Consider the following 56995-nt stretch of genomic DNA (forward strand, 5'->3'; position numbering starts at 1 on the left):
ACGCCGCTCCTACGGGGGGGGTGTGGGGTGTGAAATAGTGCGAAAAAAATGCGGGTTTACCGACGTTTGTAGGCCAAAGCCAGCAAGGCATGGGGCATAATGCGAACGTTTCATCCGTAGTGGGGGCCTCCATCTTTTCATATGGCCCTCGTATTTCGTCACCCCTCGCCTGCAGGGTTCTTGCGCACATGATCAAATCTCTACGTCCGTTGTTGCTCGCTGGCCTGATGCTCCCTCTGGCCCTCCCCCTCGCTGCCGCCCCCCTCAACACCACGTTGCCGCCCAAGGTCCAGCAGGCCATCAAGGCCAGCAAGCTGCAGAACGATGCGCTGTCGCTGGTGATGCTGCCACTCAATGGTCCCGGCAGCCCGACCGTGTTCAATGCCGATGTGTCGGTGAATCCGGCGTCCACCATGAAACTGATCACCACCTACGCCGCCCTGGAAATGCTCGGGCCGACCTACCAGTGGAAAACCGAATTCTTCACAGACGGCACGCTGAGCAATGGCGTGCTCAACGGCAACCTGTATCTCAAGGGTGGCGGTGACCCGAAGCTGAACATGGAGAAGCTCTGGCTGCTGATGCGTGACCTGCGCGCCAACGGCGTTCGCCAGGTCACCGGCGATCTGATCCTGGATCGCAGCCATTTTGTGCAGCCACAGTTGCCGGCGTTCAACGATGACGGCGGTGATGAAAACGCGCCTTTCCTGGTTCGTCCGGACTCGTTGCTGGTCAACCTCAAGGCGCTGCGCTTCGTGACCCGCAACGACTCGGGCAAGGTGCTGGTATCGGTCGAGCCGCCGATTGCCACCATCCGCATCGACAACCAGGTCAAGGCGCTGCCCGGCAGCAAGTGCAGCGGCGACGTGCGCTATAACCCGGTGACCCAGGCCGATGGCATCACCGTGGTGGTCAGCGGCCAACTGGCCGAGGGTTGCAGCTCGCAGACCTACCTGTCGCTGCTCGACCACGCCACCTACGCCGCCGGTGCGGTGCGGGCGATCTGGTCCGAGCTGGGCGGCAGCATCCAGGGCGCCGATCGTGTAGGCGTGGTGCCCAAGCAGGCACGGGTGCTGGCCCGGGCCTTCTCGCCCGATCTGGTCGAGATCATTCGCGACATCAACAAGTACAGCAACAACACCATGGCCCAGCAGTTGTTCCTGAGCCTGGGCGAGCGCTACCGCACCGACGCCGATGGCGATGACGCCAAGGCCGCGCAGCGCGTGATTCGTCAATGGCTGGCGAAGAAAGGCATCACCGCTTCGCACCTGGTGATGGAAAACGGCTCGGGCCTGTCCCGTGACGAACGGGTCAGCGCGCGGGAGATGGCTACGCTGTTGCAGGCGGCGTGGAAGAGCCCTTATGCCGCCGAGTTCATGAGCTCGATGCCGATCGTGGGCATGGACGGCACCATGCGCAAGCGCCTCAAGCGTACGGCGATGTCGGGAGAGGGGCATATCAAGACGGGGACGTTGAACACCGTGCGCGCGATCGCCGGGTTCAGTCGCGACAGCAATGGCAATACCTGGGCGGTGGTAGCGATCCTCAACGATCCGCGGCCATGGGGCGCCTCTTCTGTGCTGGATCAGGTGTTGCTGGATCTGTACTCACAGCCGAAGTCGGCGGCGGCTACGGTGAGCATTCAGTAGCTGAGTGATTGTGCAGGCAGGACTGGCCTCATCGCGGGCAGAGCCCGCTCCCACAGGGGTTCGTCGTTGCGCATTCTCTGTGGGGCTGGCCTCATTGCGGGCAGAGCCCGCTCCCACAGGGGTTCGTCGTTGCGCATTCTCTGTAGGAGCGGCCTCATCGCGGGCAGAGCCCGCTCCCGCAGGGGTTTGTCGTAGGCATTCTCTGTGGGGCTGGCCTCATCGCGGGCAGAGCCTGTTCCCTCAGGGGTTTGTAGGTCTGGAAGCGTTGCGCGACCTCTGTGGGAGCGGGTTCTACCCGCGATGGCGTTGGGCCTGCCTGCTCAGTACTCAAGACAACCTCTCGACTCGATCGCGCCCGCCCTGCTTGGCTGCGTAGACGCCTGAGTCCGCCCGCAGCAGCAAGGTGTCGGCGCCCTCCCCCTGGCGCCAGGCCGCTACGCCAAAACTGGCCGTCACCACGCCGATGCCCTCCATGGGCGCACTGCGCAGTCCGCGCCAGAGCTCCAGGGCAAAATCATGGGCCCGGTCACCATCGCTACCGGGGCACAGCAGAATGAATTCCTCCCCGCCCAGGCGACACAACACATCGGATTCGCCCAAACGCCCGGTAATGTTGTCGCACACCCCTTGCAGCACTCGATCCCCTACCGCGTGGCCATGCTGGTCGTTGATCCGCTTGAAATGGTCGATGTCCAGCATGATCACCGCAAACTCCAGGCGCTCGGATTGGGCGCGTTCCAGCTCCACTTCCAGCCGCTCCTGAAAATAACGCCGATTGGGAATCCCCGTCAGCGCGTCGGTAATGGCAATGGTGCGCAGCTCATGCGTACGCTGCTCGACCAGCGCCAATGCCCGCTTGCGCTGACCCGAAAGGCTGTACAGCAAGGCGCTCACCAAGAGGCTCAGCAAACCGCCGAATACCGCCACCAACAGCGGTGTCCAGGAATGATTGGTGGTCATGAACAACGGGCTGGGGCGGATATCCAGACGATAGCCCCGGTCCGCCAACTGCAGCATTTCACTGGCCAGCAAGGCTGACGAGGCGGGTTGCTCGCTGGACTGGAACAACACCTCATGCGTGCCAGCCGTGGAAAGGTCGAGGATCTGCACACTGAGATTGTCCTCTTCGCTGCTCGGCAGGCCCTCGGCCATCAGCCGCCGCAAGCTGATGATGGCCACAACGAATCCTGTCACCGGGCTCCCTGCCGACGGCGCCGCCACTGGCGCCACCATCAGCAACCCACGGGCATAACCCGGCTCTATCCCCACTAGGGTCACCGGCGGAGAAACCGTGAGTCGGCGCTGTTCGCGGGAGCGCTCCAAGGTTTCCCGGCGCAGCGGCTCGGTGGCCATGTCAAATCCCAACGGCACCGGCAACGGACTTTGCGACTGGGTATAGAACACTGGGAAGTACTCATCCCGTTCTGGCGCAGGTGTCAGCTGCCCGCGCTCGCCCAGGTCACGAATACGGAAATCGGTGATGCCGTCGGCGTAGGCTTGCGCCTCGAACAGCGGCCGCTGCTCCCGTCGGATCACCGGCGCCCATGAATAAGCCTGGCTGCGGGTCAGAAGAGGTCTGGCATAGCCATCGAATTCTCGACGACTGACCTTCTCCGAATAGACGAAGAAACGCCGCAGGCTGTCCAGACGTTGATCCTGGTCCTGGAAGCGCTCGGCGATTCGGCTGGCGCGCTCGCTGGCCAACAGCTCGAAGCGTTGCGAAAGTTGCTGCTCATAGAGTGCCGAAGTCGCGAACGCCAGCAACGCCGTGACGCCGAACCCCGCCAGCAGAGCCGTGCCCGCCACCCAGTTTGTGGAGGCATCTTCGCGAATCAGACCGAGGATTTTCGGCGGGCTAGCTGAGACTGCCATAGCGATGACCCACATTGCCACGGTGCCAATTCCACGTGGACTCGCGATCACTTATAGCTATTTGCCAGCTACTTGCCTAGCCCTCTTCTCGTATCATTTCTGAAATGTCCGGCCCACAAAAAAGGGCCCTCCCGGACCCTGATTTGTCAGCTGTCAAACGCTAATCGCCAATTGGCTGGACCAACGTCCGCCTTATCGCGTCTGGATCTTCCACGCCCGATGAATCTTGGTGTTGCGGGCGAAATCCTGGTCGATGGTCTGCGCACTGATCTCTTCTACCGCATAGCGGTCGGCCAGATGTTCATCGAGCTGGAACTTGCGGAAGTTGTTGGAGAAATACACCACACCACCAGGCGCCAAGCGTGCCACCGCCAGGTCGAGCAGTTCGACGTGGTCGCGCTGGACGTCGAACACGCCTTCCATGCGCTTGGAATTGGAGAAGGTCGGCGGGTCGATGAATATCATGTCGAACTCATCGCGGCTGGCTTGCAGCCATGCCATCACATCACCCTGCTCCAGGCGATTCTTGTCCGAAAAGCCATTGAGCGACAGGTTGCGCCGCGCCCAATCCAGATAGGTTTTGGACAGGTCAACGCTGGTGGTGCTGCGGGCACCGCCCTTGGCCGCGTGCACGCTGGCGGTCGCGGTGTAGCAGAACAGGTTGAGGAAGCGCTTGCCGGCCGCTTCTTTCTGAATCCGCAGGCGCATGGGCCGATGATCCAGAAACAGCCCGGTGTCCAGGTAATCGGTCAGGTTGACCAGCAGCTTGATGCCCCCCTCCTGCACCTCGGTGAACTGGCCCTGAGCACTCTGACGCTCGTATTGACGCGTGCCGCTCTGGCGTTCGCGGCGCTTGATCACCACCCGGCTCTTGTCGATGCCCAATGCCTGGGGAATGGCCGCCAGAGCATCGAACAGACGCGCCGAGGCTTTTTCCGGATCGATGGACTTGGGCGCGGCATACTCCTGAACGTGTACCCAATCGTGGTACAGATCGATGGCCATGGCGTATTCAGGCATGTCGGCATCATAGACCCGGTAGCAGTCGATCCCTTCGCGCTTGGCCCATTTGCCCAAGGTCTTGAGGTTCTTCTGCAGCCGGTTGGCGAACATCTGCCCACCTTCGCTCAAACGTGCCTGCTCGACCACGGGCGCCGGGGCCGGCTTGATCGGATTGCCATTCTTGTTGACCCGCGCATACGGGTCGGCAGCCACCGGCGGCGCCGCTTCGAGCTGTTCGCGCTCGGCCTGGCGCTGCTCCGGTGTGCGTCGTTCGCCGGTGACGAACTGATCGGGCAGCACCTTGATCAGCAGCAGCTTGCAGGGCAAGGCACCGTTCCAGAACGAATACTGCTTGTGACTGCGGATGCCCATGCGCTTGCCCAGATCCGGGGCACCGGTGAACACGGCGGCCTCCCAGTTCAGGCAGGCCTGGCGCAGACGCTCGCCCAGGTTCTGGTAGAGATAGAGCAGGCTGGCTTCATCACCCAGACGCTCGCCGTAGGGTGGGTTGCAGATGACCAGGCCTTTCTGGTTCTGGTCTGGACGGGGTTCGAAGGTGGCCACTTCGCCCTGGTAGATCTTGATCCACTCGCTCAGGCCTGCCCGCTCGACGTTGTTACGACCGGGTTGAATCAGCCGAGGGTCGGCTTCGTAGCCGCGAATCCACAGCGGTGGCTTGGCCAGGCCGGCTTCGGCGCGGGCCAGTGCCTCGTCGTGAAGCTTGCGCCACAAGGCCGGTACGTGCCCCAGCCAGGCGCTGAAGCCCCAGCGCTCGCGCTTCAGGTTAGGCGCGATGTCCGCTGCAATCATGGCCGCCTCGACCAGGAAGGTGCCGACGCCACACATCGGGTCGGCCAGGGCGCCACCCTGCGCAGCGATGCGCGGCCAGCCGGAGCGGATCAAAATCGCCGCAGCCAGGTTTTCCTTGAGCGGAGCCGCGCCTTGCTGAAGGCGATAGCCACGCTGGTGCAGGCTGTGGCCGGAGAGGTCCAGGGACAGGATCGCTTCACCGCGATCCAGGCGCAGATGAACGCGCAGGTCGGGATTGAGCTTGTCGACGCTGGGGCGCTCCCCCGTCGGCGTGCGCAGTTTGTCGACGATGGCGTCCTTGACTTTCAGCGCACCGAAATGGGTGTTGTCGATACCGGAGCCGTGCCCGCTGAATTCCACCGCCAGGGTGCCATCCGGGAGCAGGTGATCTTGCCACTCGACGTCGTTGACACCGTGATAGAGATCCTCGGCGTCCTTCATGGGGAAACGCTTGAGCACCAGCAGTACCCGGTTGCCCAGACGCGACCACAGGCACAGCCGGTAGGCAGTCTCCATGTCGGCCATGCCCCGCACCGCAGAGGTGTGCTCGCGGGTTTCTTCAAGGCCCAGGGCGGTGGCCTCCTCGGCCAGCAATCCTTCAAGCCCTTTGGGGCAGGTTAAAAACAGTTCGAAACGGTCCGACATGGTACTTCCCAGCCTTTGCAGGCGTAGATGGTGCGGCAAGCGCATTGCCGCACCGAGGTTAAACCAGGCGCTTTACCGACGGGAGCGCCCGAGTGACACCAACATGGTGTCGGTCCGCCCCAGCTGACTACTTTCCAGTAGCGCTGGCTGTGGGCAGAACATGATTCTGCTGAAAAACCGTTTGCAAATGCGACCCTTCGTCGATTTTTTGATCAACAAAAGCGCGGCTCATTCGCAATGGCGAAATGGCGTCACCGCAGTGCCAAACTCCGCTCATACAGGGGTTGACGGCATTTTTCGGCGCGACACGCTTTTTTACTTATGGCCCATACCGCTGAATCGTTACGTCCTTATGACAAAACGATCATTCACATGGCTTGGCCCACCGTTTAGAAATCACCACAGGTTGTCGCCGCAATGGCGCCAACATCACTGCTCGCGACGCCGGCAGCGAGCGAAGCAAACCGGCAGAACGAATCTGCCCGGCCTCACACGAGGCCGACGGGACATAACAGTCAACAGACAGAGGGCAACACCCTATGAGAAGACTTAAGCGTGATCCGTTGGAACGAGCTTTTTTACGCGGATACCAATACGGTATCCATGGCAAATCCCGCGAGCTTTGCCCTTTTACTCTACCGTCGGTGCGCCAGGCCTGGATCAATGGCTGGCGAGAAGGACGCGGCGACAACTGGGACGGTATGACCGGCACTGCGGGGATACACAGGCTCAACGAGCTTCACGCCGTCGGCTGAACAACACCCTTTCGTTTAACCATGCACGCCCAACCAGGGCGGCGGGCTAGCGCCCAGGGGCCTCCACCGGAGGCCCTCTTTGCATCCAGGCCCGAGGCCTTTAGCGCATCGCGGCGATGGCGTCCACCGACTCGCGGATCAGCGCCGGGCCTTTGTAGATGAACCCCGAATAGATCTGCACCAGGCTGGCACCCGCCGCCATTTTCTCGGCCGCGTGACGGCCCTCGGTGATGCCCCCGGCAGCGATGATCGGCAACTTCCCGCCCAACTCCGACGCCAGCACCCGGACAATGTGAGTGCTTTGTTCGCGCACAGGCGTGCCGGACAGACCGCCGGCCTCGTCGCCGTGGACCAGGCCTTCGACGCCTACCCGGCTGAGGGTGGTGTTGGTGGCGATCACACCGTCCATACCCGTCTGCAGCAAGGTTTGCGCAACCAGTACGGTTTCGTCGTCGCTCATGTCGGGGGCAATCTTGATCGCCAGCGGGACCTGACGACCAGTCTCACGCGCCAGCACCACACGGCGCTCGGCCAGGGTCTCGAGCAATTGCTTGAGCGAATCACCGAATTGCAGACTGCGCAGCCCGGCCGTATTGGGTGAGCTTATGTTGACGGTGATGTAGCTGGCGTGGGCATAGACCTTGTTCAGGCAGATCAGGTAGTCATCGACTGCCTGCTCCACCGGGGTGGTCAGGTTCTTGCCGATGTTGATGCCCAGCACGCCTCGATACTTGGCGGCCTTGACCCGAGATACCAGGTTATCCACGCCCAGGTTGTTGAAGCCCATGCGATTGATGATGGCTTCGGCCTCGGGCAGACGGAAGATCCGCGGCTTGGGGTTGCCCGGCTGTGCGCGAGGCGTCACGGTGCCGATTTCAACGAAGCCAAAGCCCAGTTGCGACAAGCCGTCGATGGCGCCGCCATTCTTGTCCAGGCCGGCTGCCAACCCCACCGGGTTGTCGAACTGCAAACCCATGACGGTCACTGGCAAGCGCGCAGGGGCTTTGCTCAACAAGCCGTTCAGGCCCAGGCGGCCGCCTGCGCCGATCAGGTCCAGGGACAGATCGTGGGAGGTTTCGGGAGAAAGCTTGAACAGCAGCTGGCGGGCCAGATTGTACATAAGCGGGCTTGGCTCGGAGGAAACGGATAGGGGCGCAATTGTGCCAGAATTACGCAGTGTGCTGTTAGCTCCCTCTCCCCCAGGATCGCCGTATCACCCTGACGAAGCCATACGCGGTGTGCTTCTAGCCCCCTCTCCCTAAGGGCGATACGGCGATCCGGGAGGGCTGGGGTGAGGGGACCATCCCCCGCAAGTCCCAAAACCGAGCACACCACCCGAAATACCCACCCAAACCGCACCAAAACGACGCCCGCCATTGCATCCAACAACGCCCCACCCCCCTGAATCCCTACCCTCCCCCACCTGGCCTGAGACTTGCACCAGCATCATCACCAGGACTGCCAACCACACGGCACCCTAGCCACATACGACAAAGACGTCGCTCACCCCCTCGCCAACGCGAGCCGGGTGGCGACGTCTTTTGCGTTTCCGATCCCTGCCATTGCATTGCGCTGACGAGGTCTTCGATGAGTACGAGTTTCTGGAAATCCGGCCATGTGCCCACCCTGTTCGCCGCCTTTCTGTATTTCGACCTGAGCTTCATGGTCTGGTATCTGCTCGGTCCCCTGGCCGTACAGATTGCAGCCGATCTGCAATTGACCACCCAGCAGCGCGGGCTGATCGTTGCCACGCCGATTCTGGCAGGCGCCATACTGCGGTTCGTGATGGGTATCCTCGCCGATCGCCTGTCGCCCAAGACTGCAGGCCTGATCGGCCAGGTCATCGTTATCGTCAGCCTGTTCTGCGCCTGGAAGCTGGGCATCCACAGTTACGAGCAGGCGCTGCTGCTGGGCGTAGCGTTGGGCGTGGCCGGCGCCTCGTTTGCCGTTTCGTTGCCCCTGGCTTCGCAATGGTACCCCCCACAACATCAGGGCAAAGCCATGGGCATTGCTGGCGCGGGCAACTCGGGCACGGTGTTCGCCGCCTTGTTCGCCCCGCTGCTGGCCGCCGCCTTTGGCTGGAACAATGTCTTCGGTTTTGCGCTGATTCCGCTGATCCTGACCCTGGTGCTCTTCGCCCTGATGGCTCGCAACGCACCGCAGCGCCCCAAGGCCAAGTCGATGAACGACTACTTCAAGGCCCTCGGCGATCGTGACAGCTGGTGGTTCATGTTCTTCTACGCCATCACCTTCGGCGGCTTCGTCGGCCTGGCCAGCGCCCTGCCTGGCTACTTCAATGACCAGTACGGCTTGAGCCCGGTCACCGCCGGCTACTACACCGCTGCCTGCGTCTTTGGCGGCAGCCTGATGCGGCCCATAGGTGGCGCATTGGCCGACCGCTTCGGCGGGATTCGCACATTGCTGGGCATGTACACCGTGGCGGCAATCTGCATCGCTGCGGTCGGCTTCAATCTGTCCAGTTCCATTGCTGCCCTGGCGCTGTTCGTCAGCGCCATGCTGGGGCTCGGCGCGGGTAACGGCGCGGTGTTCCAGTTGGTGCCGCAGCGCTTTCGCGAAGAAATCGGCGTGATGACCGGGCTGATCGGCATGGCCGGTGGTATCGGCGGGTTTTTCCTGGCCGCAGGCCTGGGTGCGATCAAGCAACACAGTGGCGACTATCAGTTGGGATTGTGGCTGTTCGCAGCCATGGCGGTGGTGGCGTGGTTCGGCCTGCACAGCGTCAAACGGCGGTGGCGCACCACCTGGGGCTCGGCAGCGGTGACCGCGGCCCGAGTCTGAAGCCTTCATGGAGCTGCGACTGAATGTCGGCCAGTACAGCGAGCAGGGACCGCGCAGCGAGAACCAGGACGCCATGCGCCTGGTTACGCCTGGGCCCGCACTGGCGCTGTGCAAAGGGCATTTGATAGGGCTGGCCGACGGCGTCAGCCAGTGTGCCGATGGCGGCTTGGCGGCGCGCTCGACGCTGCAGGCCTTGGCCATGGATTATTACGCCACGCCGCAAACCTGGCCGGTAGCCCAGGCCCTGGATCGACTGTTGATCGCGCAGAATCATTGGCTGCGCGCCAATGGCGGCGGCCAACCGCTACTGACTACGCTTAGCGCTTTGGTGTTGCGTGGCCGGCGCTTTACCCTTGCCCACGTCGGCGATTGCCGGGTCTACCGCTACAGCGGCGGCGCACTCGCGCGCCTGAGTATCGACCACACCTGGGAGCAACCCGGCATGCAGCACGTGCTCAAGCGCGCGTTGGGGCTGGATCAGCATCTGATGGTGGACTACCAGGAAGGCGATCTGCAGGAAGGTGAGGTGTTTGTGCTGCTCAGTGATGGTGTGTGGTCGGTGCTCGAAGACGCCGCCATCCGCGCCACGCTGGGTGAGCAAAGCGATCCCCAGGCTGCGGCGACAACCCTGGTGCGCGCTGCACTGCTGGCAGGCGGGCAAGACAACGCAACTGCCGTGGTGGTGCGGATCGAAACATTGGGCCAGATCAGCCTTGGCGACAGTTTGCTGCAATTGGGCGACCGCCCATTGCCCCCGCCGCTCAAGCCTGGGCAATGCTTTGAAGGCTGGCGTGTCCAAAGCATGCTGGCGCAATCCCAGGCTTCTGTGCTGTATCGCGTGCTCGACGCCCAGCATCAACCCTGGTTGCTCAAGACCCTGACGGCTCGCCAGGGCGACGCGCCCGACGCGCAACAACATTTGTTGCTGGAGGAGTGGTTCATGCGCCGCGTCGCCGGGCGCTATTTTCCTGAACTGCATCCCCTACCCCAGCGCCAGCACCATTACTACGTGATGCGCCATTATCCAGGGCGCACCCTGGCCCAATGGTTTGACGAGGTGGGTCCGCTGCCGATGGCGCAGTGGCAAGACATCGCCAGCCGCCTGCTCAGAGCCGTGGGCATGCTGCACCGGCGCAATATCCTGCACCGGGATATCAAGCCGGAGAATCTGCTCTGGGGCGATGACGGCGAATTGCGGATGCTGGACTTCGGCCTCGCCCACTGCCCGGGGCTGTCGGCGCCGGCGACGGGAACGGTGCCCGGAACGCCGAGCTTTATTGCGCCGGAAGCCTACGCCGGCGCACCGCCGGATGCTCGGCAAGACCTGTATGCGGTGGGCGTTACCCTGTACTTTCTGTTGACGGGGCACTATCCCCACGGCGAAATCGAAGCGTTTCAACGACCGCGCTTCGGTGAAGCCATCGACCCGGGACGCTACCGACCGGACCTTGCGCCCTGGCTGCAAGCGATCCTGCTGCGCGGCGTTGCGGTGAAGCCCGAACAGCGATTCGAGACGGCCGAGCAGTGGCTGTTGGCGATGGACCAAGGCGAACTGGCGGAGATTGCGCCCAGGCGGCAACCGCTATTGGAGCGCGAGCCATTGAAAGTGTGGCAGGCGGTGGCGGCGGCATCGTTGCTGATCAATCTGGTGCTCGCGTGGTGGCTGTTGCATTGAGCAGACATCAGGCAGGCGCAGGCGGAGGACGCCGATAAAACGGCGACTACAGGGGAAAGAGGGATGCGCAGCAAATTACAGGCAAAGAAAAGCCCGGCCTAAGCCGGGCTTTTCATTGAAGCGGCAACCAATTACTTGGCTTGAGCTTCTACTTCAGCTTCTACGCGACGGTTTACAGCGCGGCCAGCGTCAGTAGCGTTGTCAGCTACTGGGCGGGTTTCGCCGTAACCAACCGAGTTAACACGGTTGGATTCAACACCGTACTGACCGGTCAGTACTTGCTTGACAGCAGCAGCACGACGCTCGGACAGCTTCTGGTTGTAAGCGTCAGGACCGACGGAGTCAGTGTGACCTTCAACAGTGGTGGTGGTTTGTGGGTACTGCTTCATGAAGTCAGCCAGGTTCTTGATGTCACCGTAGCTGTTGGTCTTCACGACAGACTTGTCGAAGTCGAATTTCACGTCCAGTTCAACGCGAACCACTTCGGCAACGGCTGGGCAGCCGTCAGCGTCAACGGTAACGTTGGCTGGGGTGTCAGGGCACTTGTCGACGTTGTCGCAAACGCCGTCGTTGTCGGAGTCGGAGCACACTTCAGCCACTGGAGCTGGAGCAGCAGCCGGAGCAGGCTTGGAGCCGCCACCGAAGTTCACACCAACGCCGACTGCAGGAGCCCACTCGGTGTCGCCCTTGTCGATGTTGTACAGAGCTTCAACGCCAGCACGGGCGTAGAAGTTCTCGGTGAAGTAGTACTTGGCACCGCCGCCCAGCTTGGCGAGGGTGGAGTGGTCACGACCACCACCGTCCTGGCCGATGCTCTGGTGAGCGAAGCCAGCGGAGACGTACGGACGCAGGCCAGCGCCTGGAGTACCGAAGTGGTAGAAAGCATCCAGGGCAGCGTCGGCGCCTTTGATGTTTTTGCCAGCGTCGCTACGAATGTTGTGGACTTCGTCGTAGGACAGAGCCAGCTCAACGTCGTCGGTCAGGAAGTAGCCAATCGAGCCGCCGAACAGGTTGCCGTCGTTCTTGTAATCACGGCTGCTGTCGGTCATGTATTTTTTGGCGAAGCCTTCCACCTCGACTGCGCCTTGGCCTTGTGCCAATACGCCGAACGAAGTCACGGCAACAAGAGAACCAATGGCAAGGCCCAAGGTGTTTTTCAGTTTCATCCGTTAAATCCCCATCTGGTGATTGTTAAGCGCCCCGGAATCCAGGGCAGCTCGACGGCAAGTCTAGCAGAACTTGCCGATACGTTAGAGACCTTTGCTCCGAACTAAGTTTCGGCCACATCTGCAAATTTCTCACGTAGCTTGTCTAGAGCACGTTTGTACCGCATTTTGGTGGCGCTCAGACCCATGTGCATGATGTCCGCGATCTCCTGAAACTCCAGCTCCGCGACGAATCGCAGCACCAGGATCTCCCGATCGATCGGGTTCACGAACACCAACCATCGGTCAAGCCCACCTCGCTCCTCCGGCTTCGGCGCTTTTTCTTCGGAGGCCTCCTCGAGCGGATCGAGACTCAAGGCATCCATCAAGCGGCGCTTACGCCTTTCCTTTCTATACTGCGTGATGCATTCGTTATAGGTGATGCTGTAAAGCCAGGTCTTGAACTTCGATTTACCCTCGAAATTCTTCAGCCCGTAAAGCACCTTCAACATCACTTCCTGACAGACATCGTCTGCATCACGATCGTTCCCTAAATATCTCGCACAAACGTTGAAGAGGGTTCGCTGGTAGCGACGCATCAGCTCTTCATACGCTCGTGTGACGTGGAACAGCTCCTCGTGCGAACGCGCCACCAACTCCTCGTCAGAGAGCTCGCGGGGGTCGTAGCGCACGGGCAGCGTATGTACTTTATTCAAAACAGGTCGGCCCGAGTGTCAGGTCAATGTCCGCCACAGCAAGATCACTCACGCTTTTTTGCGGCGGCATACATTAGCAAAAGGCCGACCTAACGGCTACTCACCCGCTGCTCCAGCATGACCCGATTGGACATCGACACCAGTTCGCCGTCGTCGGTCAACAACGTCGTCTTGACGGTGCCGATCTCCTCGATCTGGCCTTCGACCTCTCCAATCCGGACCTGTTGGCCCACTTGAAACATTTCCCGTACATAGATTCCCGCCAGGATCTGCCCGACGATCTCACGGCTGCCCAGGCCCATGGCCAGCGCAACGGCCAGACCAACGGTAATCAAGGCGATCACGATCACATGGTTGAGCAGGTCTGTCTTGACCTCCAACTGACTGATCGCTACCGAAATACTGATGACGATGACCAACCACTGCGCTACTCGCCCCAGCCCTGCGGAGTAATCCAGCCCCACCCCTTCGGCGGCGCCGCGGACCACGCCATTGACCAACTGGGCCAGCAGCACGCCGACCAGCAGCACCAGCGCCGCACCAAATACCTTGGGCAGGTACAGCGCCAACATGTCCAGCGTAGCCGATACGCGTTGCAGGCCCAGGGACTCGGCCGCCGATACCAGGAAAATCAACAGCACGAACCAGTACACGATCTTGCCGATCAGGGTCGAGATCGGCACCTTGAGGCCTGCGCGGCTCAACAGCTTGGTCAGGCCGGTGCCTGCCATCAAGCGGTCGAGGCCGAATTTGGCCAGCAGCTTGGACAGCAGCGTATCCAGCAGCTTGGCCACGACGAAGCCCAGCAACACCACCACCAGCGCCCCGAACAGATTCGGGATGAAGTTGGCGACCTTGGTCCACAACGCGGTCATCGCAGCCACAAGGCTCTGAGTCCAGGGGTCCAGTTCCATTGATCAATCAGCCTTATCCGCATCACGGGCGGAGCTTGTACGACGCGACACCGGCGCGATATGCGCCGAACCACTGTTCACCGCAATCATGAACGCCTGGCCCCAACGGCCCATCAGGCTGAACAGATCACCTGCGCCTACCTGCCGGTTGGCGGTTTTCAAGACACGCCCCAGTGCGGCTTTGTCGTCACGGCCGGACGACGATGCATTGAGCATGTCTCGCAAGGATTCTTCGAACGGGTCGTGCATGCGTACCTCACGAATTTCAATCAAAGACGAGACCCTCTGGGCACGAGTCACATGCGTCACCGTCACCCAGGCGAAAATCGGCTATCAAAGCCAACGCAATCGCCTGAACAACACCCACTGGCCGAAGGCGACAGCGACCATTATCGCGCACGCCACCATGAAACCATACGGGCTTTCGGAGCCCGGGATGCCCCCGACGTTGATACCCAGCAGGCCGGTCAGAAAACTCATCGGCAAGAATATCCCGGTGATCACGCCGAAGCGGTACATGGTGCGGTTCATGCGCTCGCTCAGGCGCCGGTCTTCGGCCTCCATCACCAGCCCCACACGCTCTCGGGCCAGTTCCAGCTCTTCCAGGTAGCGGGTCAGGCTGTTGTTCAGTTCGTTCCAGTAATCGCCGTCATCTTCGACAAACCAGGGCACCTTGTTGCGCGCCAGCTGCCCGTAGATTTCCCTTTGCGGCGCCAGAAATCGGCGCAGCCCGGCGGCACGTCGGCGGATCTGCAGGATGGCACCGTGTTCGGGTGTATACCGTTCGTCGGCATCGAGCTTATCTTCTTCCAGGTCGACGATTTCCGAGAGGTCGGCCACCAGCGCCTGGACCTTTTCGGTGAGATGCTGGGCCAGGTAAAGGATCAACTCGGAGGCGGTTCTGGGCCCTTTGCACGCTGCGAATTGATCGAGCAGGTCATCAGTGGCGCGCAGCGGGCGCAGACGCAACGAGATGATGCGCTGGTGCTGGGCAAAGATGCGAACCGACACCATGTCCTCGGGCTCGGCCCCAGGATTGAGGTTGACGCCGCGCAGGAACAGCAGCAACTCGTCATCGGGCAGGGGCACCAGACGCGGACGGGTATTTTCTTCCAGCAGCAGATCGCAGCTGAATTCGCTCAAGCCACTGCTTTTACGCAGCCACGTCTGGGTCTGGGGGTGACTGCGATCCAAGTGCAGCCACAGGCTCTGCTCCGGCCGCAACTCAAGGCCATCGATATCAGTACGAGCAATTGAACGCGCACCGCCTTTTCCGTCCAGCACCAGGGCGTGCACCAGCCCCCACTGCGCGTTTTCTTCCTCGAACATCGATACCCCGTGGTCGTGTGGATTACTCAGGCATCGTCAATGCACTGGCTGAGACGATGATGCCGTTATTGTCGGCGTATAAATAGTGGCCGGGGATGAAGGTCACGCCAGCGAAGCTGACTTTGACGTCGAGGTCGCCCAGGCCACGCTTCTGCGTGGGCATGGGATGACTGGCCAGGGCCTGGACGCCGACGTCGGTCTGGGCAAGTTGGTCGACATCGCGCACGCAACCATAGATGACGATACCTTCCCAACCGTTGGCAGCGGCCTTGGCGGCCAGCATGTCACCCAGCAGCGCCTTGCGCAGCGAGCCACCACCGTCCACCACCAGGACCTTGCCGGTACCGTTCAGCGCGACCTGCTCGCGAACCAGAGAGTTGTCCTCGAAGGTCTTGATGGTGACGATCTGGCCACCGAAAGAATCGCGGCCGCCGAAATTGCTGAACATCGGCTCCAGCACTTCGACGTCGGGGTAGGCGTCGCACAGGTCGGGGGTGAGGTAGTGCATGGGATGCTCCGTGGCTGGGTAGGTTGGCGGTGTCGGGGCGGGCCTGTTCGCGGCTCCACGCCGCTCTTGCAGGGGATCGCGCTTTGCTGCGCGCTGCGAAGAGACGGCCACCGACACCCAAGTCCAACAGCCTAGCCCAACCTCACGCCGGCGCCAACGCCGGGCGCTCCGGCAACAAGGGGCGATAGGGATCGGCCAACCAGGCGCCAATCAGTGGCCATACCTCTGCCTGAGCCTGGGCGCTGACCAGCATCTTCACGTGATCGAAGTCTTCGCTGAAACCCTGGCTTCTTCCCAAGGCGACGAATTGGTTATGGGTACCGCCAAAGCGCTCGAACAGCTTGCGACATGCCCAGGTGGGGTCCTGATGATCGCCCGCGGCGGACACCGCCAGCACGGGCAGCTTGACCTCGGCCAGGTCTTCCCACCAGTCGCGATCGGCATCGCGGAAGCGTCCGAACAGCCCCTGCCAGCGCAGTATTTCCAGGCCCAGGCCAATGGGTTCGTCCTCGGGGCCACGCTTGAATCGAGAACCGGAGATATGGCTGAAGCGCTTGAGCAGCCAGCGACTGCCCCAATTCAATGGAGGAATCTGCAACGGCCAGTGGCGGCGACTGACCTGAGCGCCGAACAGCGCAGCCGAGGCGACCAGGTTGCCCTGCAGGTAACCGCCACCCAGCGCCGCGGCCAGGGTGATGCCGCCCAGAGAGTGTCCTATCCAGTGGGGCGTTTGTGCGGTGATTTCGCCAACGAAGGCGCCAATCACCGGCAGATCGTAGCGGGCATAGTCGGCAACGCTGTTGCGTCGGTAGGCCTGATTGCGCGGTGACAGGCCATGGCCGCGCATTTCGGCGATCCACACATCAAAACCCAGGCGCGCCAGCCATGGCCCCAGGCCGATACCTTTGGGTGAATACCAGAAACGCCGATTGGAGAAGCTGCCGTGCACCAGGATCACCGGGGTTCCGCGGGCCTGGGGCTGATCGGCCAGGCCAAGGCGTGTCAACGCCAGCTCGACGCTGGGGTCGGGGCTGTTGGCGGCCTTGATGCGGTAAACGTCTTCACTGAGGTCGCCACGCCGCTCGGCACTGAGCAACGCGACGGGAAATAGGGCACTGCTGCTTTGCATAGTGTTCTTGCATATGAGTGGATGAACGTAGCAGCGGCGTGAGCCGCGTCGCTGTTGACCCCGAGCGCTGTACAGAACGCGCCGGGGTGAAAGGCGACGCGGCTTACGCCGCTGCTACGGGACGACTGGGTTAGATGGCGCCTTCTTTTTCGGCCAGGAAGAACCAGGTTTCCAGGACGGAGTCGGGGTTCAGCGAAACGCTTTCGATACCCTGCTCCATCAGCCACTTGGCGAGATCCGGATGGTCCGATGGGCCCTGGCCGCAGATGCCGATGTACTTGCCCGCCTTGTTGCAGGCCTGGATGGCATTGGCCAGCAGCTTCTTGACCGCAGGATTACGCTCGTCGAACAGGTGGGCAATGATGCCTGAATCTCGATCCAGGCCCAGGGTCAGCTGGGTCAGGTCGTTGGAACCGATGGAGAAGCCGTCGAAGAACTCCAGGAACTCATCGGCCAGGATGGCATTGGAAGGCAGCTCGCACATCATGATGATGCGCAGGCCATTGTCGCCGCGCGCCAGGCCGTTCTCCGCCAGCAGGTCGATGACCTGGGACGCCTCGCCCAAGGTGCGCACGAACGGCACCATGATCTCGACGTTGGTCAGGCCCATCTCGTTGCGCACCCGCTTCATCGCTCGGCACTCGAGTTCGAAGCAATCACGGAACGATTCGCTGATGTAGCGCGAGGCGCCGCGAAAGCCCAGCATCGGGTTTTCTTCCTCAGGCTCGTAAAGCTTGCCGCCGATCAGGTTGGCGTACTCGTTGGACTTGAAGTCCGACAGGCGCACGATGACTTTCTTCGGCCAGAACGCCGCCGCCAGCGTACTGATGCCTTCCACCAGCTTGTCGACGTAGAAACCCACCGGGTCGGCATAGCCGGCCACGCGCTTGTCGACGCTGTCCTTGATGTCCGGGGTCAACGTGTCGTAGTTGAGCAGCGCCTTGGGGTGCACGCCGATCATGCGGTTGATGATGAACTCCAGACGCGCCAGACCGACACCGGCGTTCGGCAACTGAGCGAAGTCGAAGGCGCGGTCCGGGTTACCGACGTTCATCATGATCTTGAACGGCAGTTCCGGCATGGCATCCACGGAATTCTGCTTGATGTCGAAGCCCAGCTCGCCTTCGAAAATGTAACCGGTGTCGCCCTCGGCGCAGGATACGGTCACACCCTGGCCGTCCTTGAGCAGTTGGGTGGCGTTGCCACAGCCCACCACCGCCGGAATACCCAGTTCGCGGGCGATGATCGCGGCGTGACAGGTACGCCCGCCGCGGTTGGTGACGATGGCGCTGGCGCGCTTCATCACCGGCTCCCAGTCGGGATCGGTCATGTCCGACACCAGCACGTCGCCAGGCTGGACCTTGTCCATTTCCGAGACGTCCTGAATGATCCGTACCTTGCCAGCGCCGATGCGTTGACCGATCGCACGGCCTTCGACCAGCACGGTGCCCTTTTCCTTGAGCAGGTAGCGCTCCATCACGTTGGCGCTGGAGCGGCTCTTGACCGTTTCCGGACGGGCCTGAACGATGTACAACTTGCCGTCGTCGCCATCCTGGGCCCACTCGATGTCCATCGGGCGGCCATAGTGCTTCTCGATGATCATCGCCTGCTTGGCCAGCTCGCTGACCTGCGCGTCGCTGAGGCAGAAGCGCGCACGCTCGGCCTTGTCGACGTCCACCACCTTGACCGAGCGACCGGCCTTGGCCTCGTCACCGTAGACCATCTTGATGGCCTTGCTGCCCAGGTTACGGCGCAGGATCGCCGGGCGGCCGGCTTCCAGGGTGTTCTTGTGCACGTAGAATTCGTCAGGGTTGACCGCACCCTGCACAACTGTTTCACCCAGGCCGTAGGCACCGGTGATGAACACCACATCGCGAAAACCGGATTCGGTGTCCAGGGTGAACATCACCCCGGCGGTGCCGGTTTCCGAACGCACCATGCGTTGCACGCCGGCCGACAGCGCCACCAGCTTGTGATCGAAGCCCTGGTGCACGCGATAGGCGATGGCGCGGTCGTTGAACAGCGAAGCGAAGACTTCCTTGGCCGCGCGGATGACGTTCTCCACGCCGCGTATATTGAGGAAGGTTTCCTGCTGGCCGGCGAACGAGGCGTCCGGCAGGTCTTCGGCAGTGGCAGAGGAGCGCACGGCAACGGCGATATCCGGATTGCCCTTGGACAACTCGGCAAAGGCCGTGCGGATTTCTTCGTTGAGCCGCTCGGGGAACTCGGCTTCCATGACCCACTGGCGGATCTGCGCACCGGTCTTGCCCAGGGCATTGACGTCGTCCACATCCAGGGCATCGAGCGCCGCATGGATCTGCTCGTTCAGACCACTGAGTTCGAGAAAGTCGCGATAGGCCTGGGCCGTGGTGGCAAAGCCACCGGGCACCGATACACCGGCACCGGCCAGGTTGCTGATCATCTCGCCCAGGGACGCGTTCTTGCCCCCCACGTGTTCCACATCATTATTACCAAGCTTATCGAGGGAAACTACGTACTCTACCAAGGTGATCTCTCCACTGACTGGGTTGGAAAAGCTCAGGGCGCCCGCGGCTGGTCAGGCCGGCGAGCGCTGTGGCCGGAGCCCTTGAAATAAGTGAGAATGCCAGACACTCGAGGCCGGCAAATCGGGCCTATCATATCCAAGAATCGTCACCTGCTTAAGGGCCAAGGCGCACAATGAAACGATCTGCATTCTTCATCTCCGACGGCACCGGCATCACCGCCGAAACCCTGGGGCAAAGTCTACTCGCGCAGTTCGAAAACATTACGTTCAACAAGTTCACGCGCCCCTATATCGACAGCGTCGACAAGGCGCGCGCCATGGTACAGCAAATCAACAATTGGGCCGAAAAGGACGGCGTGCGGCCGATCATCTTCGACACCATCGTCAACCAGGACATCCGCGAGATCCTGGCCACCTCCAACGGCTTCATGATCGACATCTTCTCGACCTTCCTGGCGCCGCTGGAAATGGAGCTCAGCGCCCATTCGTCGTATTCGGTGGGCAAGTCCCACTCCATCACCCATAACGCCAACTACATGGAGCGTATCGAAGCGGTCAATTTCGCCCTGGACAACGACGACGGCGCCCGCACCCACTACTACGACAAGGCTGACTTGATTCTGGTCGGTGTTTCCCGCTGCGGCAAGACACCCACCTGCCTTTATATGGCCATGCAGTTCGGTATTCGCGCTGCCAACTACCCCCTGACCGAAGACGACATGGAACGGCTGCAACTGCCCCCGGCACTTAAGGCCCACCAGCACAAGTTGTTCGGCCTGACCATCGACCCGGACCGCCTCACCGCCATTCGCCATGAGCGCAAGCCCAACAGCCGCTATTCCAGCTACGCCCAGTGTGAATTCGAAGTGCGCGAGGTGGAGGGGCTGTTCCGCCGCGAGAACATCCCCCACATCAACTCCACCCATTTCTCGGTGGAGGAAATTTCCGCCAAGATCCTCGTCGAAAAAGGCGTGGAGCGGCGCTTCAAGTAAAGCGCTCGCCACCCTGCCCCAGCACCGCGCAAATGGCCCGAAAGCCTTCGCGCAACAGGGCGTCATCGTTGGACGTGTTGCACACGCTGGCGCGTATGAATTGCGGCACCGCGCCGTGACCGACTGCAAACAGCTCCGCCGTGGCCACCAGGTACCCGCTGTGCTTGAGCTCGGCCTCGATCTCCGATGCGCGCCAAGGCTCGGGAACTTCGATCCAGAAGTGCGGGCAGTTGGGGTGGGTACGGTATTGCAGGCCTGCCAGCAGATCGACCACCTTGGACTTGCGCCGGGTGATCTCGCTCACCTGCTGACGCAGCAGATCCTGGGCGATGCCGCCTTCGATCCAGCTGGTGGCGATTTCCAGAGTCATGGGCGTGGCCATCCAGCAGGATGAGCGCACGGCGGCGGCCACCCGACTGACCAGCGCCGCCGGTGCATGCAGGTAGCCCACACGCAACCCCGCCGAGACCGCCTTGCTCATGCTGCTGATCAGGATGGTGCGCTCCGGTGCGAAGTAGCACAGCGGCGGTGGCCGGTCCTCCATGAGCACACCATGGGCTTCATCCTCGATGATCAGCAGATTGTGTTCCCGACACACCGCGACCAGGGCCTCGCGACGCTGTACCGACAACACCGACGTCGACGGATTCTGCAGGGTCGGCGTGCAATACACGGCAGACACCCTGTGGCTGCGACAGGCCTCGTCGACGCGCGCCGGAATGATCCCTTCCTCGTCCATGTCGATACCCACCAGGCGAATCCCAAGCATGCGCGCCACGGTGATCAGGCCCGGGTATGTCAAGTGCTCGGTCACCAGCGTGTCCCCGGGGCGCAACAGCGCCAGCAAGGTACACAACAGGCCGTGCTGACCGCCGTTGACGCAGATCACCTGATCGGGCCCCGGATTGAAATGGCTCTGCGCCAGCCAGCGTGCACCGGCTGCGCGGTAGCGCGGCAGGCCGACGTCGGGGGTATACAGGTTCATGTCGCGCAAGATCTGCGGATCACTGCCCAGGGCATGCAGGCTGCGGGCGAAGTAGGCCACCTCCTGGCCGGGAATGTTCATGTTGCGGCTCATGTCGAAACACTCGCGCGGCTCGTCGACGAAATTGCGGAAGCCTTCGTCGCGCTTGCGCTCCATGCCGCGCTGGCGAACGAACGTACCGTCGCCCACCCGCGCCACCACCAGGCCCAGCCGCTCGAGCTCACCGTAGGCGCGGCTGACCGTACCGATGGTCACGCCCAGGTTGTCGGACAGTATGCGATGCGGGGGCAATTTCGAACCCGCACCGATAGCACCATCAAGAATGCCCTTCTCCATGGCCTCAGCCAGACGCTTGTACTTCACGCCCTGCCCTCTATCCAGCGCTCCTCGGAGCATTGACACCGTGTCAATAATTGTTTTGACAGCCATCATTCGTCCTAATAACGTGTTTGTACGGGTTCATTTAGGGATTCAATCCTCTGACTATAGAGGTTAATTCAAAAAAAAAGGAGTCATTGTTACAATGAATGCACCAGCCGCCCTATCGACCCGGGTCAAAACGCAAAAACACTGGGTTGCTGCGCTGATCACCACCGTCATGTTCCTGATTGTCTGCCTGAGTTGGGGAACGACCTGGTTAAGTATCAAAATCGCCGTGGAAACCGTTCCGCCCTTGACCGCTTCCGGGCTGCGTTTTCTTATTGCTTTTCCGTTGTTCGTGATTTTTGCGCGCCTGAGCAAAGCGCCTATCTTCTTCCCCCGTGAACGTCGCGGCTTCTTCGTCTTCGTCACATTGGCTTATTTCAGCGTGCCGTATTACCTGCTCAACTACGGTGAACAGCATGTTTCTTCCGGGCTGACCGCTCTGCTGTTCAGTTGCATGCCGGTTTTTATTCTCTTGTTTTCCGCACTCTTGCTTAAAGAGCGTATTGCCCTGTCGCAACTGTTCGGTATTGGCGTGGGGTTTGCCAGTTTGTTCATGATCATCCGCAGCCAGGGTCTGCACATGGACCATGCCGAACTGTTCGGCGTGCTGGCGATATTGGCCGCGGCCGTCCTGCATGCATTCTGCTACATCAAGACCAAGCAGAAAGGCGCCGCCATCAGCGTGATCACTTTCAACACGCTACCGATCGGCATCGCCGGAGCGCTGTTGTTCCTGGCCGGACTAGGGCTGGAGAGACCGGCGTTCAGCGCCATCTCGGCACGCTCATGGGGCGCCCTCTTCTACCTGGGGCTGGTGGCCTCGGTGGGCGGGTTCATCGTCTACTTCGCCCTGCTCAAACGCCTGAGCCCGATCATCCTGTCCTTCGTATTCATCATCTTTCCGGTGTTCGCGGTGATCATCGGCGCCTGGTACGAAAACGTGCCGCTGTCCCAGGACTTGATGCTTTATTCCGCCTGCCTGTTGGCCGGCTTTGCCATCACCAAGTTACCCGCACGCAAAGTTCGCCTCTCGAACGAATGACCCTGGATGTATTGCCATGACGACAAAACGTTCATTACCGCTGGACACGGTGTACCGACATGCCGAACGGCTGTACCCGGAAGAATGCTGTGGTTTCATTCATGCCGACGGCCATGTTCACCAGGGCGTGAACATTCAAGGTCAGTTACACCAGCGTGAACCCGAACTTTATAGCCGCACCGCGGAGAATGGTTACACCCTGTCCATTGCCGACACCGTGGCTTTGAACAAAAGTTTCGCCAGCCCCAACCCGGCGCACATCATTTATCACTCCCACCCCGATGTAGGAGCGTACTTCAGCCGGGAAGACAAACATCGCGCGCTTTACATGGGCGAACCCATTTACCCGGTTCAACATCTGGTGATCGATGTGCGAAGCGGACGCGCACAGGGCGCGAAATTATTTGCCTGGGACGGTCACGACTTCATCTGCCTGGATGAGTTTGCTTAATCCCGTTACGCCACACTTTGGAGTTGCCGATGAAAACCTTACAGATTCCCGACGTGCTCGTGCGCGTCGCCAAGTTGGAGAGTGCCCAATTGGAAGGTGAAGGGACCACCTTGCAGGAAGTTGTCGAAGACGTCTGCTTGCGCCACCCGGTGCTGTCGGCCCACTTGCTCTACGACAACAATGATCTGAAGGAGCACTTTCTATATATCTGCTCCGGTGAATTGTTCGCCCCCGATGAACCGCTACCGAGTGACAGCAGAATCCAGATGATGATGGCCACTTCCGGTGGCATCGACATGGACACGTTGAGCAATGATGAAGTGCGCCGCTACGTGCGTCACATCACCTTGCCCGGCGTGGGCCGCAGTGGCCAATTGAACCTCAAGAAGGCTCGGGTGCTGATCATCGGCACCGGCGGCCTGGGCTCGCCCATCAGCCTGTATCTGGCTGCGGCGGGTGTAGGCACCCTGGGCCTGGTGGACTTCGACACGGTAGAAAGCAGCAACCTGCAGCGCCAGATCGTGCATGGCAACAGCACCATCGGCATGCTCAAGGTGAATTCGGCCAAGCAGCGGCTCACCGATCTGAACCCGCACATCGAAATCAATACGCACAACGCGGCGATCACCGCCGACAACGCACTGACGCTGATCTACGACTACGACCTGGTGATCGACGGCACCGATAACTTTGCCACCCGCTATGTGGTCAACGATGCCTGTGTACGCCTGGAGAAGCCGCTGATCTTCGGCGCCATCTATCGCTTCGAAGGTCAGATGAGCGTGCTCAACCACAACGGCGGCCCCTGCTACCGCTGCTTGTTTCCCAAGGCGCCGCCAGCCGAGCTGTCGCCCAATTGCAGTTCCGGCGGCGTGATCGGCGTGTTGCCGGGTGTGGTTGGCATGATCCAGGCCACTGAAGCCATCAAGGTGATCATGGGCATCGGCCAACCGCTGGTGGGGCGTCTGCTGTGCTTCGATGCCCTGGCCATGACTTTCAACGAGGTCAATTTCAAGCGTCGCGAGAACTGTGCCTCCTGCTCGGCCCAGGCACGCCAGGCGCCGTTGCAGGCACCGGCGGCGCAGGCGTGCGTGGACCAGCCCGGCGCCGGGCTGTCCAGCGACTTCTACATCCACGCCAAGGAACTGCAGCAGGTGCTGGATCAAGCATCCGCCAGCCACGTGTTGCTGGACGTGCGCGATGCCAACGAACTGGAGGTGTGCAAGCTGCCCGGCGCGCTGAACATCCCGCTCAACCATCTGCAGGATCGCCTGTCGACGCTGGACAAGGACGATACCCACTACGTCATCTGCTACGCCGGAACCCGCGCCGAACGGGCCGCGCACACGCTGCTGAGCGCCGGATTCACCAATACCTTCGTGCTTCAGGGCGGCATGAAGGGCTGGGCTCGCGAAGTCGAACCCGACATGCCGCTGTACTGAGGGCGCCACCATGACCACTGCTTATGCGATCAAAGACACGATCCTGGATGTCATCGGCGCCACCCCCGTGGTACGTCTGCCATGGCTGTCCGCGCAGCTTGGGCTGAGCATCCACGCCAAGCTGGAGTCGCTGAATCCGGGCGGCAGTCACAAGGCCCGCATCGCCCTGGGCATGATCCTGGAGGCCGAGCGCCGCGGCATTCTGGTGCGCGGCAGTCAGCAGACCATTCTCGAACCGAGCGGCGGCAACACCGGCATGGGTCTGGCGATGGCCGCCAACGTCCTGGGCTACAAGGTGCTGCTGGTGATCCCGGACAACTACAGTCCGGAAAAACAGAAGCTGCTGCGCTTGTTCGGTGCCCAGGTGGTGCTCTCCAACAGCCGCCGCGGCAACAATTCCCATGGCGAGATGGCCATGGAAATGGCCTTGGAAAACCCGTCCTACGTGATGCTCAATCAGCAGCGCAACCCGGCCAACCCGCAGACTCATCGCCTGACCACCGCCCTGGAGATCATCGAAAGCTTTGCCGAGCGCCCTGTGGAATGTTTCGTTGGCGGCATCGGTACCGGCGGCCATATCACCGGCATCGGTGAAACCCTGCGTGCGCAGTGGCCGCAGCTGCGGGTGTTCGGTGTCGAGCCGCAGGAGTGCGACCTGTTCAAGAACCAGCACGCGCCCCATCGCATCCAGGGCCTGTCGATCGGCCTGATTCCCGCCAACCTGAATCCCGATGTGCTGCACGGCATGGTCAAGGTGTCGCTGGACGAATGCCTGGCCATGGCCCGCCAGATCATGGCGCACGAGGGCATCAGCGTCGGCATTTCCTCGGCGGCCAATTTCGTCGCCATCAGCAAGCTGGCCGGCGAGCTGCCCAGGGATGCCTGTGTGCTGACCATGGTCTACGACGGCGTGGAATCGTACCTCTCCTATTTCGATTGATCACTACCGGGATTTCACCATGCAATGTCTCCTCGATGTCGCCCAACTGCGGGATCAACTGCATCAGCATCTGCGCCAGACCTTGAGCCTCGCGGAATTGGCGATGCTGGAACGTCATGTTGACCCGGTCATCGACCAGGCAAGCGAACGTCTGACGGGCGACTTGTTCGCCTACGCCGCCCGCGACCCGGCGTCCAAGGGCCGGGTGGACGTCATTCTGACCTGCTATGCAGCGTTCAACGCCGTGCTGTTCTATCGCCTGGCCCATTTGCTGTTGGGACTTGAAGCCTTGCCTGGCCCCAAGCGCATGGCCATGGCGCAGAAGCTGAGCAACCGCGGCAAGCTGCTGTCGGGTGCCGAGATCCATCCTGCCGCGATCATTGGCCAGCGCTTTGTGCTGGACCATGGCTACGGCACGGTCATCGGCGAGACCTGCCGCCTGGGCGATGACTGCTACATTCTGGGAGGGGTGACGTTGGGCGCCAGGGGCATTGCCAACAACCCGGGCGGCAAGCGTCATCCCACCCTGGGCAACAACGTGGAAATCGGCGCGGGGGTGAAGGTGCTAGGCCCGATCAGGGTCGGCGACAACGTGTTCATCGGGCCCTCGTGCGTGGTCACCCAGGACATACCCGACGACGCCTGCGTGAATATCGTCAATCAGCTGCAGATTCACAAAGGCTCGCCCCACAGCCAGCGTCGCATCATCAGCGCCTTTGCCATCGATGAGCGCCTGCATCTGGTCGGCGAGGTCAGCGTCGGCAACAACCTCACCGTCACCGATGGTGATCACCACCCCCTGGAGGAGCTGATCCTGGAACCGGTGGTTATCGAGCGCAACCACATCCAGTACGCCATCCGCCAAGGTGCCAACGCCGGCCGCGCCCTGACCTTTCCGATGAATCTGTCGGTGACCGGGCCGGAAACCCTGGCGGTGCTGCTGGCACCACCGGGGCTCAGCGATCTGGTGATCCAGACATTGCAGGCACATACGAGCGCGTGGGAGGTGAAGGTGTGTCAGTGAGGGGCGCGGTGCCCGTACGGGCCGCATCGCGGGCAGAGCCCGCTCCCACACTGCGTGCCGGACCCTGTGGGAGCGGGCTCTGCCCGCGATGGGGTCAGTAAAAACAACTCACATCCATGGCCTACCAGCGAACTATTGCCCGCAAAAACCATCCAACCCCACGCCCCTGCCGCGTGCGGCTGGCGCCAATAAAACAGCATGCTAGAATGCCGCGCTTTCATGCAAGGCCCCGCGCAGCGCTACTTACCTGCCGCTGTGCCTTTTATCGGTACCCATAACAACACTCCATGACACTCAAGCCCCTTCACCGCCTGCTCGGCCTGCTCTTCGTTCCCAGCCTGAGCCTGGCCGCCGACAAGACCACCTACGGCTTGAATGAGTACGCCCAGCTGGCGGACATCGACCTGGAGGTCGCCGCCAAGCTCGACACCGGCGCCAAGACCGCTTCGCTCAGTGCTCGCGACATCAAGCGCTTCAATCGCAACGGCGAGTCATGGGTGCGGTTCTACCTGGCCATCGATGCCGCCCACTCCCACCCCATCGAACGGCCACTGGCACGGGTCAGCAAGATCAAGCGCCGCGCCGGCGACTACGACCCCGACGAAGGCAAGCACTACACTTCAAGGCCTGTGATCGAACTCGATGTGTGCATGGGCCAGGCGCTGCGCACGGTGGAAGTCAACCTGACCGACCGCAGCGCGTTCGAATATCCCCTGTTGATCGGCTCCGACGCCTTGACGCGCTTCGATGCGCTGGTCGACCCCAGTATCAAATACGCTGCCGGCAAACCTGCCTGCGCCACTGTCGCTAACACCGCAGAGTAATCCGAATGCGTTCGCTCACCCTCCACCTGAAAATCCTGATCGCCGTGCTGGTGACGCTGGGGATCGCCATCACTGCGTACCAGATCCTGGTACTGGGAATTCCGGTGACCGAAGACGAGACTGACGACCTGTGGAATATCGACGCCAAAGTCGAGTTCGTCGCCAGCGCCAAGGACCCGGTCAAGATCCAGATGTTCGTGCCGCCATTGAGCCGTGACTATGTCAGCCTCAACGAGAGCTTCATTTCCAACAACTATGGCGTCAGCGTCAACCGCATCGATGGCAACCGCAAGGTCACCTGGTCGGCGCGGCGTGCCTCGGGCAACCAGACGCTGTACTACCGACTGGTCCTGACCAAACGCTACAGCGGCGAGAAAATCAAGATCAAAGGTCCGATCTTCCGCGACAGCCTGGCGGTGGAAGGCCCGGAAAAGATTGCCGCCGAAGCATTGCTGGCGCCGATTCGCCAGCACTCGGCGGACGTCGAGACCTTTGTCAGCGAAACCATCAAGCGCGTCAACAACCTGGCCGACGACAACGTCAAGCTGCTGCTGGCCGGTGACACCTCGACCGTGCACAAGGCGCGCATCATCGATCTGTTGCTGTCGATCGCCCACGTGCCCATGGAGAAGGTGCACACCGTGCGCCTGGTGGCTGACCAGCCACAAAGCCCGGAGTTGTGGCTGCGCAGCTTCAACGGCAATGACTGGCTGTATTTCAACCCGGACACCGGCGAGCAGGGCCTGCCCAGTGATCGCCTGCTGTGGTGGACCGGCGACGAAAGCCTGATCACCGTTGATGGCGGCAAGAAAGCGGCGGTGACCTTCACCCTCAACAACAGCGAAATGAATGCCATCCGCCTGGCCAAGCTGACCGACGAAAACACCGACGCCGATTTCCTGGAGTACAGCCTGTACGGCCTGCCGCTGCAGACCCAGCAGACCTTCATGATCATGGTGATGATCCCCATCGGCGTGCTGGTGATTCTGATCCTGCGCAACCTGATCGGCATCCAGACCCTGGGCACCTTCACGCCGGTATTGATCGCCCTGGCCTTTCGCGAAACGCAATTGGGCTTCGGCATCATCCTGTTCACCGTCATCACCGCCCTGGGCCTGTCCCTGCGCTCCTACCTGGAGCACCTGAAATTGCAGATGCTGCCGCGCCTGTCGGTGGTGCTGACGTTCGTGGTGGTGCTGATCGCCGCGATCAGCCTGTTCAGCCACAAGCTGGGGCTGGAACGCGGACTGTCGGTGGCGCTGTTCCCGATGGTGATCCTGACCATGACCATCGAGCGACTGTCCATCACCTGGGAAGAGCGCGGCGGCGGCCATGCCATGAAAGTCGCCATCGGTACCCTGTTCGCGGCCTCCCTGGCGCACTTGCTGATGAGCGTGCCGGAGTTGGTGTACTTCGTCTTTACCTTCCCGGCGATCCTGCTGATCCTGGTGGGCTTCATGCTGGCCATGGGTCGCTATCGCGGCTACCGCCTGACCGAGCTGATGCGCTTCAAGGCCTTCGTCAAGCAGGCCGACTCCTGATGTTCGGCCTCTGGAAAACCTGGAAGGCGCTCGAGGCCCGCGGCATCATGGGCATCAATCGGCGCAACGCCGACTATGTGCTCAAGTACAACCGACGCAGCCTCTACCCCATCGTCGATGACAAGATCATCACCAAGGAACGGGCCATCGCCGCCGGCATCCATGTGCCGGAAATGTTCGGGGTGATCTCCACCGAGAAAGAGATCGACAAACTCGACGAGATCATCGGCGCACGCAGCGACTTCGTGATCAAACCCGCGCAAGGCGCTGGCGGCGACGGTATTCTGGTGGTGGCGGATCGGTTCGAGGAGCGATTTCGCACGGTGTCCGGCAAGATCATCAGCCGCGAAGACATCGAGCATCAGATTTCCAGCATCCTCACCGGCCTCTATTCCCTGGGCGGGCACCGCGACCGGGCGCTGATCGAATACCGGGTGATTCCCGACCAGATCTTCAAAAGCATCAGCTACGAAGGCGTACCGGACATTCGCATCATCGTGCTGATGGGCTATCCGGTCATGGCCATGCTGCGCCTGCCGACGCGCCAGTCCGGGGGCAAGGCCAACCTGCACCAGGGCGCCATCGGCGTCGGCGTGGACCTGGCCACCGGCGTCACCCTGCGCGGCACCTGGCTGAACAACATCATCAGCAAGCACCCTGACACCACCAATGCCGTAGACGGCGTGCAACTGCCCAATTGGGACGGATTCATGCGCCTGGCTGCCGGTTGCTACGAGCTCTGCGGCCTGGGCTACATTGGCGTGGACATGGTGCTGGATCAGGAGAAGGGACCGTTGATCCTGGAGCTCAACGCACGGCCTGGCCTCAACATCCAGATCGCCAACGACTGCGGACTGACCCTGCGCACTCAAGCCGTGGAAAAACACCTGGAAGCATTGGCCGCCGAGGGTTTGGTGGAAACGGCCGAGGAGCGGATGCGCTTTGCTCAGGGCCTGTTCGGGCATGTGCCGGTCACGGTGGCGTAGTCGCCGACACCCCCACCACATCCACCGGTCCTTGCATTACAATCGCTCCCCCGCCATTGGCCATCCGATTCCCCATGCCGACCTGCACGCTGCACCCCCTGCCCTACCTGGCCGATCCCACCGGGTATTTCGCCGCGATCCGTCACGCGCCCGGCGCAGTCCTGCTGGACAGCGCCCGACCCATCGCCGAGCGCGGGCGTTTCGACCTGATGAGTGCCTGGCCGCTGGACACTTTCCGTAGTGCCGCTGCCGATACCGGCGAAGCGTACCTGCAGCGGGCCCGCACTGCCCTCGCCCGCCTGGGCGCGGCGCAACTGCCGGCCGATTGCGAACTGCCGTTCGCGGGAGGATTGATCGGTTACCTTGGTTACGATTTCGGTCGGCGCCTGGAACGGCTGCCCGAGCCCAACGTCGACGACCTGCACGTGCCCGACGCGAGCCTGGGCCTGTACGCATGGGCACTGATCAGCGATCACCAGCGCCAGACCAGCCAGCTGATGTTTCACCCCTGCCTGGAAACGTCGCAGCGCCAGCGCCTGATAGACCTGTTCAGCGCGACGGTCGAGGACGTACCGAACATCTTCAAGCTCAAGACGCCTATGGCTGCCGACCAGACCCCAGCCCAGTACCGCGCGGCCTTCGAACGCATCCAGCAGTACATTCAGGCCGGGGACTGCTACCAGGTCAACTTGACCCAGCGTTTCCGGGCAACCTGCGAGGGTGATCCGTGGACGGCCTACCAAGCCGTGCGCGCGGCATGCTCGACGCCGTTTTCAGGCTATGTGGCACTGGCCGATGGCGGTGCCATCTTGAGCTTTTCTCCGGAACGCTTCATTCAGGTCAGCGACGGGCAGGTAGAAACCCGACCGATCAAGGGCACACGCCCACGCAGTACCGACCCGGCAAGGGACGCCGCCAACGCCCAGGCGTTGCTGTCCAGCGCCAAAGACCGCTCGGAAAACCTGATGATCGTCGATCTGCTGCGCAATGACCTGGGTCGAAGTTGCCGCATCGGTTCAGTACGGGTACCGGAGCTGTTCGCCCTGGAAAGCTACCCTAACGTGCACCATCTGGTCAGCGCAGTGACTGGCGAGCTGGACATCGGCAAAGACTGCCTGGACCTGATCGCCAGCAGCTTTCCCGGCGGCTCGATCACCGGCGCGCCGAAAATCCGCTCGATGCAGATCATCGACGAAGTCGAGCCTACCCAGCGGTCCATCTACTGCGGCTCGTTGCTGTATGTGGATGTGCGCGGCCGCATGGACAGCTCGATCGCCATCCGTACCCTGCTGGTCAAGGATGATCAAGTGAGCTGCTGGGGCGGTGGCGCGATCGTGGCCGACTCCCAGTGGCAGGCCGAGCATGAAGAGTCGATCTTCAAGGTCAAGGTGCTGATGGATACCCTTGCAGCCTTGTAGCGGGGGCGCCAGCGCCATATTGCCTGGCACTTTTTGTTACCATTGCCCACCTATGAGCGCCAAAGCGCCACTTTGACCAGGAAGCCGCCTGATGAGCCAACCTTTCGACGTCGCTGAACTCGCGGCGACCTACGCGAACAAGTCCGCCCAGGACATTCTCAAGCTAGCCTTCGCGCACTTTGGCGATGACCTCTGGATATCCTTCAGCGGTGCAGAAGACGTGGTGCTGGTGGACATGGCCTGGAAACTGAACAAGAACGTCAAGGTGTTCAGCCTGGACACCGGGCGCCTGCACCCGGAAACCTATCGCTTCATCGATCAGGTTCGGGAGCACTACAAGATCCAGATCGAGCTGATTTCACCGGACAACAGCAAGCTCGAACCCTTCGTCAAGGAAAAGGGCTTGTTCAGCTTTTACCGCGACGGCCACGGCGAATGCTGCGGTATCCGCAAGATCGAGCCACTGCGGCGCAAACTGTCAGGCGTAAGCGCCTGGGCCACCGGCCAGCGCCGCGACCAGAGCCCCGGCACCCGCAGCCAGGTGGCCGCGCTGGAAGTGGACGGCGCGTTTTCCACGCCTGAGCGAACCCTGTACAAGTTCAACCCGCTCGCGCAGATGACCAGCGAAGAGATCTGGGGCTACATTCGCATGCTGGAGCTGCCGTACAACAGCCTTCACGAGCGTGGTTTCATCAGCATCGGTTGTGAACCGTGCACGCGGCCCGTGCTACCCAACCAGCATGAGCGCGAAGGGCGCTGGTGGTGGGAAGAGGCGACGCAGAAGGAATGCGGATTGCACGCGGGGAACTTGATCGGGAAGGGATGAGGCCTGGGACCTAGCGGGGGGGCGTTTTGTGAACAGCCCACACCCCAAAGCCCCCCGGAGTATCTGTCAATGCACCGGTAGCTCGACCCCTTCGAACAGCGCTTCCAGCTCCTGCTTGTTGTGACACTGGATCGCCTTGGCCATGACCTCGCGCGTCAGGTGCGGGGCGAATTTCTCGATGAAGTCGCACATGAAGCCACGCAGGAATGTCCCACGGCGGAAGCCGATCTTGGTCACGCTCGACTCGAACAGATGGTCGGCGTCGATCACCACCAGATCGTTGTCGAGCTTGGCGTCCACCGCCATCTTGGCGACGATGCCAACGCCCAGTCCCAGGCGCACGTAAGTCTTGATCACGTCGGCGTCGGCGGCGGTGAACACCACCTTGGGCGCCAGGCCGCGGCGCGAGAACGCCTCGTCCAGCTTGGATCGCCCGGTGAAGCCAAATACATAAGTCACGATCGGGTATTCGGCCAAGGCTTCGAGGGTCAGCTTCGGGATCTTGGTCAGTGGATGCCCCTGGGGCACGGCGATGCAGCGGTTCCAGCGGTAGCACGGCATCATGATCAGATCGCCGAACAGCTCCAGGGCCTCGGTGGCAATGGCGAAATCCACCGTACCGTCGGCAGCCATTTCAGCGATCTGCATTGGCGAGCCCTGGTGCATGTGCAGGGCCACGTCGGGGTACTGTTTGATGAAGTTGCTGATCACCGGCGGCAAGGCATAACGCGCCTGGGTGTGGGTGGTGGCGATGGACAATGTGCCCTTTTTCTCGTTGGAGAACTCCTGGGCAATCTGCTTGATGCTTTCGACCTTGCGCAGGATCTCCCCTGCCGTGGTGATGATCCGCTCACCGGCTGGAGTGACGCGAGTGAGGTGCTTGCCGCTGCGGGCGAACACTTCGACGCCCAGCTCGTCTTCGAGCAGGCGGATCTGCTTGCTGATCCCTGGCTGAGAGGTGTAAAGGCTCTGCGCTGTCGCGGAAACGTTGAGGTCGTGGTGCGCGACTTCCCAGATATAGCGCAGTTGTTGAAGCTTCATAGGTGTCCCTCACAGCAGGAAGACGGCCAGTCATCGGCGAATTGTTATAACTATATTAAAGGTAATAACAATAAATCTAGAACTTTTTATAATTCTGTGTAGGAAAAGTAACCAGAGATCGCAGAGTCAGGGTTTCGGCCGACCCTTGTGGTCGGTGAGGGGAACCATATACACCGGCACTGCGGCCAGTTGCAGCACCCGGGCCGCTGTTCGACCCAGGGGAATGTCGGCGCTGGAACCGTGGCTGTGACTGCCGAGCACCAACAGATCGACCGACAGGCGCTGGGCCTGGTCGAGAATGACTTCGGCAGGATCGCCCTGCACCACGCGCACGGCTCGAATCAGGGCAAGGTCCTGCTCGCCGTCGCCGAGATCGTCGCGAAAACTGTCCAGCACCTTGTCCTCGATGCCGGCCATGACCGTATTCAGCCCCTGGCTGTGCAATTGGTCGAGGGCGCTCTCATCCAGGTAGCTTTGCAGCACCGACTCGGCGAACAGGCCCATGGGTTCGACGGCATGGATGACATACAGCTCGGCGTTGAAGCTCCTTGCCAGCGCCAGGGCGTGCTGCATGACATAGGGTGAATAAAGACCCAGATCAGTGGCGTACAGCATGGAACGGATCATGCGGACCTCCGAAGCTGCCAACGCGGCAGGTCAAGATTGAGCTTAGCAGCGCCAACCGTGTCGCAATTCAGTGTCGATAATTTCCTTTTGTTACCGAGACTTCTGTAAACATAGCAGCTAGCCATCAGCGTGCCGGCCCCTGTTTGCGGCCATAAACCCATTGTCTCCCAACGCCCTAACGCGATAAGGTTCCGCTCCCCGCCGCTCATAATCATGCTGTGCACCGTCGCGCGGGGTTCGCTGGCGGCCGGCACCCGTGACCTGACGAGTAACACGATGGCTGATTTACCGATCGACGACCTTAACGTCGCTTCCAACGAAACCCTGATCACTCCGGCCCAGCTCAAGAAAGAGATTCCGCTGAGCCCTGCTGCCCACAAGACCGTGACCCAAGGCCGGGAAGTGGTACGCAACATTCTGGATGGCAAGGACCACCGTCTGTTCGTGGTGATCGGGCCTTGCTCGATCCACGACATAAAGGCTGCCCACGAGTACGCCGAGCGCCTCAAGGCACTGGCTGCCGAGGTCAGTGACACGCTGTACCTGGTAATGCGCGTGTATTTCGAGAAACCGCGTACCACCGTGGGCTGGAAAGGTCTGATCAACGACCCTTACCTGGATGACTCCTTCAAGATTCAGGATGGCCTGCACATCGGTCGCCAGCTGTTACTGGACCTGGCCGAAATGGGCCTGCCGACGGCGACCGAAGCGCTGGACCCGATCTCGCCGCAATACCTGCAGGATCTGATCAGCTGGTCGGCCATTGGCGCGCGTACCACCGAATCCCAGACTCACCGGGAAATGGCTTCCGGTCTTTCTTCGGCGGTCGGTTTCAAGAATGGCACCGACGGCGGCCTGACCGTCGCCATCAACGCCCTGCAGTCGGTTTCAAGCCCTCACCGTTTCCTGGGCATCAACCAGGAAGGCGGGGTCTCGATCGTCACCACCAAAGGCAACGCCTATGGCCATGTGGTGCTGCGCGGTGGCAACGGCAAGCCCAACTATGACTCGGTCTCGGTGGCGCTGTGCGAGCAGGCGCTGGACAAAGCCAAGGTCAAGGCCAACATCATGGTCGACTGCAGCCACGCCAACTCCAACAAGGACCCTGCCCTGCAGCCCCTGGTGATGGAGAACGTGGCCAATCAGATTCTGGAAGGCAACAACTCGATCATCGGCCTGATGGTCGAAAGCCACCTGAACTGGGGTTGTCAGTCGATTCCAAAAGACCTGGCCGACTTGCAGTACGGCGTGTCGATCACCGATGCATGCATCGACTGGACGAGCACCGAGAAAACGCTGCGCAGCATGCACGCCAAGCTCAAGGATGTGTTGCCCAAGCGGGCACGCTGAAGTAGCGCCCTCTCCCCGGAACCGGGGTGAGGGCCCCTTCGCACCGGACGCTAGAGCTTCGCGGCACGCCGCTGATGCCGCTCCATATAGCGCTCCACATAGGAGCATGACGGAATCACCGTGTAGCCCTGACTCTCGGCATAGGCCAGCGCCTGTTCGGTGAGTGCCGCAGCGATCCCGCGGCCGCGCAATGCGTTGGGCACGAAGGTGCGGTAGATGTCCAGCGTCTGCTTGCCCAGATCCATGTAGGTCAGGTAGGCGCGATGGCCGTCCACATTGGTTTCGAACTGGTGACCGGCCTGGTCGTGGTGGATCAACAACGCCTCGCTCATCGCAGCTCCTCGCGGGTCTTGGATTATGACCTCTACCTTACCGTTGTTTGTACGGCGAAGGAACCACTGCGCTAGTCTATGATGACTTCGACAGGCGAAACAGCAACGCCATTGTGTATCAACGCAGTCCGCTATAAAGAATAGGCGCTGGCGCCGAGATTGCTCGACCGCTCCCCAAAAGCCGGCTGATTTGGACGTAAGCTGTTCCGATTGGCGCCTACACTGCCATCATGCCGCGCTGTTGCCCAATAAGTGGCGTGACACTTCGAGTCAGTATTAGTTCAGCACAAACTGGAACTTCGCGCTTCGGCCGATCAGGCTGCAGGCCCACCCCTGTCTGCGTGACAAATACTTTTCAGAGCGCAGTACGGCAGCCGCAGGGCCGGTCTAGACCGCTGGTTTTTTTCAAGCTTCTTGCATAACGTCAGTTTACTTACTACAAGTAATGGGTAGTATGTACGCCGGCTAGTTTCTCATTCATGAGAGATGGCTACTAAAATAGAAAGTCCTTTGAAGGGGAACACGATGAACAACGTTCTGAAATTCTCTGCTCTGGCCCTGGCCGCAGTTCTGGCTACCGGTTGCAGCAGCGCATCCAAAGAAACCGAAGCTCGTCTGACTGCAACTGAAGACGCAGCAGCTCGTTCGCAAGCCCGTGCTGACGAAGCCTATCGCAAAGCCGACGAAGCACTGGCCGCCGCGCAGAAAGCTCAGCAGACTGCCGACGAAGCCAACGAGCGCGCTCTGCGCATGCTCGAAAAGGCTAGCCGCAAGTAATAGTCTTTCGGGACTGTTAAAAAAAAACCGACCCATTCACATGGGTCGGTTTTTTTATGGGCGCCTGCCAGGCCGATCAGTGCTGCTGCAGGCCCGCCGGAGCCGTGGAAACCATCGGTGCGTTGGGCACCGCGATTTCTACCGGCAGGCCGTCTTCGGCGGCCACCACGTCACGCACCATGTCCCAGTTCATCTGCAGGTTGTTAGCCAGATCCTGGCGCTTGAGCAGCGCATTGATGACAGCGGTGTGCTTGTCGACCGCCACCGGATCGCCTTCGTTGTCCAGCGGCGTATGGGCTTCGAGATACACCTTGCCGCCGCTCACACCGAATTTGTACGGTTCATTGAGGATGCGCACCGAGGTTCCCACGGGCACCATGGTGGCCAGCTCCAGCACGTTGTTGTTGTACATGCGGAAGCACCCGTGACTGGTACGCATGCCGATCCCGAACTGCTTGTTCGAGCCGTGAATCAGATAGCCCGGCAACCCCAGGGTGAACTTGAACGGCCCCAGCGGGTTGTCGGGGCCCGCCGGCACCACATTGGGCAGCGGGTCGCCATCAGCGGCATGTTCGGCTTTGATCGATGCCGGCGGTGTCCAGGTCGGGTTTGGCGTCTTGGCCACGACCTTGGTCACTGCGATCGGCGAACCCCAGCCTTCACGACCGATACCCAATGGGTAGGTGCGCACCACATTCTGCCCCTTGGGGAAGTAGTACATCCGATACTCGGCCAGGTTGATCACAATGCCTTCGCGAGGGCCCGGCGGCAGAATGAAACGCGTGGGCAACACGATTTCCGTGCCTGCACCCGGCAGCCAGGGATCGACCCCCGGGTTGGCCGCGACCATTTCCAGATAACCCAGGTCATTGGCTGTGGCGATGTCGGCGAAGGTGTCTTCGTACTTGGCGGTGAGCGTCTGCACCTGGCCGATGATGTCCTCACCGGGCGGTGGCAGCGCAAACTCCAGCGCCATGGCCGGACCCGTCGCAAAGACGGCCGCCAGTGACAGACAGCGAGTGAAGACGGAAAGGCTGGGCAACATCCGGGAAATCCTTCGTGAAACTGAACGGGATAGGCGCCGATTGTACGCGCACTTCCCCATCAGGTGTAGCAACGCCGGGCAGGCGCTGCTCGCGGCCCGACGTCGCAGCCCAAGCTCAGGGAATCGATTGCAGCTCGGGCCACACTGGGCGGGTGCCCTTGCGCTGGGCGAAGAGGATGGCGCGGCACAACTTGCACAGGCGCTGATCACGAAAGATCTGCTTGTGCACGCCCAACCACCGCGGTTGCGCGGGCAACAAGGTGCCGCAGAGGGTGCGGTCGACCGAGCCACCCAGCTCCAACTGACGCGCGACCAGATGCACCCGGCTTTCCTGGCAGGCGAACAGATCGAGCTGCTCGTCAGGCTCGATCAATTGATAGGCAAACAGGGACCAGGCGGGACGCGGCATCGGGGGCTCCAAACAGGGGGCGCCACATTAGCCGAAAGCCCGTCTGTAGAAAAGCGTCAAAGCAGCGGTTTCAGTGCCGGCCAGACATTTTCCAGCAACTTGCCCTGCGCATTGGCGGCCGGATGAATGCCATCGGCCTGCATCAGCGTAGGCACCCCGCCTACACCCTCCAGAAAGAACGGCACCAGAGGTACCTTCTTCTGCTGCGCCAGTTGCGGATACACATCGGCAAACGCCTTGGTGTAGCGCGCACCATAGTTAGGTGGCAGCTGCATGCCCAGCAGCAGGACCTTGGCCCCCGCCGCCTGGGAACGGTCGATCATCGATGCAAGATTCTGTTGCAATTGCGCGGGCGGCATTCCGCGCAGCCCATCGTTGCCGCCCAATTCGAGGATAACCAGCGCCGGCTTATGCTCGGCAAGCAGCGGCGCCAGCCGCGCGGAGCCGTTTGCCGAGGTGTCGCCGGTAATGGAGGCATTGACCACCTCGTCCTTGAAACCCTCGCGTTCAAGCCGCTGCTCAAGCAACGACACCCACCCGGCACGGGTATCCAGCCCGAAAGCCGCACTGATACTATCGCCAACGATCAGCACCGTGCCGGCTGCTGCATTCTGGGCCGCCAACATCAGGCCAAGGCCAGCACCTATCAACCACATTCGCATCGGACTCTCCATGGGCGCAAGCATTCTCACAGCGCGGAACCTTAGCAAAGTGGTCACCAGCGCGGAAGGTGAACTGACCATCCTGCACGAACTCTCCCTTGAATTGTTGAAAGGTGACAGCCTGGCCATCGTCGGCGCATCGGGCTCCGGCAAGTCCACGCTGCTGGGCCTGCTGGCCGGCCTGGATCTGCCCAGTGCGGGCAGCGTCACGCTCGCCGGCCAGGATCTTGGCGGGCTGGACGAGGACCAGCGGGCCCGGGTGCGGGCCGAGCATGTCGGCTTCGTGTTCCAGTCGTTCCAGTTGCTCGACAGCCTCAACGCCCTGGGAAACGTCATGCTGCCGCTGGAGCTCGACGGACGCCGGGATGCCCGCGAGCATGCCCGCAACCTGCTGGAGCGGGTGGGCCTGGGCCAACGCTTGAGTCATTCGCCGCGCCAGCTGTCTGGCGGCGAGCAACAACGGGTTGCCATTGCGCGGGCCTTCGCCGCCGAGCCAGACGTGCTGTTCGCCGACGAGCCCACCGGCAACCTCGACAGCCACACTGGTGAGCGCATCAGCGATCTGTTGTTCGAACTGAACAAGGAACGGGGTACCACGCTGGTATTGGTGACCCACGATGAACGCCTGGCGCACCGCTGCCACCGCCAGATCCGCCTTGATGCCGGGCGCCTCGTCGCGCCTCTGGAGCCCTGATGGCCGGTCTGCCCTTGCTGCGCCTGTGCACCCTCTCCGCCCGCCAGCTATTGCGCGACGCCCGCGCCGGCGAGTTGCGCGTGCTGTTCTTCGCCCTGTTGGTGGCCGTGGCCGCCAGCACCGCCATCGGCTATTTCGGCGCCCGCCTGAACGGCGCCATGCAACTGCGCGCCACGGAGTTTCTGGGCGCCGACCTGATTCTGCAGGGCAGCACCCAGGCCCGCCAGGAACAGATCGATGCCGGGCTGCAAGCTGGCCTGAGCCATGCGCGGATCGTCGAATTCGCCAGCGTCATTGCCACCGACAATGGCATTCAGCTGTCCAGTGTAAAAGCCGTGGACAACGCCTATCCCTTGCGTGGCGAGCTGAAAAGCGCCGGCGAACCCTACGGCGCGGAAACCGCCGGGGGCGGGCCGAAACCCGGTGAAGCCTGGGCCGAGTCGCGCCTGCTGGCGGCCTTGAACCTCAAGGTCGGTGACCCGGTGGACGTGGGCAGCAAGACCCTGCGCCTGGCCCGCGTGCTGACCTATGAGCCCGACCGGGCCGGCAACTTCTACAGCCTGACGCCGCGGGTGATGATCAACCTGGAAGACCTCAAGGCCGCCAATGTCGTGCAACCCGGCAGCCGGGTCACCTACCGGGAACTGTGGCGTGGCGAGCCAGGTGCCCTGGCCGACTACCAGAAGCAGCTGGAAGCCAATCTGGACCCCAACCAGCGCATCCGTGATGCTCGCGACAGCAACCAGCAGATCGGCGGCGCCCTGGGCAAGGCCGAACGTTACCTGAACATGGCCAGCCTGGTGGCGGTACTGCTGGCCGGGGTCGCGGTGGCGTTGTCGGCCAGCCGCTTTGCCGCCCGCCGTTTCGACGCCAGTGCACTGCTGCGCTGCCTGGGCCTGTCGCGCCGCGAGGTGCTACTGATGTTCTGTGTGCAGCTGGCCCTGCTGGGTGTGCTCGCGTGTCTGAGTGGTGCCTTGATCGGCTGGCTCGCACAATTGGTGCTGTTCCAGATGCTGGAAGGTCTGCTGCCAACCGTGATCCCCCATGGAGGCCTGATGCCCGCGGTCGCGGGCGTCGGCACCGGCCTGGTGGCCCTGGCTGGATTCGCCTTGCCGCCGCTCGCGGCGCTGGGCAGCGTGCCACCGCTGCGAGTATTGCGTCGCGACCTGTTGCCCGTGCCGCCGAGCACCTGGCTGGTGTACGGCACCGCGCTGCTGGCGCTGGGTTTGATCATGTGGCGACTGAGCCTGGACCTAGTGCTGACCTTCGCCCTTCTGGCCGGTGGGCTGGTGGCCGCGCTGGTATTGGGCGGCGTGCTGCTGCTGGGCCTGCAAAGCCTGCGCCGGCTGCTGGCGCGCTCCACATTGCCCTGGCGACTGGGCCTGGGACAGCTGCTGCGCCATCCACTGGCAGCGGCCGGTCAGGCGCTGGCCTTCGGCCTGATACTGCTGGCCATGGCTCTGATTGCCTTGCTCCGCGGCGAGCTGCTGGACAACTGGCAAAACCAGTTGCCCAAGGACGCTCCCAATTACTTCGCCCTGAATATCCTGCCCGCCGAGCGTGACGCCTTCGCCCAGCATCTGCAGGATGCCAGCGCCCGCGCCGCGCCGCTATACCCGGTCATGCCAGGGCGTCTGGTGGATATCAATGACGAACCGGTTAGCGAGCTGGTCGACAAAGACTCGCGCGGTGAGCGCGCCGTGCAGCGCGATCTGAGCCTGACATGGGCCGCCGACCTGCCCAACGGCAACCGCATCACGGCCGGGCAATGGTGGACCGGCGAGCAGACTTCGGACGTCCCGGGCGTGTCGGTGGAAGAAGAAGTGGCCAAAAGCCTGAAGCTGAAATTGGGTGACCGCCTGACCTTCAACATCGGCGGCTCGAACCGCGATGCGGTGGTGACCAGCTTGCGCACGGTGGACTGGAACAATTTCCAGCCCAACTTCTTCATGATCTTCCAACCCGGCACCCTGCAGGATTTGCCGACCACCTACCTGACCAGCTTCTACCTCGCGCCCGGCCATGACGCCCAGGTCGTGGAACTGTCCCGGGCGTTTCCGGCAGTGACCATCCTGCAGGTCGAGGCGCTGCTGGAACAGCTGCGCAGCATTCTGGCCCAGGTGACGCTGGCGGTGGAATACGTGCTGCTGTTCGTGCTCGCCGCTGGCATGGCGGTGCTGTTCTCCGGCCTGCAGGCGACGCTGGACGAACGCATTCGTCAGGGCGCGCTGCTGCGCGCGCTGGGAGCCGAGCGGCGTCTGCTGATCAAATCGCGGCGTATCGAGTTCGGCTTGCTGGGTGCCGCCAGTGGGCTGCTGGCGGCGCTGGGGACCGAGTTGGTGAGCCTGGTGCTGTATCGGTATGCATTCGACCTGACGTGGAGTCCGCATCCGTGGCTGCTGTGTCTGCCAGTGATCGGGGCGCTGCTGGTGGGGGGTGCCGGTGTGTTCGGAACGCGGCGGGCCCTGAACGCCAGTCCGTTGGCTGTATTGCGGGAAGGGTAAGGGTTTCCCCGGCGCGGCGGCGTGAGCGGCTTCCGGGGGCGCGAAGGTCATTAAGGTTAATTGTTAAACGGCGGACGCGGCTTACGCCGCTGCTACGGTGATTAGGCCTTGGCGCGCCACGCGGACCACGTGCCCGATCACCGCCGCGACATCGGCCCCTCGCGGTGCCTGGATCACCGCCAGCTCAAAACTGTCATCCGCCAAACCCGCCAACGCCGACGGCTCGGCAATGAACCGAGCGACAAAAGCGGTGGCCCTTCCGCCCCGCCGCGGCCAGCCGTCAAGGCAGCGCAACAGGGTCGGCTGATGATGACCCAGCAGAAGAATTCGAGGATGACGCAGTGCAGGACTCGCCGGAATCGGCGCAAGGCATACGATGGGGCGTGGGCAACTCATGATGGTGTTCTCAGCCTCACCCGCTTCATGTCAGAAGAGCTGGGCTTCAGTGGGAGGCGTCACCGAACCAGCGCTTTAGCGGTATTTCGAAGGCGTATGAACACCCCCAGGCGCCCCGCAAGTAGCTGTCTAAATCGGCGCATGAGCGGCAATCCTAGTGAATCACCCGGCGCACTGTCAACCGCACGCATTTGCACCCTGCCATACAAAAGCCCTTTCCTTTAGACACGCCCGGCCACGCGCTTTACAGGGCGACCCCATCCGGCACACCGCTTGCAGGCTCTCGACATCAGTGCGTCCAAAGGAAAGCGTGATGGAGCTCGAGATCTTTCGTACGTTGTGGGGCTACCAGGGCGATTGGCGGACCGCCATCCAGGAACTGCGGGCGCATGGCTTCGATGGCGTGGAGGCCAGGCTCCCGGCCACGCCCGAAGCGCGCGCCAATGCCGCGCGCCTGTTGGCCAGCGAGCAGGTGCCCTACATCCCCATTTTATTCACCGCCTACGACGTACTGCCCGATCAGAGTGCAAGCCCGGATGCTCACCTGGAGGACCTGCGCAGGAAGCTGGGCTGGGCAGACCCGTTCGAACCCGGCTTCATCAATGTGCTGGCGGGCAATGATCGCTGGCCCCTGCAACAACAGGTCGACTTCTTTTCCCGCGCTCTGGAGGTTGCCCACCACAGCGGTCATCTGTGCAGCTTCGAAACCCACAGGTCGCGCTCGCTGTATTCGCCGTGGGTCACGCTGGAGATCGCCCGGCAGGTTCCGCAGTTGGCGTTCACCACTGACATCAGTCACTGGGTTGTGGTCTGCGAACGTCTGCTGGACCACCCCACCGACGATTTGAGCGACTTCATTTCCCGGGTCCATCACATCCAGGCCAGGGTGGGCTACGACCAGGGCCCGCAAGTTCCACACCCCGCAGCCCCGGAGTACGCGGCCGCGCTACGCTTCCATCAGCATCACTGGGAACAGGTCTGGGCTTCGCAAAAGGCCCGAGGCTACTCGCGCACCACCTTGACCCCCGAGTTCGGCCCGGATGGCTACCTGCACCACGCGCCGTTCAGCAATGAACCGGTGGGTGACCTGTGGCAGATCAACAGCTGGATGGGCGCCACCGAGCGTGCCCATTTCGCTCACTTCATCGACTCGAACTAGCTTCAGGTGCCCGTCATGACCGCAAAGCCTTTTACCCGCATTCCCGTCGTCGATATCCGCGGCCTGTACAGCGATGATCTCGCCGAGCGCATGAAGGTCGCCACCGAGCTGGGGCAGGCAGCCAGCGATGTCGGCTTTCTGTACATCAAGGGCCACGACATCGACCCCAGGCTGATCCACGATCTGCGGGAGGCGGCCAGGGATTTCTTCGCCCAGGACATGGCGAGCAAGATGGACTACTACATCGGCACATCGAAAACGCACAAGGGCTATGTGCCCGAAGGCGAAGAGGTGTATTCCAAAAATGCCAGGCCCGATCACAAGGAAGCATTCGACGTCGGCTTTCCGGCCCCCGCCGACCACCCGCTGGTGCTGGCAGGTACGCCGTTGATTGGCAGCAACGACTGGCCGCCCCTGGCAGGCTTCGAGCCTCGCGTCAGCGCCTATTACCGCGCCGTGTTCGCACTGGGCAGCAAATTGTTCACCGGCTTTGCCCTGGCACTGGGTCTGCCCGAAGATTATTTCGCGGCGTTCGTGACGTGCCCACCGTCCAAGCTACGGCTGATCCACTACCCGTTCGACAGCCAGGCCCACGATGCCCCCGGAATCGGCGCGCATACCGACTACGAGTGCTTCACCATCCTTCTGGCGGATCAGCCCGGTCTGGAAGTCATGAACGACAATGGCAGCTGGATCGACGCCCCACCGCTGGAAGAAGCTTTCGTGGTCAACATCGGCGACATGCTCGAGGTCATGACCGCGGGCGCGTTCGTCGCCACCGCTCACCGAGTGCGCAAGGTCGCGCAGGAGCGCTATTCCTTTCCGCTGTTCTATGCATGCGATTACCACACCCAGATCGCGCCCCTGCCGCAGTTCGCCCAGAGTGCCGACAACTCGGCCCGATACGATGCCTTGGCGATCGGCGAGCACATGTGGTCGCAGGCACTGCAGACCTACCAGTATCTGGTGCGCAAGGTCGAGCAAGGCAGCCTGACGCTGCCGGAGCGCTCGCGCAAACCGTCAAGCTTCGGTCATCTCAAGAACCAGACGGCTGGCTAGTCCGCACCGCTAAGGTGGAGGGGTAGCTGATCGAATTGATGTACCACAACGCCTCGCCCTGAGGCGTCTGCACCACCACTTCGTCACCCTCCTCCTTTTTCAGCAAGGCTCTGGCCATGGGTGCATCGATGGAGATGTAGTCCAGGCGTCCGTAGATCTCGTCGTAGCCCACGATACGGAATTTCTTGGTATCGCCCTGATCGTTCTCGATCTCGACCCAGGCACCGAAGAACACCTTGCCTTCCTGTTCGGGGGCATAGTCCACCACCTGAATGTCTTCCAGGCGCTTGCGCAGGTAGCGTATGCGTCGATCGATCTCGCGCAGCAGCTTTTTGTTGTATTGGTAGTCGGCGTTCTCGCTGCGGTCGCCCAAGGAGGCCGCCCAGGTCACCTTCTGGGTGATTTCGGGACGGTATACGCGCCACAGGTGATCGAGTTCGCTCTTGAGCGCCTCGTGACCTTCACGGGTGATGATACTGGTAGCCAAAACATTCTCCTGACGCGCCCACCGAAGGGGTGGGCGGCAGGTTACACCAAAGCGGAGCCGCGTTCACACGTGCTTAGCGACGGGTGATGGCGCGATCCACCGAAGCCGGACCAGCACCTTCAATCAACACCGCCACTGCGCCACCCAGCAGCGCCAAGGCGAACTCGTAGCCGTTGTTGGCCATGAACAGACCGTTATGGATATGCACGGAGAAGATCGCCACCACCAGCGTGGCAATCAGCACCACTGCGGCAGGCCGTACCAGCAAACCGACGATCAATGCCACCCCACCGAAGAACTCGGCACTGCCGGACAACAGCGCCATCAGTGTGCCGGGGTGCAACCCCAGGCTTTCCATGTATTGGGCGGTGCCCGCCAGGCCGCCGCCGCCAAACAGGCCGAACAGCTTCTGCGAGCCGTGGGCGGCGAAGATGATGCCTACCAGCACACGCAGCGCGGTGATGCCGAAACCGGCGCGGGTGGCCATGACGCGTTGGACGAGTGTGTTCATGCTGCAATCCTTTGAGTTCAGTGCGGAAGTGATGGTCGCCATGATAATCGGATTGATGGATTATAAAATCGCAAAAAACCGCTTTGAAATATCGAAGGATACGATCACTTCAAAGAGGCAACCTTCCGCGTCTGAGGCTCCAGCGAGTCTCGCTCCCGGTCGAATGCCAGGTAGTATTTATTCACACTGTTAACATAGCTCACCGCGCCCATGCCCACCTGCTCCATGGCGATGCGCTCGGTCTGGAAGAACCACTGGTTGGGGTTCAGGCCGCGCTTTCGCGCCTCGGCGCGCATTGCCTGAACCCGCTCCGGGCCCATGTTGTAGGCGGCCAGGGTAAAGGCCATGCGCTCACGCTCATTGAGTTTGGGGCTGGAGAAGAACTTGCGGCGAATCAACGCAAGATACCTGGCGCCCGCCTGCACATTGTTGTCCACCTCCTGAATATTGCCCACGCCGACCCGCCGCGCCGCCGCCGGGGTGATCTGCAACAACCCGGTGGCGCCGCTGGCACCCTTGGCGGCAGGGTTGAGCTGGGATTCCTTGAACGCCAATGCGGCCAGGTTGAGCCAGTCCATCTTTTGCTCCCGCGCATGGCGCTGCAGCACCGGGCGCAGTTTTTCCAGGCGCTGGCGGTCGCTGCGGGCCAGGGGATAATGAACCTTGTACAGGCCTCGATAGACTTTCACGAACGCAGCGTCCTGGTTGGCCGGGACCTTATAGGCGGCCAGAAAGCGATCGACACTGGCGCCCAGCAGGGGTGCGTCACGGCGCACGTACCAGCTCAGCGAGCCCGGCGCGCTGAGCACCACCCGCCGATCGACGCGCAATTTGGGCATGACCTTGGCCCAGCGTTCGGCAATGGGCTGCTCCACCACCGTAAGGGGATAAATGCCGGCCTGGACCATTTCCATGACGTCTTCGGTGGCCAGGCTGGGGTCCACCCACTCGACGCTGATGGGGGCGAGCTTGCGCAGCGCCAGCTTTTGATTGAGGTTGTCGATGGCCACGCCCGCGGCGCTGCCATTGGCCAACGCCACGGTCTTGCCCGCCAATTGCTCGACCCGAGCGTAACGCCGCCCGCCCTTGATGCCGACCAGCACGAACGGCACATTGGCCACCACCGGATCGCTGGCCGCCACGGCCACCCCCGGGCGCAGCTCCATCAATTCACCTGGGGCCACCAGGTCGCCTTCGCCGCGCTGCAAGGCGCCCAGCAATTGCTCCTTGGCGCGGGGAATGATCTTCAGCTTCACCGCCTGGCCTTTGCCAGCGAAGCCGTTGAGGTAAGCCTCGAACGCCTGCAACCGGTGAAACTCCACCCCGATGGGTTGTCCGCGGACTTCGCCGGAGCTGTTGCGGCTCTGATTGACCAACACCCGTAGCACCTTGCTGGTACGGATCTGGGCGAGATCGCGGACCTTGACCTGATGGGCGGCCACCGGCGGTCCCGCCGGACGGGCGGCTGCCAACGCAGGCGCCAGCAGGGCGAAGCACAGCACAGCGATCAGCGTTCTAAACCCCATCCGGTCCCCGGCACAAAGTAGTGAGCAGTCGCTAAAGACCGCCATAACTTATTGAAGTTCTTGGCTTTCTTGGTCCTTGGCGAGTTCTGTTATGCTTTTCGGCCTCCTGCCTTGAGGTAGCACCATGCAACTCATCGACATCGGCGTCAATCTCACCAATGCCAGCTTCGAGCAAAAGCACGAAGCGATTCTGGAACGGGCCTACGCGGCGGGCGTTTGCCAACTGATGGTCACGGGCACCAGTGTCGAGGGCAGCGAGCATGCCTTGCAGCTGTGCCTGACGCTGGACGAGCGCGGCGAGCATCTGTTCGCCACGGCGGGCATCCACCCTCACAGCGCCAGCGAGTGGAATACCGACAGCGCCGCCCGCCTGCGGGCTCTGCTGAGTGAACCCAGGGTGCGCGCCGTGGGTGAATGCGGGCTGGACTTCAACCGCGACTTCTCACCGCGTCCGCAACAGGAGAAGGTTCTGGAAGAGCACCTGGCGTTGGCGGTAGAACTGGGCCTGCCGGTGTTTCTGCATGAACGCGATGCCAACCAGCGCCTGTTGGATATCCTCAAGGGCTACCGCGATCAGTTGGCCGGGGCGGTGGTGCATTTCTTCACGGGCGAGCAGAAGGCGTTGTTCAGTTACCTGGACATGGATCTGCACATCGGCATCACTGGCTGGATCTGCGACGAACGCCGCGGCACCCATCTGCACCCGCTGATGCGCAGTATTCCCCGTGGACGCCTGATGCTGGAGAGCGATGCGCCTTATCTGCTGCCACGCACCTTGCGGCCGAAACCAAAAAACGGTCGCAACGAACCCGCTTACCTGCCCGAAGTGCTGCGCGAAGTGGCCTTGCACCGGGGCGAAACGCCGGAGGTGCTGGCCGAGCACAGCACGGCGTGCGCCCGCGCCTTTTTCGATCTACCGAGCGTTCAATCGGCTCTATAGCCGTGATAGCAAGGCTTGATTCGCCGCCGTTGCGGCTGAGGCTTATTCTCGATTCCAAGCCACAAGCCACCTGCACTCAAGCTGCAGGTGCACCGGATCGAGGAGATGCACCATGAACAAGGCCAATCGTACTTCCCGCGCTATCGCCATACCGATGTTCATCCTGTCGGCGCTGATGGTGGCCGATTCGATGATCTGCTCAAGCTTCGCCGAAGCCGCCATCGGCGTGATCGGTTTGTTCGCTGCGCTGGCGTTGAGTCATCCCGAGCGCCACGTCAGCCAAACACCGTTACCGTCTGCCGGCTGATCGCAAGCAATTCTCCAGCCTCGTTCCACATGGCCGCAGCCGTGTGGCCGTAGCCATCGCGGGCGTGTTCGATCACCGCCTGGTAGCGACACCATTGGCGGGTGCTCAGAGCGGGCAGCGGCTGCACGAATTCAATGGTCCAGGTCAGGCTGCTGCCGGCCGCGGGCTTGGCCAGATAGGGCAGCAGTGCCGGTGGCCAGGCGTCGGCCAATACCAGCAGCAGCGCTTCGTCGACTGGCTGATCGCGGGTTTCGTTGCGCAGTTGCATCCAGCCTCCGATGCCCGCCACCGGGGTATTGCTGAACGGCATCGCGCCGATACCCCAGCGCATGTCCAGATGGCGAATGTATTCCGGTGTCAGGCCTTCGATGTAAGGCAGTGGTGTGGAGTCTTCCAGGCTTTTCATGGTCGGCAGCGGGACGGCACTGACGCTGACCGCCGAATCTCGTGACAGGCCGAAGCTGGCCTGGACCAGCGTCATCACTTCGCCTTTCTGCATGGCCTTGCCCAATACCGAGGTCACCGCGCGACCTTCGCGCAGTATCTCCACTTCGAAACTGATGGGTACCTCGAGCTCGGCCGGGGCGACGAAGGTGATCGCCATGGAGCGGATCGGGCGGCCGGGGACCTTGGCGGCCATGGCTTCATGCATCAGTGCCGCCATGAGCCCGCCGTAGCACGCACGGCCCTGGCTCCAATGGCTGGGCACGATGACCGCATCCGGGGTGAGACGTGCGCTGGCCAGCAGGTCGAAGAGAGTCATGGGATGGCCTTGGAAGTGAGAGTGGGCGGTGGGTGGATGGTAGCCAGTGGATGGGCGCGGTGCAGCATACAAAAGTGACAATGTTGGGGTGTGGGGGTGCCAAGGCGGGCCTCATCGCGGGCAGAGCCCGCTCCCACAGGGGGGGCTGGAGGTGGCACAGGGGATATGCAGTGCGATTGGGGCGATGGGGATCGCCCTGTGGGAGCGGGTTCTACCCGCGATGGGGCCGGGGCTGGCACACCGAGATCAATCCACCGTCTTGAGCAATTTCTTCAGCACCTTGTCTGCCTTCAGCTCGGCCTTGCGCAAACTCACCGTCCACCCGGCCACGCAGGGTTGCAGATCCTGTTCCTGCTCGGCCTGCAGCAACCACTGCCAGTGGTCATGCCAATCACCCAGCGCCCCCTGGGCCGCTTTCAGTTGCTTGACCGTGGCCGCCGGCAGCTTGTCCAGTTCGGGATAAGCTTCGGCGGCATAGCGCACTCGCTTGATCAACAAGCGCAAGCGATGCCGGTCGTGCGCTGGGTCCTTGAGCGCGGCCAGCAGTTGCTTCCACTGCTTGGCCAGGCGTTTCTCCACGCGCTGGCGCAACCCGCGCACCAGCTTCTGACGCTCGGCCGCACGCAGGAACCCAGGAAAGGCATCCAGTACCTGCATCAGCTGCGCCACCGGCTGCGATGCCGCGACCTCGGGAAACACCCCGCGCATGGCATCGACGCGGCGCTCTGCCGCTTGCTCGAAGCCCTGCCTGGCCAGCCTGGCTGCCAGTACTTCGCGGTCGCGCAACGGCGTGGTCAACTGCCCCACCGCCTTGGCCGCCTCCTCCAGTTCCTCTACGGCCGGCAAACCACGCAGCGGCCGCAGCAGGCTGCGCAGACGGCGCACACTGGTGCGTAGATCGTGCAGGGCTTCGGCATCGGTTTCGTCCTCGAGCCGTGCCTGGCAGGCAAAGAGTTTGATCTGCAACCCCAGCAGTCGAGCAATGAGCGGGTCCAACGTGGCGGACATGGTGCTACTCCGATGGTCTAGAGGGCGGCGCCGAGGCCAACTGCCGGCGCAGAGTACGCAAGGCCGTCTGCATCTGTTCACGCGATACGGCTCGGCCCGCATAACGTTGGGCGCTGAAGGCATAGGCAAAGTTCATGATCGCTTCGCGCTGATGGGGCAGGTGCGTGGCCGCACGCTCGGCAAACGCCACCGCGCCCTCCCCTGTTTCCCGCACCAGCCCACGGCGCCGCAGCAGGCGCTCGAACTGGGCGAAGTCCTTGAGCTGCGGGTCGACTCGGCGTTGCCAGGGCTTGAGCAGCCACAGCGCGAGCAACACCATCACGGCTACGCCACCCACCGGCAGCGCCAGGCGTTGCAAGCCTTTGAACCAGCGCTCGAGAAAGTCCACCTGGGTCTCGCCCTGATAACCCAGGACCCATCGTTGCCAGCCGTAGTTGAGGTTGTCCCATTGCAGGCGCACCTCGTTGAGCCAGGTCAGGCCGGGATAGCGCAAGGGCGAAAACGGGGAGCCGGCAAGGAAATTCTCGTCCTCGGACAACGCTTGCTGTAGCCCCTGCTCGACCCGCGCCGGCGCTACCGCCGCAGTGGGATCGACGCTGCGCCAGCCCGTCCCGCCCTGCCAGTACTCGACCCAGGCATGGGCGTCGAACTGACGCACGGTCAGGTAGTTACCCGCCGGGTTGATTTCGCCGCCCTGATAGCCGGCCACCACCCGCGCCGGCACGCCAGCAGCACGCAAGGCGAACACCATGGCGCCGGCGTAGTGGGCGCAGAAGCCGCGCCGGCTGTCGAACAGGAATTCATCGATGGCATTGGCCCCCAGAGTGGGCGGCTGCAAGGTGTAATGGAACGGCTGCTGGCGGAACTGACGCAGCATCTCGGCCACCAGCGCGTCGGCGCTGGCGAATCGAGCCTTGAGGTCGATAGCCCATTGGCGCGTGCGCGGATCGCCCTGGGCAGGCAATTGCAGAGCCATACGCTGGCCGAAGGGGGACAGTTCAGGCTCGCGCACCACTTCAGGCCAGGAGGTAACGGCATACATCAGCGGCTGATCCACCGGACGCCGGCGCTGCAGGCGCCAGTCGGCAAGCTGGCGCACACCGGGCAGCGAGGTGCGGGCCACATCGAGGCCGAACAGCCAAGGCCTGGCACTGGGTTGCTGAATGATCCGGTAGCTCAATGCCGGCCCGCTGGGCTGCCAGGCCGGTGCGGGCTGCGCCTGCACCCACGCCGATTGACTCCAGGTGCGACCGTCATAGGCATCCAGGCTCAGGGCGCGCCAGTACAGGTCGCGCTTGGCGGGCATGGCGCCATCGAAGCTGGCGCGAAACGCCACTTCGCCAGACTGGCCCAGATTGGCCATGTCGGCCGGGCTCATGCTGTCGGACAGCCCCGTCACGCCCTGTCCGGCATTGGGCAGCGGCAACGACCACAAAGGTTCCAGCCGCGGAAAGAACACGAACAGCAGCACCATCAAGGGCAGTGCCTGGCCAACCAGGCTCAGCGCCAGCTTCAATGTGGCTTTGGGCTGCGCAATCAAGGCCGTCTGCTGCAGACCGATCAAGGCAGACAACAGCGCGAGCAAGGGCAGCAGGCTATAGAGTGCCCACGGCAGGCTGGCATCGAACAGATACGCCACCGCCAGGCAGAACAGCCCCAGGAAGATCACCACCCGGGCATCCCGCGCACCCTGCATTTCCAGGACCTTGAGCACGAAGGCGGCGACCAGCAGCGCAGCGGTGGCATCCAGCCCGATCAGGCCGCCGCGGGACAGATAGACCCCGGCCGCCACGCCGACCATCAGCAGCAGCTTGACCAGGCGCCCCGGGTAGGCGGCGCGCATGCGAAACACCTGGACCCGCCACAGCGTGCAACCCAGCCACAGTGGCAACATCCACAACGGCACGTGCCACCACAGCGGCACCAGCACCAGCGCTTGAGCCACCAACAGCCAGGCCAGGCTGGCCCGCGGAATGGGCAGGACCGGCTTCATCGCTGCTCACCGTACAAGGCCAAGGCACGCAGGCAGGCTTCGCGGTGCGCCTCGCCGCTGTCGGTGTCCAGGCGCAGGCCAGGGAGCTGCAAGGCAAAAGGGCGCTGTTGTCGCGACAGTGCCAACACCCAGTAGCACAAGCGCGACAGGCGCTGCTCGACATCGCCGCCCAGGGCGAGAAAGTCCAGGCACAGCTCTTGACCGCGCAAGTCGGCGAAATCCTTGATCAGCAGGCCCTCGCCCCGCGAATACGCTTTCCAGTGCATGCGTCGCCAGGAGTCACCAGGCTGGTATTGCTTGAGGCCTTGAAAGTCATCGACACCCTGGCCGTGCAGACGCTGGGCCTGATCCTCGATATCCAGCGCCTCGCTGTGCAAGGTCGGCACCTCACCCTGCAACGGTTGCGGATACACCAGCAGCCGCTGCCCGGGATCGACCCAGGTCCAGGCCGTCAGCACGCCCAGCGGGAAGCTGGTTTCGACGCGCATACGCGGCGCCGCCAGCCAGCCACGGCGGACGGTCGGCAGGCTCAGCTCAAGCTCCTGCACATGGCTGGGCGCGACATCGATGCGTTGCAGCGCCTGCTTGTCCCAACCCACGCCGATGGCCTGATGTTCCTTGCCGGTGCTCTCTAGACGCAGGGCAAAACGTGCCTGTTCACCGACGAATACCGACGTGGTGCCATTGCCGCTGATGACCAGGCCACTGAGGTTGCGGTAGGTGTGCAGAATGGCCACCACGAAAATCGAGCCAAGCAGGAAGACCAGCGCATAGGCCATGCTGTTCTGGTAGTTGATCGCAGCCAGCAACACCAGCAACAGCACCACGAAGAACCCCGCGCCGCTGCGGCTGGGCAGGATGAAGATACGCCGCTGATTGAGCTCGATGCGTGGCGCCGACGGCAGCCGCCGCGTCTGCCAGTGCCGCCAGCGCTCGCCGAGCGCGCCCTTCACAGCGCCGCCACTTCCCGCAGCAGCCATTGCACCAGTGCGCCACCGCCCTGCCCGGTCGGATCGGCGCGCTCGCGCAGACGATGGCTGACCACCGAAGGCAATACCGCTTGCACATCTTCGGGAATCACATAGTCGCGGCCTATCAGCAACGCCCAGGCCTTGGCCGCTGCCAGCAGGGCCAGGCTGCCGCGCGGCGAAAGACCGTAGGCGAACTGCGGCTGGGTGCGGGTCGCCTCGACCAGTCGCAGCACGTAGTCGACCAACACATCGCTGACTCGCACCTGCCGCGCCTGCGCCTGCAGGGCGGCCAGTTGTGCGTGGTCCAGCACCGGACTCATACGTGGCAACAGATCGCGGCGGGCCTCTCCCATCAGCAAGGCTTTTTCTGCCGCCTTGGCCGGATAGCCCAGGGACAGGCGCATGAGGAATCGGTCGAGTTGGGACTCGGGGAGGGCAAAGGTTCCGCCCTGGGTCGTCGGGTTTTGCGTGGCGATCACGAAAAACGGTTGCGGCAACGGCCGTGTGGCGCCCTCGATGGTGACCTGGCCCTCCTCCATGGCTTCGAGCAAGGCACTCTGGCTTTTTGGCGTGGCGCGATTGATTTCGTCGGCCAGCACCAGCTCGGCGAAGATGGGGCCCGGGTGAAACACGAACTGCCCGCTGTCCTTGTCGAACACCGAGGTACCGAGGATATCGCTGGGCAGCAGGTCGGAGGTGAACTGGATGCGCTGGAAGCTCAGCCCCAGTACCTTGGCCAAGGTATGGCTGAGGGTGGTCTTGCCCATGCCGGGCAGGTCTTCGATCAACAGGTGGCCATCGGCGATCAGGCACGTGAGCGCCAGGCGTACCTGGGTCTCCTTGCCCAACAACACTTCATTGACCGCCTGCAGGCATTCATCGAGCTGGCTGCGCATGGTTGACGCTCCCTGTCAGTGCTATCAGTAAAACCGCAGGCACTCAGGGCGAGTGCCGCGACTGCGAGCCCTCAACGCCCGGCGCGAGACTCACGAATGTAGAAGCGGGCTTTTTCTGCCTTGCTGGTGCAACCTTCGAAGGCTTCGAACTGCTGCTGGGTCTTCGCGCCGGTGAGCAACGACAAGGCCTTGGAGTAACTCACGGTACCGGCAAAGCCTTCGGCCTTGGCCAGATCGAGTTCCTGCCAGGCAGCGTCGAGCTGGGTGCCACAACTATCACGGTAAGCGGTCTTGCCGGCACAACCGGTCAGAACCAGTGCCAACAACGGCAGGCAGATCCAGGCTTTCATCAAAGGCACCTCGAGTAAAACGACAGGGTAATGCTGGGTCAGACGATGCGCGAGGAAAAAAGTGCCCGTAGCAGCGGCGTAAGCCGCGTCGCTCTTCACGCCAAGCTTATCCAAACAACCCCTCCCCCCTTGAAGCCCCTTCACCAAATGGCGCATCCTCGATCTCGATACCCTCTTCGGACCCTGCCCCCATGAAAAAACGAGTCGCCTTGGTACTGGGCTCCGGCGGCGCCCGCGGCTACGCGCACATCGGCGTGATCGAAGAGATCGAGCGCCGCGGTTACGACATCGCCTGCATCGCAGGTTGCTCCATGGGTGCGGTGGTGGGCGGGATCTACGCGGCCGGCAAACTGCCGGTGTATCGCCAGTGGATCGAGAGCCTGGATTACCTCGACGTACTGCGCCTGGTGGACGTCAGCTTTCGCCTGGGGGCGATCCGCGGCGAGAAGGTGTTCGGGCAGATTCGCAAGATCGTCGGCGACGTGAACATCGAAGACTTGCGCATCCCCTACACAGCGGTCGCCACCGACCTTACCCATCAGCAGGAAATCTGGTTTCAGGAAGGCTGCCTGCATCAAGCCATGCGTGCCTCGGCAGCGATACCCAGCCTGTTCACCCCGGTGATGCAGGGTGATCGCATGCTGGTCGATGGCGGGCTGCTGAACCCGTTGCCGATCGTACCGGTGGTGTCCAGTCATTGCGACCTGATCATCGCCGTGAACCTCAACTCGACCCATCAGAATCACTACCAACTGCCGGTGATCGAACGGCCTGCGGCGTTCAAGATGCGCTTCGACAGTTTGCTCAATTCCCTGGGCTCGCATTTGCCCTTCCGGCGCAAACAGGCCGAGCAATTGCTGCGCCTGGAGCAGCAGACGCTGCAAGCGACCGCTGCGATCCTGCCCAACCCTTGGCTGGACAGCGCTTCGCCACAACTCAAGCCACCGCCTGCGGCCCCTGAAGAAGAAGGCGCGCCGAAATCGGCGACCGGTTCGGTGATCATCGACAATGTAGGGCCCGCGTCGCTGCTGGATCTGATCAACCAGAGCTTCGAGGTGATGCAGACGTCGCTGGCGCAATACAAGATTGCCGGGTATCCGCCGGATGTGTTGATCAATGTGCCAAAGCGGGTGTGTCGGTTTTTCGAGTTTTACAAGGCGCCGGAGTTGATTGCGTTGGGGCGGGAGATTGCGCGCGATACGCTGGATGTTTATGAGCGGGAGTCCTCTGACTCTGTCAGACGGCTGTAGCAGCGGCGTAAGCCGCGTCCGGGCGTTACGCGATTGACCTGGTTGGTGGGAAATGTGGGACGCGGCTTACGCCGCTGCTACAGGGTTGTTTCAGACCATCAGGCGGTATCCCACGCCCGCCTCCGTAGCGATATAGCGGGGCAGTGCGGGATCATCGCCCAGTTTCTGCCGCAAATGGCCGATCACTATCCGCAGGTAGTGCGTATCCTCCACATGGCTCCCGCCCCAGATATCCTTCAACAACTGCTGCTGAGAAATCACCCGTCCCGGATAGCGAGCCAGCAGCGCCAGCACGGCGTACTCCTTGCGCGTCAAGGCCACCGGCGCGTCCTCGAGCGTGACTCGGCGCATCGCCAGGTCGATGTGCAAGGCGCCCAATTGCAACGCCACCTCGCCGGCCTCGCTGCGGCTGGCCTGGCGCAGCAACGCGCGCACCCGGGCGAGAAATTCCTGGATACCGAAGGGTTTGGTCACATAGTCGTTGGCGCCATTGTCGAGAGCTTGCACCTTCTGGGTTTCGCTGGCGCGCACCGACAGCACCAGCACCGGCACGGCCGTCCATTCACGCAGTTCGAGCAATACCTGTTGGCCATCCAGGTCGGGCAGGCCGAGGTCGAGCACCACAAGGTCCGGTTTGGCCAGGGCGGCCTGGCTCAAGCCCTCGCCGCCGGTACCGGCTTCGATGACCTTGTAGCCTTGGGCGCCGAGGCTGATGCGCAGGAACTTGCGGATCTGCGGCTCGTCATCGATTACCAGGACAGTTGCGGCTTCGGTCATGCTCAGGCTTCCGGGTCTGCGCCGGGTTGGGCGCGCAGCGGCAAGCATAAGGCGATGCGGGTGCCATGACCATCGATGCCGCTGCCCACCTCGATGCGTCCACCGTGTGCGCCCATCATGCCCTGACAGATCGCCAGGCCCAGGCCCGTACCCTGCCCGCCTCGGTCACCACGGGCGGCGGTGTAGAACATGTCGAAGATCTTCGCCCGCTCGTCTTCGGGAATGCCCGGACCTTCGTCGCTGACTGCCAACACCAGGCTGTCACCCTGCTCGGTCGCCGACACTTGCAAGCGGCCCTGCACGGGGGAGAAGCGCGCGGCGTTCTCGAGCACATTGACCAGTGCCTGTTCGATCAAGGCGGCGTGCACGTACAGCAACGGCAACTCTGCCGCCACCTGCACCTGCACTTGCAAGGGCGCGAGTAACCCGCGCAGGCGGCCCAGGGCGCTACCGACTATATCGCCGGGCGCGACCCAGTCCCGGGCCAGCTTCAGGGCACCGTGGCCAAGGCGAGTCATGTCCAGCAGGTTCTGGATATAGCGGTCCAGACGCTCTGCTTCATCACGGGTGGTTTCCAGCAGGTCGATCCGGTCGTGGGGCGCAATTGCCTCGCCCAACGCCAGCAGGCTGTCGATGCTGCCACGCATAACCGTTAAAGGTGTGCGCAGGTCGTGGGACACCGATGCCAACAAGGCACTGCGCAGTTGTTCGGTCTCCCCGTGCAAACGCGCCGCTTCCAGATCATGGGCCAGGTTGGCCCGAGCCAGTGCTTGCGCCACCGGTTGAGCGAGCGCGTTGAGCAACCGCCGA

Annotated in this window: 52 protein-coding genes and 1 pseudogene (1 of these 53 cut by a window edge); 23 read left to right on the forward strand and 30 right to left on the reverse strand. The window is 62.2% G+C overall.

The genetic code is table 11. The annotated features are described in order from the left end of the window. The first annotated feature begins 188 nt into the window (after window positions 1–188). On the forward strand, window positions 189–1649 hold the full coding sequence (gene dacB / locus B3397_RS21780) for a D-alanyl-D-alanine carboxypeptidase/D-alanyl-D-alanine endopeptidase (RefSeq protein ID WP_296253991.1): 1461 nt from the start codon (window positions 189–191) through the stop codon (window positions 1647–1649). A gap of 327 nt (window positions 1650–1976) precedes the next feature. Here dacB and B3397_RS21785 read toward each other — a convergent pair whose 3' ends face one another. Together B3397_RS21785 and rlmKL are read right to left on the reverse strand one after the other, a co-directional pair. Next, window positions 1977–3521 (reverse strand): sensor domain-containing diguanylate cyclase, encoded by a 1545-nt coding sequence (locus B3397_RS21785; protein WP_296253992.1) that lies wholly within the window; start codon window positions 3519–3521, stop codon window positions 1977–1979. A 192-nt stretch (window positions 3522–3713) separates the two neighbouring features. Beyond that, complete coding sequence (gene rlmKL / locus B3397_RS21790; RefSeq protein ID WP_296253993.1) at window positions 3714–5978, reverse strand: bifunctional 23S rRNA (guanine(2069)-N(7))-methyltransferase RlmK/23S rRNA (guanine(2445)-N(2))-methyltransferase RlmL; 2265 nt, start codon at window positions 5976–5978, stop codon at window positions 3714–3716. Between the two features lie 539 nt (window positions 5979–6517). On the opposite strand from rlmKL, the gene rmf reads away from it, so the two are divergent. Then, the gene (gene rmf / locus B3397_RS21795; RefSeq protein WP_008368461.1) at window positions 6518–6733 is read left to right on the forward strand and encodes a ribosome modulation factor; all 216 of its coding nucleotides are present in this window, start codon (window positions 6518–6520) and stop codon (window positions 6731–6733) included. A gap of 100 nt (window positions 6734–6833) precedes the next feature. On the opposite strand, the gene B3397_RS21800 is transcribed toward rmf, so the two are convergent. Continuing rightward, window positions 6834–7853 carry a quinone-dependent dihydroorotate dehydrogenase gene (locus B3397_RS21800; protein ID WP_296253994.1) on the reverse strand — a complete coding sequence of 340 codons (1020 nt, stop codon included), beginning with the start codon at window positions 7851–7853 and terminating at the stop codon, window positions 6834–6836. 467 nt (window positions 7854–8320) lie between these two features. On the opposite strand from B3397_RS21800, the gene B3397_RS21805 reads away from it, so the two are divergent. Together B3397_RS21805 and B3397_RS21810 are read left to right on the forward strand one after the other, a co-directional pair. Beyond that, window positions 8321–9532: a nitrate/nitrite transporter gene (locus tag B3397_RS21805; protein ID WP_296253995.1), complete on the forward strand. Its 1212-nt coding sequence runs from the start codon at window positions 8321–8323 to the stop codon at window positions 9530–9532. A 7-nt stretch (window positions 9533–9539) separates the two neighbouring features. Beyond that, window positions 9540–11207 carry a bifunctional protein-serine/threonine kinase/phosphatase gene (locus tag B3397_RS21810; RefSeq protein ID WP_296253996.1) on the forward strand — a complete coding sequence of 556 codons (1668 nt, stop codon included), beginning with the start codon at window positions 9540–9542 and terminating at the stop codon, window positions 11205–11207. Window positions 11208–11338: 131 nt separating this feature from the next. Here the strand turns inward: B3397_RS21810 and B3397_RS21815 are convergent, their stop codons facing one another. The 8 genes from B3397_RS21815 to ppsA all read right to left on the reverse strand — a co-directional run bounded on the left by B3397_RS21815 (window position 11339) and on the right by ppsA (window position 19454). Further along, window positions 11339–12373 (reverse strand): OmpA family protein, encoded by a 1035-nt coding sequence (locus B3397_RS21815; RefSeq protein WP_296253997.1) that lies wholly within the window; start codon window positions 12371–12373, stop codon window positions 11339–11341. Between the two features lie 104 nt (window positions 12374–12477). Then, window positions 12478–13068 (reverse strand): RNA polymerase sigma factor SigX, encoded by a 591-nt coding sequence (sigX, locus tag B3397_RS21820; protein WP_296253998.1) that lies wholly within the window; start codon window positions 13066–13068, stop codon window positions 12478–12480. A gap of 89 nt (window positions 13069–13157) precedes the next feature. After that, on the reverse strand, window positions 13158–13982 hold the full coding sequence (locus B3397_RS21825) for a mechanosensitive ion channel family protein (RefSeq protein ID WP_296253999.1): 825 nt from the start codon (window positions 13980–13982) through the stop codon (window positions 13158–13160). Window positions 13983–13985: 3 nt separating this feature from the next. Then, window positions 13986–14231 (reverse strand): CrfX protein, encoded by a 246-nt coding sequence (locus tag B3397_RS21830; protein WP_296254000.1) that lies wholly within the window; start codon window positions 14229–14231, stop codon window positions 13986–13988. 84 nt (window positions 14232–14315) lie between these two features. Then, window positions 14316–15311 carry a zinc transporter ZntB gene (locus B3397_RS21835; RefSeq protein WP_296254001.1) on the reverse strand — a complete coding sequence of 332 codons (996 nt, stop codon included), beginning with the start codon at window positions 15309–15311 and terminating at the stop codon, window positions 14316–14318. 22 nt (window positions 15312–15333) lie between these two features. Beyond that, window positions 15334–15819: a ribonuclease E activity regulator RraA gene (rraA, locus tag B3397_RS21840; protein WP_296254002.1), complete on the reverse strand. Its 486-nt coding sequence runs from the start codon at window positions 15817–15819 to the stop codon at window positions 15334–15336. 142 nt (window positions 15820–15961) lie between these two features. Next, the gene (locus B3397_RS21845; protein ID WP_296254003.1) at window positions 15962–16948 is read right to left on the reverse strand and encodes an alpha/beta fold hydrolase; all 987 of its coding nucleotides are present in this window, start codon (window positions 16946–16948) and stop codon (window positions 15962–15964) included. A 130-nt stretch (window positions 16949–17078) separates the two neighbouring features. Continuing rightward, on the reverse strand, window positions 17079–19454 hold the full coding sequence (ppsA, locus tag B3397_RS21850; protein WP_296254004.1) for a phosphoenolpyruvate synthase: 2376 nt from the start codon (window positions 19452–19454) through the stop codon (window positions 17079–17081). 173 nt (window positions 19455–19627) lie between these two features. On the opposite strand from ppsA, the gene ppsR reads away from it, so the two are divergent. Further along, the gene (gene ppsR, locus B3397_RS21855; protein ID WP_296254005.1) at window positions 19628–20446 is read left to right on the forward strand and encodes a posphoenolpyruvate synthetase regulatory kinase/phosphorylase PpsR; all 819 of its coding nucleotides are present in this window, start codon (window positions 19628–19630) and stop codon (window positions 20444–20446) included. Here ppsR and B3397_RS21860 read toward each other — a convergent pair. Continuing rightward, window positions 20439–21860, reverse strand: a complete 1422-nt coding sequence (locus B3397_RS21860; protein ID WP_296254006.1) for a PLP-dependent aminotransferase family protein — start codon at window positions 21858–21860, stop codon at window positions 20439–20441. The two genes, ppsR and B3397_RS21860, sit on opposite strands and share 8 nt — an antisense overlap. A 94-nt stretch (window positions 21861–21954) precedes the next feature. On the opposite strand from B3397_RS21860, the gene B3397_RS21865 reads away from it, so the two are divergent. From B3397_RS21865 to B3397_RS21905, 9 genes and pseudogenes are all read left to right on the forward strand, one after another. After that, a complete protein-coding gene (locus B3397_RS21865) occupies window positions 21955–22899 on the forward strand; it encodes a DMT family transporter (RefSeq protein WP_296254007.1) in 945 nt (314 codons plus the stop codon). Window positions 22900–22915: 16 nt separating this feature from the next. Beyond that, window positions 22916–24792: pseudogene (gene moeB, locus B3397_RS21870) on the forward strand (molybdopterin-synthase adenylyltransferase MoeB). 10 nt (window positions 24793–24802) lie between these two features. After that, window positions 24803–25732 carry a PLP-dependent cysteine synthase family protein gene (locus tag B3397_RS21875; protein ID WP_296254008.1) on the forward strand — a complete coding sequence of 310 codons (930 nt, stop codon included), beginning with the start codon at window positions 24803–24805 and terminating at the stop codon, window positions 25730–25732. A 19-nt stretch (window positions 25733–25751) separates the two neighbouring features. Continuing rightward, complete coding sequence (locus tag B3397_RS21880; protein ID WP_296254009.1) at window positions 25752–26756, forward strand: serine O-acetyltransferase; 1005 nt, start codon at window positions 25752–25754, stop codon at window positions 26754–26756. 287 nt (window positions 26757–27043) lie between these two features. Further along, complete coding sequence (locus B3397_RS21885; RefSeq protein ID WP_296254010.1) at window positions 27044–27580, forward strand: ATP-dependent zinc protease; 537 nt, start codon at window positions 27044–27046, stop codon at window positions 27578–27580. A gap of 5 nt (window positions 27581–27585) precedes the next feature. Then, window positions 27586–29121, forward strand: coding sequence for an inactive transglutaminase family protein (locus tag B3397_RS21890; protein ID WP_296254011.1), 1536 nt, complete (start codon window positions 27586–27588; stop codon window positions 29119–29121). Further along, entirely contained in the window at window positions 29121–30107 is a 987-nt protein-coding gene (locus B3397_RS21895; RefSeq protein WP_296254012.1) for an alpha-L-glutamate ligase-like protein, read from the forward strand. The genes B3397_RS21890 and B3397_RS21895 overlap by 1 nt, the downstream gene beginning before the upstream one ends. 74 nt (window positions 30108–30181) lie before the next feature. Next, window positions 30182–31525: an aminodeoxychorismate synthase component I gene (gene pabB / locus B3397_RS21900; RefSeq protein ID WP_296254013.1), complete on the forward strand. Its 1344-nt coding sequence runs from the start codon at window positions 30182–30184 to the stop codon at window positions 31523–31525. A gap of 91 nt (window positions 31526–31616) precedes the next feature. Then, window positions 31617–32351 (forward strand): phosphoadenylyl-sulfate reductase, encoded by a 735-nt coding sequence (locus B3397_RS21905; RefSeq protein WP_296254014.1) that lies wholly within the window; start codon window positions 31617–31619, stop codon window positions 32349–32351. A gap of 66 nt (window positions 32352–32417) precedes the next feature. On the opposite strand, the gene cysB is transcribed toward B3397_RS21905, so the two are convergent. Together cysB and B3397_RS21915 are read right to left on the reverse strand one after the other, a co-directional pair. Then, the gene (gene cysB / locus B3397_RS21910; RefSeq protein WP_296254015.1) at window positions 32418–33392 is read right to left on the reverse strand and encodes an HTH-type transcriptional regulator CysB; all 975 of its coding nucleotides are present in this window, start codon (window positions 33390–33392) and stop codon (window positions 32418–32420) included. A gap of 126 nt (window positions 33393–33518) precedes the next feature. Next, window positions 33519–34019, reverse strand: a complete 501-nt coding sequence (locus tag B3397_RS21915; protein WP_296254016.1) for a universal stress protein — start codon at window positions 34017–34019, stop codon at window positions 33519–33521. 276 nt (window positions 34020–34295) lie between these two features. Between B3397_RS21915 and B3397_RS21920 the strand changes: the two genes are divergently transcribed. Continuing rightward, on the forward strand, window positions 34296–35369 hold the full coding sequence (locus B3397_RS21920; protein WP_296254017.1) for a 3-deoxy-7-phosphoheptulonate synthase: 1074 nt from the start codon (window positions 34296–34298) through the stop codon (window positions 35367–35369). A gap of 50 nt (window positions 35370–35419) precedes the next feature. On the opposite strand, the gene B3397_RS21925 is transcribed toward B3397_RS21920, so the two are convergent. Continuing rightward, window positions 35420–35701: a GNAT family N-acetyltransferase gene (locus B3397_RS21925; RefSeq protein WP_349679038.1), complete on the reverse strand. Its 282-nt coding sequence runs from the start codon at window positions 35699–35701 to the stop codon at window positions 35420–35422. Between the two features lie 525 nt (window positions 35702–36226). On the opposite strand from B3397_RS21925, the gene oprI reads away from it, so the two are divergent. Further along, window positions 36227–36478: an outer membrane lipoprotei OprI gene (gene oprI, locus B3397_RS21930; RefSeq protein WP_003183784.1), complete on the forward strand. Its 252-nt coding sequence runs from the start codon at window positions 36227–36229 to the stop codon at window positions 36476–36478. A 76-nt stretch (window positions 36479–36554) separates the two neighbouring features. On the opposite strand, the gene B3397_RS21935 is transcribed toward oprI, so the two are convergent. The 3 genes from B3397_RS21935 to B3397_RS21945 form a co-directional block, all read right to left on the reverse strand. Further along, entirely contained in the window at window positions 36555–37523 is a 969-nt protein-coding gene (locus B3397_RS21935; protein ID WP_296254018.1) for a L,D-transpeptidase family protein, read from the reverse strand. Between the two features lie 115 nt (window positions 37524–37638). After that, on the reverse strand, window positions 37639–37932 hold the full coding sequence (locus B3397_RS21940) for a hypothetical protein (RefSeq protein ID WP_296254019.1): 294 nt from the start codon (window positions 37930–37932) through the stop codon (window positions 37639–37641). A gap of 56 nt (window positions 37933–37988) precedes the next feature. Continuing rightward, complete coding sequence (locus tag B3397_RS21945) at window positions 37989–38594, reverse strand: arylesterase (RefSeq protein ID WP_296254020.1); 606 nt, start codon at window positions 38592–38594, stop codon at window positions 37989–37991. A 10-nt stretch (window positions 38595–38604) separates the two neighbouring features. Here B3397_RS21945 and B3397_RS21950 point away from each other — a divergent pair, with 10 nt between their 5' ends. Beyond that, window positions 38605–39288, forward strand: coding sequence for an ABC transporter ATP-binding protein (locus B3397_RS21950; protein ID WP_296254021.1), 684 nt, complete (start codon window positions 38605–38607; stop codon window positions 39286–39288). Beyond that, window positions 39288–41792, forward strand: coding sequence for an ABC transporter permease (locus B3397_RS21955; protein ID WP_296254022.1), 2505 nt, complete (start codon window positions 39288–39290; stop codon window positions 41790–41792). The genes B3397_RS21950 and B3397_RS21955 overlap by 1 nt, the downstream gene beginning before the upstream one ends. 81 nt (window positions 41793–41873) lie before the next feature. On the opposite strand, the gene B3397_RS21960 is transcribed toward B3397_RS21955, so the two are convergent. Then, the gene (locus B3397_RS21960; RefSeq protein ID WP_296254023.1) at window positions 41874–42188 is read right to left on the reverse strand and encodes a class I SAM-dependent methyltransferase; all 315 of its coding nucleotides are present in this window, start codon (window positions 42186–42188) and stop codon (window positions 41874–41876) included. 313 nt (window positions 42189–42501) lie between these two features. On the opposite strand from B3397_RS21960, the gene B3397_RS21965 reads away from it, so the two are divergent. Then, window positions 42502–43347: a TIM barrel protein gene (locus B3397_RS21965; protein ID WP_296254024.1), complete on the forward strand. Its 846-nt coding sequence runs from the start codon at window positions 42502–42504 to the stop codon at window positions 43345–43347. Between the two features lie 15 nt (window positions 43348–43362). Then, window positions 43363–44406 (forward strand): isopenicillin N synthase family dioxygenase, encoded by a 1044-nt coding sequence (locus tag B3397_RS21970; RefSeq protein ID WP_296254025.1) that lies wholly within the window; start codon window positions 43363–43365, stop codon window positions 44404–44406. On the opposite strand, the gene greB is transcribed toward B3397_RS21970, so the two are convergent. The 3 genes from greB to B3397_RS21985 all read right to left on the reverse strand — a co-directional run bounded on the left by greB (window position 44384) and on the right by B3397_RS21985 (window position 46930). Continuing rightward, window positions 44384–44893: a transcription elongation factor GreB gene (greB, locus tag B3397_RS21975; RefSeq protein WP_296254026.1), complete on the reverse strand. Its 510-nt coding sequence runs from the start codon at window positions 44891–44893 to the stop codon at window positions 44384–44386. The genes B3397_RS21970 and greB overlap by 23 nt on opposite strands. Before the next feature lie 73 nt (window positions 44894–44966). Further along, window positions 44967–45404 (reverse strand): DoxX family protein, encoded by a 438-nt coding sequence (locus B3397_RS21980; protein WP_296254027.1) that lies wholly within the window; start codon window positions 45402–45404, stop codon window positions 44967–44969. 104 nt (window positions 45405–45508) lie between these two features. After that, window positions 45509–46930 carry a transglycosylase SLT domain-containing protein gene (locus tag B3397_RS21985; RefSeq protein WP_296254028.1) on the reverse strand — a complete coding sequence of 474 codons (1422 nt, stop codon included), beginning with the start codon at window positions 46928–46930 and terminating at the stop codon, window positions 45509–45511. 124 nt (window positions 46931–47054) lie between these two features. On the opposite strand from B3397_RS21985, the gene B3397_RS21990 reads away from it, so the two are divergent. Continuing rightward, the gene (locus tag B3397_RS21990) at window positions 47055–47870 is read left to right on the forward strand and encodes a TatD family hydrolase (RefSeq protein ID WP_296254029.1); all 816 of its coding nucleotides are present in this window, start codon (window positions 47055–47057) and stop codon (window positions 47868–47870) included. Window positions 47871–47982: 112 nt separating this feature from the next. After that, window positions 47983–48177 carry a hypothetical protein gene (locus B3397_RS21995; protein WP_296254030.1) on the forward strand — a complete coding sequence of 65 codons (195 nt, stop codon included), beginning with the start codon at window positions 47983–47985 and terminating at the stop codon, window positions 48175–48177. Here B3397_RS21995 and B3397_RS22000 read toward each other — a convergent pair. From B3397_RS22000 to B3397_RS22025, 6 genes are all read right to left on the reverse strand, one after another. Further along, window positions 48146–48940, reverse strand: coding sequence for an acyl-CoA thioesterase (locus B3397_RS22000; protein WP_296254031.1), 795 nt, complete (start codon window positions 48938–48940; stop codon window positions 48146–48148). The genes B3397_RS21995 and B3397_RS22000 overlap by 32 nt on opposite strands. A 246-nt stretch (window positions 48941–49186) precedes the next feature. Then, window positions 49187–49948, reverse strand: coding sequence for a CHAD domain-containing protein (locus B3397_RS22005; protein ID WP_296254032.1), 762 nt, complete (start codon window positions 49946–49948; stop codon window positions 49187–49189). A 4-nt stretch (window positions 49949–49952) separates the two neighbouring features. Then, window positions 49953–51941, reverse strand: coding sequence for a transglutaminase TgpA family protein (locus tag B3397_RS22010; protein ID WP_296254033.1), 1989 nt, complete (start codon window positions 51939–51941; stop codon window positions 49953–49955). Next, the gene (locus B3397_RS22015) at window positions 51938–52921 is read right to left on the reverse strand and encodes a DUF58 domain-containing protein (protein ID WP_296254034.1); all 984 of its coding nucleotides are present in this window, start codon (window positions 52919–52921) and stop codon (window positions 51938–51940) included. The genes B3397_RS22010 and B3397_RS22015 overlap by 4 nt, the downstream gene beginning before the upstream one ends. After that, the gene (locus B3397_RS22020) at window positions 52891–53808 is read right to left on the reverse strand and encodes an AAA family ATPase (RefSeq protein WP_296254035.1); all 918 of its coding nucleotides are present in this window, start codon (window positions 53806–53808) and stop codon (window positions 52891–52893) included. The genes B3397_RS22015 and B3397_RS22020 overlap by 31 nt, the downstream gene beginning before the upstream one ends. Before the next feature lie 71 nt (window positions 53809–53879). Next, entirely contained in the window at window positions 53880–54158 is a 279-nt protein-coding gene (locus tag B3397_RS22025) for a hypothetical protein (RefSeq protein ID WP_296254036.1), read from the reverse strand. Window positions 54159–54349: 191 nt separating this feature from the next. On the opposite strand from B3397_RS22025, the gene B3397_RS22030 reads away from it, so the two are divergent. Continuing rightward, on the forward strand, window positions 54350–55408 hold the full coding sequence (locus B3397_RS22030; protein WP_296254037.1) for a patatin-like phospholipase family protein: 1059 nt from the start codon (window positions 54350–54352) through the stop codon (window positions 55406–55408). Between the two features lie 90 nt (window positions 55409–55498). Here B3397_RS22030 and B3397_RS22035 read toward each other — a convergent pair whose 3' ends face one another. Next, complete coding sequence (locus B3397_RS22035; protein WP_296254038.1) at window positions 55499–56185, reverse strand: response regulator; 687 nt, start codon at window positions 56183–56185, stop codon at window positions 55499–55501. A 2-nt stretch (window positions 56186–56187) separates the two neighbouring features. After that, on the reverse strand, window positions 56188–56995 hold the 3' portion of the coding sequence (locus B3397_RS22040) for a sensor histidine kinase (RefSeq protein ID WP_296254039.1). 1829 nt of this gene lie beyond the right edge of the window; only the last 808 of its 2637 coding nucleotides appear in the window; the start codon falls outside the window, past its right edge; it ends in the stop codon at window positions 56188–56190.

Origin of the sequence: Pseudomonas sp. UBA4194, from assembly GCF_002379585.1 — a bacterium.
In the GTDB taxonomy this organism is placed as follows: Bacteria; Pseudomonadota; Gammaproteobacteria; order Pseudomonadales; family Pseudomonadaceae; genus Aquipseudomonas.

Coding starts and splice junctions, on each gene's coding strand:
- dacB (WP_296253991.1), top strand. CDS start 189: ATGATCAAATCTCTACGTCCGTTGTTGCTCGCTGGCCTGATGCTCCCT.
- B3397_RS21785 (WP_296253992.1), bottom strand. CDS start 3,521: ATGGCAGTCTCAGCTAGCCCGCCGAAAATCCTCGGTCTGATTCGCGAA.
- rlmKL (WP_296253993.1), bottom strand. CDS start 5,978: ATGTCGGACCGTTTCGAACTGTTTTTAACCTGCCCCAAAGGGCTTGAA.
- rmf (WP_008368461.1), top strand. CDS start 6,518: ATGAGAAGACTTAAGCGTGATCCGTTGGAACGAGCTTTTTTACGCGGA.
- B3397_RS21800 (WP_296253994.1), bottom strand. CDS start 7,853: ATGTACAATCTGGCCCGCCAGCTGCTGTTCAAGCTTTCTCCCGAAACC.
- B3397_RS21805 (WP_296253995.1), top strand. CDS start 8,321: ATGAGTACGAGTTTCTGGAAATCCGGCCATGTGCCCACCCTGTTCGCC.
- B3397_RS21810 (WP_296253996.1), top strand. CDS start 9,540: ATGGAGCTGCGACTGAATGTCGGCCAGTACAGCGAGCAGGGACCGCGC.
- B3397_RS21815 (WP_296253997.1), bottom strand. CDS start 12,373: ATGAAACTGAAAAACACCTTGGGCCTTGCCATTGGTTCTCTTGTTGCC.
- B3397_RS21825 (WP_296253999.1), bottom strand. CDS start 13,982: ATGGAACTGGACCCCTGGACTCAGAGCCTTGTGGCTGCGATGACCGCG.
- B3397_RS21830 (WP_296254000.1), bottom strand. CDS start 14,231: ATGCACGACCCGTTCGAAGAATCCTTGCGAGACATGCTCAATGCATCG.
- B3397_RS21835 (WP_296254001.1), bottom strand. CDS start 15,311: ATGTTCGAGGAAGAAAACGCGCAGTGGGGGCTGGTGCACGCCCTGGTG.
- rraA (WP_296254002.1), bottom strand. CDS start 15,819: ATGCACTACCTCACCCCCGACCTGTGCGACGCCTACCCCGACGTCGAA.
- B3397_RS21845 (WP_296254003.1), bottom strand. CDS start 16,948: ATGCAAAGCAGCAGTGCCCTATTTCCCGTCGCGTTGCTCAGTGCCGAG.
- ppsR (WP_296254005.1), top strand. CDS start 19,628: ATGAAACGATCTGCATTCTTCATCTCCGACGGCACCGGCATCACCGCC.
- B3397_RS21860 (WP_296254006.1), bottom strand. CDS start 21,860: ATGGCTGTCAAAACAATTATTGACACGGTGTCAATGCTCCGAGGAGCG.
- B3397_RS21865 (WP_296254007.1), top strand. CDS start 21,955: ATGAATGCACCAGCCGCCCTATCGACCCGGGTCAAAACGCAAAAACAC.
- B3397_RS21875 (WP_296254008.1), top strand. CDS start 24,803: ATGACCACTGCTTATGCGATCAAAGACACGATCCTGGATGTCATCGGC.
- B3397_RS21880 (WP_296254009.1), top strand. CDS start 25,752: ATGCAATGTCTCCTCGATGTCGCCCAACTGCGGGATCAACTGCATCAG.
- B3397_RS21885 (WP_296254010.1), top strand. CDS start 27,044: ATGACACTCAAGCCCCTTCACCGCCTGCTCGGCCTGCTCTTCGTTCCC.
- B3397_RS21890 (WP_296254011.1), top strand. CDS start 27,586: ATGCGTTCGCTCACCCTCCACCTGAAAATCCTGATCGCCGTGCTGGTG.
- B3397_RS21895 (WP_296254012.1), top strand. CDS start 29,121: ATGTTCGGCCTCTGGAAAACCTGGAAGGCGCTCGAGGCCCGCGGCATC.
- pabB (WP_296254013.1), top strand. CDS start 30,182: ATGCCGACCTGCACGCTGCACCCCCTGCCCTACCTGGCCGATCCCACC.
- B3397_RS21905 (WP_296254014.1), top strand. CDS start 31,617: ATGAGCCAACCTTTCGACGTCGCTGAACTCGCGGCGACCTACGCGAAC.
- cysB (WP_296254015.1), bottom strand. CDS start 33,392: ATGAAGCTTCAACAACTGCGCTATATCTGGGAAGTCGCGCACCACGAC.
- B3397_RS21915 (WP_296254016.1), bottom strand. CDS start 34,019: ATGATCCGTTCCATGCTGTACGCCACTGATCTGGGTCTTTATTCACCC.
- B3397_RS21920 (WP_296254017.1), top strand. CDS start 34,296: ATGGCTGATTTACCGATCGACGACCTTAACGTCGCTTCCAACGAAACC.
- B3397_RS21925 (WP_349679038.1), bottom strand. CDS start 35,701: ATGAGCGAGGCGTTGTTGATCCACCACGACCAGGCCGGTCACCAGTTC.
- oprI (WP_003183784.1), top strand. CDS start 36,227: ATGAACAACGTTCTGAAATTCTCTGCTCTGGCCCTGGCCGCAGTTCTG.
- B3397_RS21935 (WP_296254018.1), bottom strand. CDS start 37,523: ATGTTGCCCAGCCTTTCCGTCTTCACTCGCTGTCTGTCACTGGCGGCC.
- B3397_RS21940 (WP_296254019.1), bottom strand. CDS start 37,932: ATGCCGCGTCCCGCCTGGTCCCTGTTTGCCTATCAATTGATCGAGCCT.
- B3397_RS21945 (WP_296254020.1), bottom strand. CDS start 38,594: ATGCGAATGTGGTTGATAGGTGCTGGCCTTGGCCTGATGTTGGCGGCC.
- B3397_RS21950 (WP_296254021.1), top strand. CDS start 38,605: ATGGGCGCAAGCATTCTCACAGCGCGGAACCTTAGCAAAGTGGTCACC.
- B3397_RS21955 (WP_296254022.1), top strand. CDS start 39,288: ATGGCCGGTCTGCCCTTGCTGCGCCTGTGCACCCTCTCCGCCCGCCAG.
- B3397_RS21960 (WP_296254023.1), bottom strand. CDS start 42,188: ATGAGTTGCCCACGCCCCATCGTATGCCTTGCGCCGATTCCGGCGAGT.
- B3397_RS21965 (WP_296254024.1), top strand. CDS start 42,502: ATGGAGCTCGAGATCTTTCGTACGTTGTGGGGCTACCAGGGCGATTGG.
- B3397_RS21970 (WP_296254025.1), top strand. CDS start 43,363: ATGACCGCAAAGCCTTTTACCCGCATTCCCGTCGTCGATATCCGCGGC.
- B3397_RS21980 (WP_296254027.1), bottom strand. CDS start 45,404: ATGAACACACTCGTCCAACGCGTCATGGCCACCCGCGCCGGTTTCGGC.
- B3397_RS21985 (WP_296254028.1), bottom strand. CDS start 46,930: ATGGGGTTTAGAACGCTGATCGCTGTGCTGTGCTTCGCCCTGCTGGCG.
- B3397_RS21990 (WP_296254029.1), top strand. CDS start 47,055: ATGCAACTCATCGACATCGGCGTCAATCTCACCAATGCCAGCTTCGAG.
- B3397_RS21995 (WP_296254030.1), top strand. CDS start 47,983: ATGAACAAGGCCAATCGTACTTCCCGCGCTATCGCCATACCGATGTTC.
- B3397_RS22000 (WP_296254031.1), bottom strand. CDS start 48,940: ATGACTCTCTTCGACCTGCTGGCCAGCGCACGTCTCACCCCGGATGCG.
- B3397_RS22005 (WP_296254032.1), bottom strand. CDS start 49,948: ATGTCCGCCACGTTGGACCCGCTCATTGCTCGACTGCTGGGGTTGCAG.
- B3397_RS22010 (WP_296254033.1), bottom strand. CDS start 51,941: ATGAAGCCGGTCCTGCCCATTCCGCGGGCCAGCCTGGCCTGGCTGTTG.
- B3397_RS22015 (WP_296254034.1), bottom strand. CDS start 52,921: ATGGCTGCTGCGGGAAGTGGCGGCGCTGTGAAGGGCGCGCTCGGCGAG.
- B3397_RS22020 (WP_296254035.1), bottom strand. CDS start 53,808: ATGCGCAGCCAGCTCGATGAATGCCTGCAGGCGGTCAATGAAGTGTTG.
- B3397_RS22025 (WP_296254036.1), bottom strand. CDS start 54,158: ATGAAAGCCTGGATCTGCCTGCCGTTGTTGGCACTGGTTCTGACCGGT.
- B3397_RS22030 (WP_296254037.1), top strand. CDS start 54,350: ATGAAAAAACGAGTCGCCTTGGTACTGGGCTCCGGCGGCGCCCGCGGC.
- B3397_RS22035 (WP_296254038.1), bottom strand. CDS start 56,185: ATGACCGAAGCCGCAACTGTCCTGGTAATCGATGACGAGCCGCAGATC.